Origin of the sequence: Candidatus Pseudomonas auctus (assembly GCF_048654275.1) — a bacterium.
Lineage (GTDB): Bacteria > Pseudomonadota > Gammaproteobacteria > Pseudomonadales > Pseudomonadaceae > Aquipseudomonas > Aquipseudomonas pharyngis.
The window spans coordinates 573,685-628,882 of the sequence record NZ_JBJYZK010000002.1; the positions used below are offsets into that span (position 1 = coordinate 573,685).

At 62.5% G+C, this 55,198-nt stretch carries 54 protein-coding genes and 1 pseudogene (2 of these 55 running past the window's edge); 25 read left to right on the forward strand and 30 right to left on the reverse strand.

Going from position 1 to position 55,198, the window contains the following annotated elements; translation table 11 throughout:
- Both ACKUG4_RS06105 and ACKUG4_RS06110 read right to left on the reverse strand, forming a co-directional pair.
- Positions 1–1,261, reverse strand: the 5' portion of a protein-coding gene (locus ACKUG4_RS06105) for an MATE family efflux transporter (RefSeq protein WP_445433648.1). 89 nt of this gene lie to the left of the window's left edge; only the first 1,261 of its 1,350 coding nucleotides appear in the window; it begins with the start codon at positions 1,259–1,261; its stop codon lies off the left edge, out of view.
- Between the two features lie 37 nt (positions 1,262–1,298).
- Positions 1,299–1,592 (reverse strand): hypothetical protein, encoded by a 294-nt coding sequence (locus ACKUG4_RS06110; protein WP_007951010.1) that lies wholly within the window; start codon positions 1,590–1,592, stop codon positions 1,299–1,301.
- Between the two features lie 143 nt (positions 1,593–1,735).
- On the opposite strand from ACKUG4_RS06110, the gene ACKUG4_RS06115 reads away from it, so the two are divergent.
- The 5 genes from ACKUG4_RS06115 to ACKUG4_RS06135 all read left to right on the forward strand — a co-directional run bounded on the left by ACKUG4_RS06115 (position 1,736) and on the right by ACKUG4_RS06135 (position 6,174).
- Positions 1,736–2,038 (forward strand): MazG-like family protein, encoded by a 303-nt coding sequence (locus tag ACKUG4_RS06115; RefSeq protein ID WP_007951009.1) that lies wholly within the window; start codon positions 1,736–1,738, stop codon positions 2,036–2,038.
- Entirely contained in the window at positions 2,038–2,787 is a 750-nt protein-coding gene (locus ACKUG4_RS06120) for a methyltransferase (RefSeq protein ID WP_064593249.1), read from the forward strand. Before ACKUG4_RS06115 ends, ACKUG4_RS06120 begins: the two co-directional genes overlap by 1 nt.
- 12 nt (positions 2,788–2,799) lie before the next feature.
- Positions 2,800–3,414, forward strand: coding sequence for a DUF4136 domain-containing protein (locus ACKUG4_RS06125; protein ID WP_445433649.1), 615 nt, complete (start codon positions 2,800–2,802; stop codon positions 3,412–3,414).
- 53 nt (positions 3,415–3,467) lie between these two features.
- The gene (locus tag ACKUG4_RS06130; protein WP_064593251.1) at positions 3,468–4,025 is read left to right on the forward strand and encodes a DUF4136 domain-containing protein; all 558 of its coding nucleotides are present in this window, start codon (positions 3,468–3,470) and stop codon (positions 4,023–4,025) included.
- Between the two features lie 151 nt (positions 4,026–4,176).
- Positions 4,177–6,174: a pilus assembly protein TadG-related protein gene (locus ACKUG4_RS06135; protein ID WP_445433650.1), complete on the forward strand. Its 1,998-nt coding sequence runs from the start codon at positions 4,177–4,179 to the stop codon at positions 6,172–6,174.
- Here ACKUG4_RS06135 and ACKUG4_RS06140 read toward each other — a convergent pair.
- Complete coding sequence (locus tag ACKUG4_RS06140) at positions 6,171–8,918, reverse strand: PAS domain-containing sensor histidine kinase (RefSeq protein ID WP_445433651.1); 2,748 nt, start codon at positions 8,916–8,918, stop codon at positions 6,171–6,173. The two genes, ACKUG4_RS06135 and ACKUG4_RS06140, sit on opposite strands and share 4 nt — an antisense overlap.
- Positions 8,915–9,361 (reverse strand): TadE/TadG family type IV pilus assembly protein, encoded by a 447-nt coding sequence (locus tag ACKUG4_RS06145; protein ID WP_064593254.1) that lies wholly within the window; start codon positions 9,359–9,361, stop codon positions 8,915–8,917. Before ACKUG4_RS06145 ends, ACKUG4_RS06140 begins: the two co-directional genes overlap by 4 nt.
- 75 nt (positions 9,362–9,436) lie before the next feature.
- Between ACKUG4_RS06145 and ACKUG4_RS06150 the strand changes: the two genes are divergently transcribed.
- The gene (locus ACKUG4_RS06150) at positions 9,437–9,907 is read left to right on the forward strand and encodes an A24 family peptidase (RefSeq protein WP_445433652.1); all 471 of its coding nucleotides are present in this window, start codon (positions 9,437–9,439) and stop codon (positions 9,905–9,907) included.
- A 126-nt stretch (positions 9,908–10,033) separates the two neighbouring features.
- The gene (locus ACKUG4_RS06155; RefSeq protein WP_085611236.1) at positions 10,034–10,810 is read left to right on the forward strand and encodes a response regulator transcription factor; all 777 of its coding nucleotides are present in this window, start codon (positions 10,034–10,036) and stop codon (positions 10,808–10,810) included.
- A gap of 22 nt (positions 10,811–10,832) precedes the next feature.
- On the opposite strand, the gene ACKUG4_RS06160 is transcribed toward ACKUG4_RS06155, so the two are convergent.
- Positions 10,833–11,240, reverse strand: coding sequence for a response regulator (locus tag ACKUG4_RS06160; protein ID WP_007958451.1), 408 nt, complete (start codon positions 11,238–11,240; stop codon positions 10,833–10,835).
- A 77-nt stretch (positions 11,241–11,317) separates the two neighbouring features.
- Positions 11,318–11,524, reverse strand: a complete 207-nt coding sequence (locus ACKUG4_RS06165; protein WP_039772511.1) for a Flp family type IVb pilin — start codon at positions 11,522–11,524, stop codon at positions 11,318–11,320.
- Positions 11,525–11,864: 340 nt separating this feature from the next.
- Between ACKUG4_RS06165 and cpaB the strand changes: the two genes are divergently transcribed.
- Genes cpaB through ACKUG4_RS06205 form a run of 8 tightly spaced genes read left to right on the forward strand, consistent with a single transcriptional unit; the run spans position 11,865 to position 19,328 of the window.
- The gene (cpaB, locus tag ACKUG4_RS06170) at positions 11,865–12,806 is read left to right on the forward strand and encodes a Flp pilus assembly protein CpaB (RefSeq protein WP_445433653.1); all 942 of its coding nucleotides are present in this window, start codon (positions 11,865–11,867) and stop codon (positions 12,804–12,806) included.
- A 20-nt stretch (positions 12,807–12,826) separates the two neighbouring features.
- On the forward strand, positions 12,827–14,050 hold the full coding sequence (locus ACKUG4_RS06175; protein WP_445433654.1) for a type II and III secretion system protein family protein: 1,224 nt from the start codon (positions 12,827–12,829) through the stop codon (positions 14,048–14,050).
- Complete coding sequence (locus ACKUG4_RS06180) at positions 14,047–15,237, forward strand: CpaE/TadZ family protein (protein ID WP_445433655.1); 1,191 nt, start codon at positions 14,047–14,049, stop codon at positions 15,235–15,237. The genes ACKUG4_RS06175 and ACKUG4_RS06180 overlap by 4 nt, the downstream gene beginning before the upstream one ends.
- Positions 15,234–16,502: a TadA family conjugal transfer-associated ATPase gene (locus tag ACKUG4_RS06185; RefSeq protein WP_445433656.1), complete on the forward strand. Its 1,269-nt coding sequence runs from the start codon at positions 15,234–15,236 to the stop codon at positions 16,500–16,502. Before ACKUG4_RS06180 ends, ACKUG4_RS06185 begins: the two co-directional genes overlap by 4 nt.
- Positions 16,503–16,520: 18 nt before the next feature.
- Positions 16,521–17,405, forward strand: a complete 885-nt coding sequence (locus ACKUG4_RS06190) for a type II secretion system F family protein (protein ID WP_085648134.1) — start codon at positions 16,521–16,523, stop codon at positions 17,403–17,405.
- Between the two features lies 1 nt (position 17,406).
- On the forward strand, positions 17,407–18,291 hold the full coding sequence (locus ACKUG4_RS06195; RefSeq protein WP_039772493.1) for a type II secretion system F family protein: 885 nt from the start codon (positions 17,407–17,409) through the stop codon (positions 18,289–18,291).
- A 28-nt stretch (positions 18,292–18,319) separates the two neighbouring features.
- A complete protein-coding gene (locus ACKUG4_RS06200; RefSeq protein WP_445433657.1) occupies positions 18,320–19,039 on the forward strand; it encodes a tetratricopeptide repeat protein in 720 nt (239 codons plus the stop codon).
- 16 nt (positions 19,040–19,055) lie between these two features.
- Entirely contained in the window at positions 19,056–19,328 is a 273-nt protein-coding gene (locus ACKUG4_RS06205; protein WP_039772498.1) for a DUF3613 domain-containing protein, read from the forward strand.
- A 37-nt stretch (positions 19,329–19,365) separates the two neighbouring features.
- Here the strand turns inward: ACKUG4_RS06205 and ACKUG4_RS06210 are convergent, their stop codons facing one another.
- The 4 genes from ACKUG4_RS06210 to ACKUG4_RS06225 form a co-directional block, all read right to left on the reverse strand.
- A complete protein-coding gene (locus tag ACKUG4_RS06210) occupies positions 19,366–21,036 on the reverse strand; it encodes a ShlB/FhaC/HecB family hemolysin secretion/activation protein (protein ID WP_445433658.1) in 1,671 nt (556 codons plus the stop codon).
- Positions 21,037–21,170: 134 nt separating this feature from the next.
- Complete coding sequence (locus tag ACKUG4_RS06215; RefSeq protein WP_445433659.1) at positions 21,171–22,724, reverse strand: collagen-like triple helix repeat-containing protein; 1,554 nt, start codon at positions 22,722–22,724, stop codon at positions 21,171–21,173.
- A 306-nt stretch (positions 22,725–23,030) separates the two neighbouring features.
- A complete protein-coding gene (locus tag ACKUG4_RS06220; RefSeq protein WP_445433660.1) occupies positions 23,031–23,885 on the reverse strand; it encodes a MaoC family dehydratase in 855 nt (284 codons plus the stop codon).
- A 2-nt stretch (positions 23,886–23,887) separates the two neighbouring features.
- Positions 23,888–25,240, reverse strand: coding sequence for a 3-oxoacyl-ACP reductase (locus ACKUG4_RS06225; RefSeq protein ID WP_445433661.1), 1,353 nt, complete (start codon positions 25,238–25,240; stop codon positions 23,888–23,890).
- A gap of 177 nt (positions 25,241–25,417) precedes the next feature.
- Here ACKUG4_RS06225 and ACKUG4_RS06230 point away from each other — a divergent pair, with 177 nt between their 5' ends.
- Entirely contained in the window at positions 25,418–26,695 is a 1,278-nt protein-coding gene (locus tag ACKUG4_RS06230; protein ID WP_445433662.1) for an acetyl-CoA C-acetyltransferase, read from the forward strand.
- Between the two features lie 231 nt (positions 26,696–26,926).
- Here the strand turns inward: ACKUG4_RS06230 and ACKUG4_RS06235 are convergent, their stop codons facing one another.
- Positions 26,927–27,694: a methyl-accepting chemotaxis protein gene (locus ACKUG4_RS06235; RefSeq protein WP_371850984.1), complete on the reverse strand. Its 768-nt coding sequence runs from the start codon at positions 27,692–27,694 to the stop codon at positions 26,927–26,929.
- 90 nt (positions 27,695–27,784) lie between these two features.
- Positions 27,785–28,873 (reverse strand): annotated as a pseudogene (locus ACKUG4_RS06240) (cache domain-containing protein); the annotation flags it as partial.
- A 441-nt stretch (positions 28,874–29,314) separates the two neighbouring features.
- On the opposite strand from ACKUG4_RS06240, the gene ACKUG4_RS06245 reads away from it, so the two are divergent.
- Positions 29,315–30,211: a PA4780 family RIO1-like protein kinase gene (locus ACKUG4_RS06245; RefSeq protein ID WP_011332300.1), complete on the forward strand. Its 897-nt coding sequence runs from the start codon at positions 29,315–29,317 to the stop codon at positions 30,209–30,211.
- Positions 30,212–30,267: 56 nt separating this feature from the next.
- Positions 30,268–31,485, forward strand: coding sequence for an MFS transporter (locus tag ACKUG4_RS06250; protein WP_445433663.1), 1,218 nt, complete (start codon positions 30,268–30,270; stop codon positions 31,483–31,485).
- Here the strand turns inward: ACKUG4_RS06250 and cueR are convergent.
- From cueR to ACKUG4_RS06265, 3 genes are all read right to left on the reverse strand, one after another.
- Positions 31,439–31,852 carry a Cu(I)-responsive transcriptional regulator gene (gene cueR, locus ACKUG4_RS06255; protein WP_007958485.1) on the reverse strand — a complete coding sequence of 138 codons (414 nt, stop codon included), beginning with the start codon at positions 31,850–31,852 and terminating at the stop codon, positions 31,439–31,441. The genes ACKUG4_RS06250 and cueR overlap by 47 nt on opposite strands.
- Positions 31,849–34,242 (reverse strand): heavy metal translocating P-type ATPase, encoded by a 2,394-nt coding sequence (locus tag ACKUG4_RS06260; RefSeq protein ID WP_445433664.1) that lies wholly within the window; start codon positions 34,240–34,242, stop codon positions 31,849–31,851. The genes cueR and ACKUG4_RS06260 overlap by 4 nt, the downstream gene beginning before the upstream one ends.
- Before the next feature lie 173 nt (positions 34,243–34,415).
- Positions 34,416–34,799, reverse strand: a complete 384-nt coding sequence (locus tag ACKUG4_RS06265; protein ID WP_064593272.1) for a hypothetical protein — start codon at positions 34,797–34,799, stop codon at positions 34,416–34,418.
- A gap of 148 nt (positions 34,800–34,947) precedes the next feature.
- Between ACKUG4_RS06265 and ACKUG4_RS06270 the strand changes: the two genes are divergently transcribed.
- Together ACKUG4_RS06270 and ACKUG4_RS06275 are read left to right on the forward strand one after the other, a co-directional pair.
- The gene (locus ACKUG4_RS06270) at positions 34,948–35,145 is read left to right on the forward strand and encodes a heavy-metal-associated domain-containing protein (protein WP_007958490.1); all 198 of its coding nucleotides are present in this window, start codon (positions 34,948–34,950) and stop codon (positions 35,143–35,145) included.
- 103 nt (positions 35,146–35,248) lie between these two features.
- Positions 35,249–36,451, forward strand: coding sequence for a multidrug effflux MFS transporter (locus ACKUG4_RS06275; RefSeq protein WP_445433665.1), 1,203 nt, complete (start codon positions 35,249–35,251; stop codon positions 36,449–36,451).
- Between the two features lie 10 nt (positions 36,452–36,461).
- Here ACKUG4_RS06275 and ACKUG4_RS06280 read toward each other — a convergent pair whose 3' ends face one another.
- The 3 genes from ACKUG4_RS06280 to ACKUG4_RS06290 all read right to left on the reverse strand — a co-directional run bounded on the left by ACKUG4_RS06280 (position 36,462) and on the right by ACKUG4_RS06290 (position 38,141).
- Positions 36,462–36,635: a hypothetical protein gene (locus ACKUG4_RS06280; RefSeq protein WP_166742328.1), complete on the reverse strand. Its 174-nt coding sequence runs from the start codon at positions 36,633–36,635 to the stop codon at positions 36,462–36,464.
- 167 nt (positions 36,636–36,802) lie between these two features.
- Positions 36,803–37,816: a zinc-binding alcohol dehydrogenase family protein gene (locus tag ACKUG4_RS06285; protein ID WP_064593274.1), complete on the reverse strand. Its 1,014-nt coding sequence runs from the start codon at positions 37,814–37,816 to the stop codon at positions 36,803–36,805.
- Positions 37,817–37,847: 31 nt separating this feature from the next.
- Positions 37,848–38,141: a putative quinol monooxygenase gene (locus tag ACKUG4_RS06290; protein WP_445433666.1), complete on the reverse strand. Its 294-nt coding sequence runs from the start codon at positions 38,139–38,141 to the stop codon at positions 37,848–37,850.
- 117 nt (positions 38,142–38,258) lie between these two features.
- On the opposite strand from ACKUG4_RS06290, the gene vimR reads away from it, so the two are divergent.
- The 3 genes from vimR to ACKUG4_RS06305 all read left to right on the forward strand — a co-directional run bounded on the left by vimR (position 38,259) and on the right by ACKUG4_RS06305 (position 41,736).
- A complete protein-coding gene (gene vimR, locus ACKUG4_RS06295; protein WP_064593275.1) occupies positions 38,259–39,188 on the forward strand; it encodes a transcription regulator VimR in 930 nt (309 codons plus the stop codon).
- Positions 39,189–39,492: 304 nt separating this feature from the next.
- Entirely contained in the window at positions 39,493–40,227 is a 735-nt protein-coding gene (locus tag ACKUG4_RS06300) for an ArsR/SmtB family transcription factor (protein WP_064593276.1), read from the forward strand.
- A 126-nt stretch (positions 40,228–40,353) separates the two neighbouring features.
- Positions 40,354–41,736, forward strand: coding sequence for an MFS transporter (locus ACKUG4_RS06305; protein WP_064593277.1), 1,383 nt, complete (start codon positions 40,354–40,356; stop codon positions 41,734–41,736).
- Positions 41,737–41,853: 117 nt separating this feature from the next.
- Here ACKUG4_RS06305 and ACKUG4_RS06310 read toward each other — a convergent pair whose 3' ends face one another.
- From ACKUG4_RS06310 to ACKUG4_RS06320, 3 genes are all read right to left on the reverse strand, one after another.
- Positions 41,854–42,807 (reverse strand): adenosine deaminase, encoded by a 954-nt coding sequence (locus tag ACKUG4_RS06310; protein WP_007958502.1) that lies wholly within the window; start codon positions 42,805–42,807, stop codon positions 41,854–41,856.
- Between the two features lie 81 nt (positions 42,808–42,888).
- A complete protein-coding gene (locus tag ACKUG4_RS06315; RefSeq protein ID WP_221398628.1) occupies positions 42,889–43,854 on the reverse strand; it encodes a 2-oxoglutarate and iron-dependent oxygenase domain-containing protein in 966 nt (321 codons plus the stop codon).
- Between the two features lie 56 nt (positions 43,855–43,910).
- The gene (locus ACKUG4_RS06320; RefSeq protein WP_445433667.1) at positions 43,911–44,984 is read right to left on the reverse strand and encodes a BMP family ABC transporter substrate-binding protein; all 1,074 of its coding nucleotides are present in this window, start codon (positions 44,982–44,984) and stop codon (positions 43,911–43,913) included.
- Positions 44,985–45,270: 286 nt separating this feature from the next.
- Between ACKUG4_RS06320 and ACKUG4_RS06325 the strand changes: the two genes are divergently transcribed.
- The gene (locus tag ACKUG4_RS06325; RefSeq protein ID WP_445433668.1) at positions 45,271–46,362 is read left to right on the forward strand and encodes a calcium:cation antiporter; all 1,092 of its coding nucleotides are present in this window, start codon (positions 45,271–45,273) and stop codon (positions 46,360–46,362) included.
- Between the two features lie 60 nt (positions 46,363–46,422).
- Here the strand turns inward: ACKUG4_RS06325 and ACKUG4_RS06330 are convergent, their stop codons facing one another.
- The 3 genes from ACKUG4_RS06330 to ACKUG4_RS06340 form a co-directional block, all read right to left on the reverse strand.
- Complete coding sequence (locus ACKUG4_RS06330; protein WP_445433669.1) at positions 46,423–47,781, reverse strand: 8-oxoguanine deaminase; 1,359 nt, start codon at positions 47,779–47,781, stop codon at positions 46,423–46,425.
- Between the two features lie 183 nt (positions 47,782–47,964).
- Entirely contained in the window at positions 47,965–48,660 is a 696-nt protein-coding gene (locus ACKUG4_RS06335; RefSeq protein ID WP_011332317.1) for an SDR family oxidoreductase, read from the reverse strand.
- A 27-nt stretch (positions 48,661–48,687) separates the two neighbouring features.
- Entirely contained in the window at positions 48,688–49,038 is a 351-nt protein-coding gene (locus tag ACKUG4_RS06340) for a MerR family DNA-binding transcriptional regulator (RefSeq protein ID WP_445433670.1), read from the reverse strand.
- Positions 49,039–49,121: 83 nt separating this feature from the next.
- Between ACKUG4_RS06340 and ACKUG4_RS06345 the strand changes: the two genes are divergently transcribed.
- Positions 49,122–49,538: a hypothetical protein gene (locus ACKUG4_RS06345; RefSeq protein ID WP_445433671.1), complete on the forward strand. Its 417-nt coding sequence runs from the start codon at positions 49,122–49,124 to the stop codon at positions 49,536–49,538.
- Here the strand turns inward: ACKUG4_RS06345 and ACKUG4_RS06350 are convergent.
- The 6 genes from ACKUG4_RS06350 to ACKUG4_RS06375 form a co-directional block, all read right to left on the reverse strand.
- Entirely contained in the window at positions 49,535–50,461 is a 927-nt protein-coding gene (locus ACKUG4_RS06350) for an ABC transporter permease (RefSeq protein WP_039773215.1), read from the reverse strand. The genes ACKUG4_RS06345 and ACKUG4_RS06350 overlap by 4 nt on opposite strands.
- Positions 50,461–51,567: an ABC transporter permease gene (locus ACKUG4_RS06355; protein ID WP_085667776.1), complete on the reverse strand. Its 1,107-nt coding sequence runs from the start codon at positions 51,565–51,567 to the stop codon at positions 50,461–50,463. Before ACKUG4_RS06355 ends, ACKUG4_RS06350 begins: the two co-directional genes overlap by 1 nt.
- A 13-nt stretch (positions 51,568–51,580) precedes the next feature.
- Complete coding sequence (locus ACKUG4_RS06360) at positions 51,581–53,131, reverse strand: ABC transporter ATP-binding protein (protein ID WP_445433672.1); 1,551 nt, start codon at positions 53,129–53,131, stop codon at positions 51,581–51,583.
- A 537-nt stretch (positions 53,132–53,668) separates the two neighbouring features.
- Positions 53,669–54,250, reverse strand: a complete 582-nt coding sequence (locus ACKUG4_RS06365; protein ID WP_236191571.1) for an IMPACT family protein — start codon at positions 54,248–54,250, stop codon at positions 53,669–53,671.
- An 8-nt stretch (positions 54,251–54,258) separates the two neighbouring features.
- Positions 54,259–54,909, reverse strand: a complete 651-nt coding sequence (locus ACKUG4_RS06370; RefSeq protein ID WP_011332324.1) for a TetR/AcrR family transcriptional regulator — start codon at positions 54,907–54,909, stop codon at positions 54,259–54,261.
- A 95-nt stretch (positions 54,910–55,004) separates the two neighbouring features.
- Positions 55,005–55,198, reverse strand: partial view of a LysR family transcriptional regulator gene (locus ACKUG4_RS06375; protein ID WP_085613582.1) — the end only. The gene runs 727 nt beyond the window's last position; 194 of the gene's 921 nt are visible here — the last part of the coding sequence; its start codon lies beyond the right edge, outside the window; it ends in the stop codon at positions 55,005–55,007.

Below are 55,198 nucleotides of genomic sequence, written 5' to 3' on the forward strand. Positions count from 1 at the left end.
ACAGGAACGAAATCCACAGGCCGTGATTGCCCAGACCTTGCAGCGCCCAAGCGACAGGCAGCAGCAGGATCACGGTGGCCAGCATGCCGTTGCGCATTTCCCGGGCACGGGTGGCGCCGATGAACAGGCCGTCGAGCAAGTAGCTCCAGACCGCGATCAACGGCAGGACAGCCAGGTAGGGCAGGTAAATGAACGCGGTCTCCCGCACGCTCTGGATGTCGGTCTGCATTTCGATGAACAGGTGGCCGGCCAGCAGAAACAGCGCGGCAAAGCCCAGGCTCGCGAGCAACGACCAGCCGCCGGCAACCACCAGCGAACGGCGCAGGGCCAGACGATCACGGGCGCCGATGGCGTGGCCGCACAGGGCTTCGACGGCGTGGGCCAGTCCGTCCAGTGCGTGGGCGGTCAGCAGCAGGCCGTTGAGCAGCAGCGCGTTGGCCGCGACCGTGGCATCGCCCAGTCGCGCGCCCTGCACGGTGATCAGGAAAAACACCGATTGCAGGGCCAGGCTGCGGATGAAAATGTCGCGGTTGACCGCCAGCAGCGGACGCCAGCTCTGCCAGATTTTCAGAGCCGCCCAGGCAATGTGTCCGGGATAGGCGCGCAAGGCTCTACGAGTCATCCACAGGCCGAGCAGGGCGCCGCTCCATTCGGCACTTACCGATGCGCGGGCCGAACCGACCACGCCCCAATCCAGCCCAATGACGAACCACAGGTTGAGCACGATGTTGATCAGGTTGGTGCTCAGCAGAATCGCCAGCGGCGCCCGGGCATTCTGGGTGCCGAGGAACCAGCCGACCAGCGCATAACTGGCCAGCGCCGCCGGCAGCCCGAACAGGCGGGTGTGAAAGAAGTCACGGGTCAGTTGATCCAGCTCCGCCGACGGTTGCATGAAGTGCAGTGCGACCCCGCTCAGTGGTACACCCAGCGCCCCGAGCAGCAGCGCCAGCCCCATCGCCAGCAGCAGGCCCTGAAGCAGAATCTGCCGCAAGGCCGCGCCGTCGCTGCGCCCGGCGGCCTGGGCGGCGAAGCCAGTGGTGCCCATGCGCAGAAAACCCATGGCCCAGGCCAGAAAGGTATACAGGCTGGCGCCAACCGCCACCGCGCCCAGTTGATGGGCGTGGGGCAGATGGCCGATGACGGTGCTGTCGACCAGCGCCACCAGCGGCACGGAAATGTTGGACAGGATCATGGGGGCGGCGAGGGCCCAGACCCGGTGATGGGTCGGGCGGTCGCGCCAGTCGGCGATCAGGTTGGACATGCGGGCTCCTTGGGGAGCGGCATTGTAGCGGGAGGTGTCAGTGAATGATCCAGCTCAGCAGCCACAATCCCAGCAGCAACCAGATGATCCCGGCGATGATCGAGGCATTCATGAACGCGCGGATCGCTGACCACAGCAGCATCAGGCCGACGATCAGCGCAATGATGCTGATGATCGACGTGTCCATGCCCAGCGCCTTCGACAGCCCGTCGACAAAGTTGCCGCCAGCGTTGCCCAGCAGATTGAACAGGCCGCTGAGGCCGTCGACGATGAAGCGGATGATCGAGCCGAGCGCCTGGCCCAGCCATTCGAAAAAGCTTTCTACCTGCATGTCTGTTTCCTGATGAAAGAGCTGAGCCTTGGGCCGCAGCGGGTGCGGTCGAGTTCCCTGCAAGCATAGAGGGTTTTAACGGTCGACTGGCGCTTGCCTTCGCTCGGCATCCCCCCGAAGCTATACGCCTTCAGGAGAGCCCGATGAACCTTGTTGAACTGACCGAACGCCTGCACGCCATTCGCGACCGTAATGACTGGCGGCAATTTCACAGCCCGAAAAACCTGGCCATGGCCGCCAGCGTGGAAATGTCCGAACTGGTGGAAATCTTCCAGTGGCTGACCGAAGACCAGTCCCGCCAATTGCCGGCGGACAAACTCGCCCATGCCGGGCAGGAAGTCGGCGACATCGTGCTCTATCTGTTGCTGCTGTGCAGCGAACTGGGGCTGGACATGAATGAAGTGGTGCGCAGCAAACTCGCCGACAGCGAACGGCGGTTCAGCTGATGAGCGACCGTCATTTCGATCAACTGGCGACCCGTTTCGCCGAAAAAATCTACGGCGGCGCCAAAGGCGCGATTCGCCTAGCGGTGTTGCAGGCCGATCTCGCCGAAGCCTTGCCGGACCGCCCGTTGCGGGTGCTGGACATCGGTGGCGGCCTGGGCCACATGTCGTTGTGGCTGGCTGAACGCGGGCACGAGGTGACCTTCACCGAGCCGGCCGAACCGATGCTCGAAGGCGCCCGCCAGCGCTTTGCCGAAGCCGGGCAAAGCGCGACGTTCATTCAGGCGCCCTGGCAGGAACTGCTCGGCCAGCTCACCGAGCCTTACGATCTGGTGCTGTGCCATGCGGTGCTGGAATGGCTGGCCGAACCTCACGCGATCCTGCCGGTGCTGCATCAGTTGACCAAGCCCGGCGGCTGGCTGTCGCTGGCGTTCTACAACCGCGATGCGCTGATTTACCGGAACCTGCTCAAAGGCCATTTCAAGAAAATGCGCAAGAACGACCTGGCCGGCGAAAAGCAGAGCCTGACCCCGCAGCAGCCACTCGATCCACGGGAACTGGCGACGCAACTCGCCGGGTTGTGGCAGGTCGAAACCCAGAGCGGGGTGCGGGTTTTCCACGATTACATGCCGGTGGAATTCCAGGCCCGCGCCGAGTTGATTGATTTGCTCGAGATGGAGCTCGCCCACCGTCGTCACCCAAGCTTCGCCGGGCTTGGGCGCTACTTGCACTGGATCTGCCGGCCGATCTGATCGGAGCGAGATATGAAAGGTCATTCAGGGTTACTGCTGATCTGTCTGGGGTTGGCCGCCTGCCAGGGCAGCAACCCTTACGTGGCGCAGTCACGACCGTTGCCGCCGGCCCCACCGCAAGCGGCGACCACCTTCGACCGCAGCGCTTATCCCGCGCCCCCTCGTGACTACGGGCGCTATCGCAGCTGGGCATGGCTCAACGGTCAACTCCCACCGGGCACGGCCTGGGCGGATTCGGCGCAAGTGGCCGAAGCCGTCAGCAGTGCGTTGGACCAGCGCGGCCTGCGCCCGCTGCATGACAATCGCCCGGCCGACCTGCTGGTCAGCGCCAACCTGAGCCTGGAAACCCGCCTGCGTCAGGTGCAGGACGATTACGGTTACTACGGCGGCGGCTACGGCGGTTATGACCGTTACGGCCGCGGTTACGGGATGTACAACACGGTGCCGATCGTGCGTACCTATCAGGAGCAGGTCGTGGTGGTGCGGGTCGATCTGTTCGACGCCGGCAGTGGTCAACCGGTCTGGAGCGCCAGCGCCGAAACCGCTACCCAGGGCACGCAAAGTGATCGCACCGATGCGATTCGAGAGGCTGTCGAAAAGGCCATGTCGGCGTATCCTCCCGGTTAGCCTTCTGCAAATGAAAGCGCCCTCAGGTTCATGTCTTCCACCGGAGAAAAACCATGTTCCGCCGTCTTGCTTTACTGGTCGTTATCGCGCTGCTCAGTGCCTGCGCCTCGAACCAGGTCAATCATGATTTTGACGCCAGCCGCGACTTCGCCGCGTATCGCAGCTGGAGCTGGAAAGACCCCGCCCTGCAATACCGCCCCGATGATCCACGGATCAAGAGCGACCTGACCGAGCAGCGCATCCGTCAGGCCGTTGCCGATCAACTGGATCAGCGTGGCTTGCGCCCGGCCGCCTCGGGCGCCCGAGGCGATCTGTTTGTGCAGACCTACCTGATCGTCGAGGACCGTCAGCAACAGGTGACCACCAACTACGGCGGCGGTTGGGGTGGCCCGTGGAACGGTTACTGGGGCGCGCCGATGTACAACGAAACCCGCAACATCACCTACAAGGTGGCGACCATTCAGGTCGATCTGCTCGACGGCAAGGACGGCAAACTGGTGTGGCGCGGCAGCGACGAGCAAATACTCAGCCGCACGCCGAACCCGGCGGATCGCAGCAATGCCATCCGCGAAACCGTGGCGCGGATCCTGTCCAACTATCCGCCGCGTTGAGTCTGTTGAAAAAAGTACGGGAGCCAAATGGCTCCCGTTTTTTATGGGCGGGTGAAAATGGCGCGTTGCCAGCAGTGTTGCCTGCGCGTGTCTACACTCTTACGCATCCATGGAGGTTGCGCCCGGCCGTGCGCCGGCAAAGGAGTGCGCCATGTCGCGTCATTCGCAGTGCGGCGGGCCAGCCCGGCAGCGGGGAGCCATCGGCCTGATGGCGGCCGCCACCCTCAGCCTGGCGCTGGTGTTGATGTTGCTGGTCGTGGACACCGGTCGCCTGTACATGGAGCAACGCAAACTGCAGCGCCTGGTGGACACCGCCGCCCTCGAAGCCGTCAGCCGTGGCGGCAATTGCCTGCCGGGCCTCACCGCCGCCAGTTACGCGGGGCAAAGCGCGACACGCAACGGGTTTGTCGCCAATGCCACCAACGTTCTTGTGATCGATTGCGGAAAGTTGGCGACAGCCGCCACCGGCCTGCGCACTTTTACGGTGGACGCCACGCAATCAGAGGCGGTCAAGGTCGCGGCCAACCGTACCGTCACCACCAGTTTTGCCGGCGGGGTGCAGGCGTTGTTCAGTGGCACACCCGTCAGTCTCAACACCGTGCTATACGCTTCGGCGGTGGCGGCCAAACCCAAGCCGACCGTCGCTCAATTGAACATCCGCAGCAACCTGGCCAGCATCAGCACCGCGCAATCGAACATCCTCAATCCACTGTTTTCCGGGCTGCTGGGCGGTAACGTCAACCTGACGGCCCTGGGCTGGGAAAGCCTGCTCAACACTGACATCAACCTGCTTGGCTACCTGAATCAACTGGCGATCAACCTCAACGTGGCTGCCGGCAATTACACCCAGTTGCTCAATACCCAGGCCACGGTGACGCAACTGATCCAGGCCGCGATTACGGCGGTCCAGCTCAACGGCGCCACCGCTGAAGTGATTACCGCGCTGGGCCAACTGCAAGTGGCGGCGATCAATGCCGCGCCGGTCAAGCTCGGCGACATCCTGCAATTGCAGACCGGCACCACGGCCGCCGGGCTGGATGCCAATCTGCAGTTGCTGCAACTGGTCCAGGGCGTGATTCAACTGGCCAACAGCAAAAGTGCGGTGGCCGCGACTCTGCCGATCAGCGTGCTGGGGCTGGCGAATGTCACGGTGCGGGTCAAAGTCATCGAGCCGCCGCAGTTTTCCGCGATCGGCGATCCGGCGCTGGCCAGGGCCAATCCCACCGGGCCGAACCGGATCTATGTGCGCACCGCGCAGATACGCACGCTGCTTTCGGTGAATCTGCCGGTACTGTCCGGGGTGACCGGGTTGGCCAACGCGGTACTCGGACTGGTTGGCACGCTGACACCGACCCTCAATGCACTGTTGAGCCTTAATCTGGTCGCCACATTGAATTCGGCCGGCTGCCTGCTCGGTGCCGGTTGTGAGCAACTGGACCCGAAGCTGTTGCCCTCGCCGCAGATCGACATCAGCCTGGACGCCGGTGGTGCCGTCAGTTATGTCACCGATTACAGTTGTCCGACCGGCAATGCCGGCACCAAAAGCCTGACGGCCCGAACCACCACCTCGATTGCCGATCTCAAACTGGGCAAGATCGACCCGACCAACGCCTTCTCTTCTGCCGCCCAACCCACCGTCACACCGTTGCCGCTGGTGGATCTGGGCACGGTGACCTGCCACAAGATTCTGGGGATCGGCAGCTGTGACCCGAGCACTCACGTGCCATACGGCGCCGGCGGTATCGCGATCATGGTCAACACCAGCGTGGCGCAGAACACCCAGAACCTGGTGTTTTCCAGCGGTAATCCGTTCGCCACACCGCCCAACCTGAAACTGCCGCCAAGCGTGATTGCTGCCGCGCCCTCAACCAACATCGTCAACAGCCTGGCAAGCACCCTCGCCGGGATCAATCTGATCGTCTACAAACCCCAGGGCAGCAACCCGCTGGGCGCGATTGTCACAGGCGTTGCCAGCCTGATCAGTGATGTCACGACGATCCTGCAACCGGTGATCACCAATCTGGTGAGTCCGCTGCTGGATCCGCTGCTGAACAATTTGCTCAAGGGGCTGGGGATCAACCTGATGGATGTGGATGTCGGCGCCAACATGACCTGCGGCCAGACCGGCAAGGCCTATCTGGTGATCTAGTCGTCGGCGGCGATCGGCAGTTCGATGCAGAACCGTGCACCGTCCGCCGAGTTGCGCACACTGAGGTGGCCGCCCATGTTCTCGATGATCCCGTAACTCACCGACAACCCCAGGCCGGTGCCGACACCTATCGGTTTGGTGGTGAAGAACGGTTCGAAAATCCGCTCCAGCAGACGCGGGTCGATACCGCCGCCGTTGTCTTCGACCCACAGTCGCACGTGCTGCTCGTCGCGTTCGGCGTAGATCGAAATCCACGGCTTGAATGCTGAATCGGACTCGCGTTTGCCCAGCAGCGCATCCCGGGCGTTGACCATCAGGTTGATCAACACCTGTTCAAGCTGATCGACGTACCCGCGCACCTGAACCTCGAATGCGGTTTCACTGATGCGCAGATCCACGCCTTTGCCGCGCATGCCTTCGGCCAGCAACGACAGCGTGCCTTCGATGGCGCTGGCCGGGTTGAACAGCTGCTGCTCGATCTCGGAGCGACGACCGAATACCCGCATGTGGTCCACCACTTTCGCGGCGCGCTGCACCTGCGCATCGATGCGATTGAGTTTGTCGGTCAGGTAATCGATCTGCGCATCGCCGTTGCTCAGGCGCTTCCGTACGTTGACGATGGCCATGCGCATGACGTTCAGCGGCTGATTGATTTCGTGGGCCAGGCCGGTGGCCATTTCGCCAAGGGTGGCCATTTTTGCGCTTTGCGTGAGCTGCTGTTGAGAGCGGCGCACTTCGGTGTTGTCACGGCCAACGGCTTGTACTTCGATCAGTTTGCCGTGCTCATCGAACACGCCGCGATCCGACCACACCCACCACGCATGTTCGCGCCCCGGTAATTGCAGGTTGATTTCGGCGCTGCTGACGGGAGATTGCGGGGTCAACTGCGCCAGGCGCTCAACGAAGGCCGCGCGCTGAACGTCGGACATCCAGCTGCCCAGATCGACCCCGGCCAGGGCTTCGGGGGCGCATTCCAGATAGGTCGCCAGCGGGCGGTTGCCGAACGTCAGGATCAGATCCGGGCGATAGCGGCAGATCATCGCCGGCGAGTCCTCCACCAGAATCCGGTAGCGTTCCTCACTCTGTCTGACCTGCTCGGCGGCCAGCGTTGCTTCGGTGACGTCCAGCCACAAGCCGACAGCTTCCACCGGGAGGCCGAGGTCGTTGCGCAACAGCCGGGCTTCGTCGAGCAGCCAGTGGTAATCGCCGCGACTGTCGCGCATGCGATAGCGGGCGCGCACCGAACCTTCGCGCAGCAGTTGCCGGGTTCGCTCGAAATACAGGGCGCGGTCTTCCGGATGAATCCGCTCTGCCAGCGCACTGGCGTCACAGTCCTCCAGGCTCCAGCCCAGTAGCGGTTGCAGGCTGGCGCTGAAAAACGCCGGCAGCAAGGCGCCTTCGACGTAGTGCTGGACGTAAATCACCGCCGGCGAACTGGCGATCAGGTTGTCCAGCCGTGCATGGGCTGCAGCGGCCAGTTGCTGCTGGTTCTTGATGTCGCTGATGTCGAGCATGAAACCCACCAGCCGCCGGTGCTCGCCGGTGCCGGTGACCTGCCCCTGAAGGCGATACCACGCCTGCGTCTGGTCGGCATCCCGAGGATGCAGGCGCACGCACAGGTCGAGGATTTCCCCTTGCATCTGCAGGGCTTGCAGGCGGCTGCGGACTTCTTCGCGATCGGCGGGATGGATCAGGCTCAGCCAGGCCTCGAGCGTCAGCGTCGAGCTGTCCTGTTGCAGGATGGCGGCCAGCGTCGGGGCCAGTTGAATCTGCTCGCTATGGCTGATTTCCCACCAGCCTGTGCCAAGCATTGTCTGCAACGACTCCAGCCGTTCCAGTTGCAGTTGATGCTGCTGCTCGCGCAAGCGACCGAGAAGGGGCCCGGCCAGGGCGCCCGCCAGCATCAGCCAGTCGCGATCGGCCAGATGCGGCGCGGTCTTGTCCACCGCGTAAAAACCGCAGAGCAGCCACGCCATCACGCCTCGATCATCGCTGTAGGGCACGGCGAAGCCTTCGGCATTACCGAACAGGCCCTGGACCCGCGAGTGTTCATACTGGCCGTAATGTTCACCCAGCCTTTGCGGGCCGGTGCCATTGAGGCTGTCGAGTGGCGTGCCCAGACGCTGGCCGTCATGCCACAGCGCCGGGGCGTCATGGGCGTGGAACTGCTGATGGATCTGCCAGCCCTGTTCCTGCTCATCGAGCAGGGCGAGTGCCAGGCACGGGATCTGCCAGCGCTGGGCGATCACCTGCAATTGTTCGCTGACGAGCATCGGCAACCGTCCCAGGCTGCAGCTGCGCACCTGTTTGCTGATCTGCTCGGCGAGCATGTGGCACGCCTCGCGCTGATGCGCTTGCTGGCGTTCGGACAACAGGTCGGCAATGTCGATCAACTGCAGCAGCCAGCCATCGCTCAGCGGCTGGACCCAGCCGCGCAGGTGCAAGGTCTGGTCGCCCAGACCGGGAAAATCCAGGTCCAGCAGTTGGCCTTGCCAGTCTTGCGGGCGGCCCTCGATCGCCAGCGTGCAGTGCGCCAGCAGGTAGTCGTGCAACGGCAACGGTTTGTCGCGGGGCGTCTGTTGCGCCAGCAGCAGGCGCAGCGGGCCGGCCATTTGCAACACGCCGCCGTCGCTGTCGAGGTGGATGTGCAGGCCCGTCAGCGGGGTCCCGAGTACGTCCGGCAAATCGCTGGCGACCATACTTCGCTTGAGCAGGCGGCCGAGCAGGTTGTCACCCGGAGTCAAAATTTCAGGCTCGAAATGGCGGTCAGGTTGGCGGGCAGGCTGGGGACAGCGCCGACGCCCGGCAACACCAGAAAGGGGATGACCCGATTGAGCTTGCTCACCGGGTAATTGACGCTGACGGTGAGCGTGCCCTGGGCCGGGTCGTAGACCGTTGTCGTGTCCGTGCCGACCACCACGTTCAGCGACGACGGCAGCACCGACAATTGCTGGGTCAACGCGGCATTGGCGGTGCTGACCAGCACGCTTGCATAGTTGGGAACCGCGGGATCGACCGCCACGGCGCGGCGGATGGCTTCGGCGGTGACCTGGTTGAACGTCTGCATCAGCACGAACGGCAAGCTGTAGCTGACGAGGCCATAAAACACCGCGAAAAAGATCACGAACACCAAGGCGAACTCAATCGCCACCGCGCCTTTTTGCGCCTTCCGAGAGCCGGTTTTCATCCGTGCGTCTACCCTGACAGTCACTGCGTAGTATCAGCATAGAATCATTCAGCAAAAACGGACGGTTTTTACCGGATGCAAAGCCTTGTCCTTCTGATCTGGTTGACAGCGTGCGCGGCTCAGGATGCCCGGCAACGACGAATTGCCAACGTTTTGACCCTGGGTGTCGGGACTCTCGCGCTGGTCTATCTGCTGTCTTTCGGTACCACCTGGATGGGCGCCGAAGCCGGGCAGGGAGGCTGGGCCTGTGTCGTGGCCCTGGCATTCACGTTGCCCGGGTATTTCATGGGCCGAATGGGCGCCGGTGATGTGAAACTAATGACAGCTCTTGGTCTTGCGACGGACGGCGTCTCGCTGCTCGGGATTTTTATCGGCGCCGGTGCGGCGAGCCTGATCTGGATGCTGCTTGCGCCAAGAGTCTGGCTGCATATGAGTCAAGGGCTTAGGCACCGTCTTAGGTATATGGCGCCATCCGTGTCAAAAAAGCTGCCATTTGCGCCGTTCGTGCTGATCGGATTTTTGCTTGCACTACCTTGGATCCATTAGTCGCCAAGCGCCACTAGTCTTATGTACATAGTCGGAAAGTGGGTCTACCTTCAAAGTAACGAGTTATACAGCCAGCGGCTGACAGTACAGGAATGGTCAGTTTTTGGCCCGGGCATGGAGTGGCACGTGAACAAGCTTACATCTGCGGTAAAAGTCATCGTTGTCGATGATCAGCCTCTGATCGTCGAAGAACTCTGCGAATTTCTCGAGAGCAGCGGCTATCGTTGTGTGCCGTGCGAGTCCAGCAAAGAGGCGATCGAGCGTTTTTCGGACGACACCGCGATCGGCCTGGTGCTGTGCGATCTGCACATGCCGGACATGGACGGCATTCAACTGGTGCAGGAACTGCAACGGCTGGCCGGCAAACACCGGGCGTTCGAAGCCATCATGCTCACCGGCCGCGCTGACAAGCAGGACGTGATCAAGGCCTTGCGCGCCGGGATTGCCGACTACTACCAGAAACCGGTCAATCTGGATGAATTGCTCGAAGGCCTGCAACGCCAGGAAGCGGTGCTGCAGGAGCGGCAGAAAACCCTGCAACTGGGCCATCTGAATCAAAAACTTCAGGACCTGTCGTCGTCCATCGATGATCTTTATCAGGATCTGGACAAGGTGCGTCGCGCGCCGGCGCCCGTCAGTGATGAGGCGCACCGTGAGGCCGGTGAGCTGGAAATCCCGGCGATCTTCAATCAGCTGTCGCCACGGCAACTGGACGTGGCGCGCCTGGTGGGCAAGGGGCAGACCAACTATCAGATTGCCTGTGAGCTGGGCATCACCGAAAACACGGTGAAGCTTTACGTTTCTCAAGTGCTACGCCTGACCCACATGCACAACCGCACGCAGTTGGCGCTGGCGTTATCGCCGGGCAATTCCGGTTTGCGCCAGCGGGTAACCGCACACTGAGACAGACTGCCGGGTAACCCATTTACCCGGCATTCACTTTCGGCTTGGGAAACAGATTGTCCAGGGTCTCCAGCAGCCGCACGTGATAGATCGGCTTGCGGAACAGGTCCAGCACCTGCAACCGCAGCATGTCGCTCACATCCTCCATGTCCGCGTGCCCCGACGTCACGATCACCGGCAGATGCTGGCGCGAGGTGTGTTCGCGCAGGCGCTTGATCAGCGACATGCCGCTTTCCTCCGGCATGCGCAGATCGGTGATCACCAGAGCGATATCGGGATGGCGGGTCAGGTGATGCAGGGCGAGTTTGACCGAGGTGGCGGTATGACAGACGAAGCCTTCGCCTTCCAGCAACTCCGCCAGCTCCAGCAACGCGTCCTCTTCGTCGTCAACCAGAAGCAACTGTTGGCGTGGGGAAGAAGACACGTTCATGGGCAGTACCTGAAAGCTGAATGGTAGATCGAGTGTAGCCCGACATCAGCAAGGTGCTGGCGCAACCGTGCTGTGGATTATGGCGTTGGCCGGGTTTGCGTCGTGCCGCCCAGTGACACCAGAACGTTGTTGAAGATCGCCAGCATCCGATCACCCAGCGGAGTGACGAAAACGACCACCACCACGGCGACCATGGCCACGACGATGGCGTATTCAATTGCCGAAGCCCCGTCCTCATGTTTGTAGAGCAGCAAAGCTCTGGCCATTAAATAATCAACGATCATTCGAAACATATGCCCACTCCTTTGCGCACCTGGCGCCGATGTCACAGCAGCGGCAAAGCGTTCGCCGTGCCATTTGAGCATTGTCAACAAAGCCCCACCCAACAACTGTAAGAACGGATTAGTCATAAAGGATTAGTCGCTTCGTCACGCCCGGAATTTCGACTGCTGATTGGGCCAACACCCATACTTTCGTGGGTTATTTGTCTGTCAGTAATGGCGTTTTGTCTTGTTTCAGCTAGCGTGGAAATAGCGAAATAGTTGGATGTTCATAGCTGCCTGATTGCGATGTCCCTTGGTAGGAAGTGCGGGCTGGTAGTGCAGCAGGAAAGGGAGAGCCGTCATGAACAGTCGTGTGACCATGGGCCTTGCAACGGTGCTTTTACTGGGGGCCATCGTTGTCGGATATTGGGGCCTGATGCTCAGCCGGCAGCCCGCTCCGGTTGCCGAGGCTCCCGCGCCTGCGGTGGTCACCGTCGAAAAAACCGTCGCAGCTGCCGAAGACCAGACCCGCCAGCCGGTCGTGGTGCTGGTGCGTGACGTCCCTCCATTCACTCCTCTTACTGCGGCCGACCTGGCCGTTGAAAAGCTGCTCAGCGCCCCCGCCGGCAGCCTCGGTACCCTCGAACAGGCCGTGGGCCGCACACCGTGGCGACACCTGAGCGCCGGCACTTGGCTCAACGAAGAAAGCTTCGAGGCCGGCGGCACACTGGCGCGCATGATCCACAGTGACGAGCGCGCGCTCGCGGTGTCGGTCGATGAAGTGATCGGCGCGGCCGGGCAGTTGATTCCCGGGGATTACGTCGACGTGCTGTTGTTCCTGCGCCAGGACGCCAGTAACCCGCAACAGTCGGCACAGATTGTGGTGCCGGCCATGCGTGTGCTCGGCGTCGGCGAACAATACGGCCTGACCAACGACGGTCAACCGTCCGCTCCTGCAATGAGTGCCGACGACAAGATCAAACAGGACCAGCGCCGGCTCACCGCGCGCACCGTGGTGCTGGCGGTGCCTGAACAGTTGTTGAGTCGAATGATGCTCGCCACCCAGGTCGGGACGTTGCGCCTGGCCGTGCGCAGCAGCGAAGAACAGCGCCTGGCCAGGTATTGGGCCGGCGAACGTCAGGCGCCGGACAAACTGGTGGCCGCCAACAGCCAACTCTTCCAGTTCACTCAGTTGGCGCTGGGGACCGCGCCGAAAACCGCGCCCGGCAGCGACCACAGCGGTGCGATACGGCCCGCGGTGGAAGTGATTCGCGGCAATCAGACCAACCCACAAAACCCATGACTGAGCAAGGATCCAAGTGCATGCAGAGTCGTTCCTGGCCGACCTTCAATCCCGTGCTCCGGGCCTTGCTGCTGATGGGACTGTCAATCAATGCCGCGCAGGCGGCCACCGGCAACTGCGCGGCCCTCGGGCGCTTGCCGCCAGTGATCGAAATCAACGAAGGCTGGCAGCAGGACATGCAATCACCGGTGGCGATCACGCGCCTGGCCATCGGCGATCCGAAAATCGCCGACGTGCATGCCAATGGCAATTCGTCGTTCCTGCTCACCGCCGTAGCGCCTGGCGCCACCAGTCTGATGGTCTGGACCGGCTGCTCCAGCGAGCCGCGCCAGAGTATGGTGTTCGTCAAGGGCGCCGCCACCTCGGCCCTCACCAACACCGGTGCGCTGCCGTCGGATGATGCGCTGTTGCCCTCGCAGGTACAGACTGACATTCGTTTTGTCGAAGTCAGCCGCACCAAACTCAAACAGGCCTCCGCTTCGCTGATCGGCACCCGCGGCAATTTCCTGTTCGGTTCCCCCGGCACGTTGCCGCCCATCGACGGTGTCCCGCAACCGCGACTGCCCGTGGACAACTCGCTGTTCAACTTCTCGTGGATCGGCGGCAAGACCATGGCGATCATCAATGCCCTCGAGGGCAGCGGCTTCGCCTATACCCTGGCGCGGCCAAGCCTGGTGGCTCTCAACGGGCAGAGTGCGAGTTTCCTCGCAGGCGGGCAGATTCCGGTTCCGGTGCCCAGTTCCGGCAGCGATAACGTGTCGATCGAATACAAGGAATTCGGCATCCGCCTGACCCTGACGCCCACCATCATCAGCCACGATCGCATCGCCTTGAAAGTGGCGCCGGAAGTCAGCGAACTGGATTTCAGCAACGCGGTGAACATCGCCGGCACCACCGTACCGGCCCTGACCATCCGCCGCACCGACACCAGCATTTCCCTCGCCGATGGCGAGAGTTTTGTCATCAGCGGTCTGATCAGTACCAGCAACACTTCCCAGGTCGACAAGTTTCCGGGGCTGGGCGATATCCCGGTGCTCGGGGCTTTTTTCAAGAGCTCGCAGATCAAGCGCGAAGAGCGTGAGCTGCTGATGATCGTCACCCCGCACCTGGTGCGTCCGCTCTCGGCGGAGGCGCAACTGCCGTCGTTGCCGGGTGAAAAACTGCGCAACTACGACCCGAATTTCTACCGCATGTTTTTCCTGGAAAACGGTAACTTCGATAAGCGCAGCGGGTTGTCCCAATGAGCCAGAGCCTGAGTCAGACCTTCCTCGCCATCACCCGCAACAACACCGATCTGGAGTGGCTGCAAAGCGCGCTTGCGCCGTTGGGCCAGGTGGTCAGTGCCGGTGGCGGCAGCCTCGACGAATTGCTCGCGCTGGTGGACGTCACCTTCGCCAGCCTGGTGTTCGTCGGCCTCGACCGGGAGCACGTGGTGGCCCAGAGCGCGCTGATCGAAGGCGCGCTGGAGGCCAAGCCGATGCTGGCGATCGTTGCCCTTGGCGACGGCATGGACAACCAGCTTGTACTCAATGCGATGCGCGCCGGGGCCCGGGATTTCGTCGCCTATGGTTCGCGTTCCAGCGAAGTGGCCGGGCTGGTGCGGCGCTTGAGCAAACGCCTGCCGCCGGTGACCCACAACGCGCAACTGGGTGGCCTGACGGTGTTGTACGGCGTACAGAGCAGTTCCGACGGTGCGCTGCTGGCCAACCATATGGCACTGGTGGTGCAAAAGAGCGGGCAGCAGACGCTGCTGCTGGATCTCGGGCTGCCCCGTGGCGACAGCCTGGCGTTGCTGGGGCTGGAGAGTTCGTTTCACTTCGGCGATGCCTTGCGCCACCTGCGCAGGCTCGACGCCACGTTGATCGACAGCGCGTTCACCAGCGCCGAAGCGGGGCTGCGGATTCTGGCGTACGCCGACAATGACGGACCACTGGAAAGCACCAGCGCCGCCGAGCTGTTCATGTTGCTCAGCGCCTTGCGCCAGCACTTCCAGCACATCGTCGTGAACCTCACCGGTCAGCCTGACAGCGAAGCCCTGCGGACCTTTGTCAGCCATTGCGACAAGCTGATCTGGTACACCGACCAGAGCGTGCTCGATTGCCGGCGCAATCTGGCGGTGTTCAATCTGTGGCGGGAAAAAGGCATGAAGCTCGATCACGGGCGGCTGCTGGTCGACCGCTATCTGAGCAACGTTGCGCCGGATGCGGACACCCTCGGCAAGACCTTCAACCTGGAAGTGATCGCCGTGCTGGCCTTGAGCCCGGAGCTGCGCATGAACGCCAAGAATCAGGGCGTCAGCCTGTTCGAACTGGCGCCCCGGGAGAAACTCACCCAGAGCCTGCGAGTACTCGGCGAACGGCTGGCCAAGCGCTCCGAAGGTCTGGCCAAACCCAAAGTCACCTGGTTCGACCGGTTGCGAGGCACCTCATGAGCCCGGAAAAACTTTTCGGTGCACCGGCGCGGGGCCAGTCGGGCAACACCGACCACGAAGGCCTGAAACTGGTGCTGCATCGCTACATTATCGATGCCCTCGAGGAGTCCGGGAAAAACCTGCTGGAAGGCTCGCGGCAGTTGCTGGCGCAATTTGTCACCGACAAGGTCGCCGAATACATCGCCCGTCTGCACCTGGCGATTTCCCGTTACGAGATGGAGCGGCTGGGGGAAGAAATCGTCGATGAGCTGACCGGCTTCGGTCCGCTGGAAGTCTTGCTGCGCGACAGCGCCGTCACCGAAATCCTGGTCAACGGCCCGCATCGGGTGTTCGTCGAGCGTGACGGGGTACTGCATCAGAGTGACCTGCGCTTTATCGATGCGCACCACGTCGAACGGGTCATGCAGCGCATTCTCGCGCCACTCGGTCGGCGGCTGGACGAGTCTTCGCCGATGGTCGATGCGCGCCTGCCCGACGGCAGCCGCGTCAACGCGATCATCCCGCCGATCGCCCTCGACGGCCCGTGCCTGTCGATTCGAAAATTCCGCAAGGACATGCTCAAGAGCAGCGACCTGATTGCGATGCAGACCATCGACCTGCCGATTTTCGAGTGTTTCCAGGAGGCCGTGGGCAAGCGCTGCAATATCCTGATCAGCGGCGGCACGGGCACCGGCAAGACCACGCTGCTGAACATTCTCAGCCAATTGATCAACCCCCACGAACGGCTGGTAACCATCGAAGACGTTGCCGAACTGCAACTCGGCCATCCCCACGTGGTGCGTCTGGAAACCCGCCCGCCGAATGCCGAGGGCCATGGCGAGGTCAAGGCCAGCGACCTGATTCGCAACGCTCTGCGGATGCGTCCGGACCGGATCATTCTCGGCGAGATCCGTGGCGTTGAAGTGCTCGACGTGCTGACAGCGATGAACACCGGTCACGACGGCTCGATGAGCACGGTCCACGCCAACAACGCCCAGGATGCGTTGCTGCGCCTGGAAACCCTGGTCGGCCTGACCGGGCGCTCCGTGGCCGAACGCACCCTGCGGCAGATGATCTGTGCGGCGCTCGACGTGATCATTCAGTTGACCCGCATGCCTGACGGCCGGCGCTGTGTCAGTGAAGTGGTGGAAGTGGTCGGTGTGCGCGAAGACGTGTATGTCACCAACACCCTGTTTCGTCTGGATCGACGCACCGGGTTCGGCTTCCTGCGCGAGGCGGTCAATCCGGCCGGCGACAAGTTGCGGCGCGAGTCGAGTCTGGGCTGAACGCATGGAGCCTTCGTCATGATCGGACCGGTGATCCTGATTGTCCTTTGCCTGTTGCTGCTGGGGTTGTCGATTCGCCTGTTCCTGCAGGGCGTGCGCAAGACTGCCAACGAACGGGTGCTCTCTCGCCTCGCCGCCGGACAACCGCAAGCAGTCGCAGAAAAATCCTCGTGGTCCGGTCTGGAGCGGATGTTCCTGCGGGCAGGCCTCGGCCGGCCGAGCGAGCGATTCGGGCTTTGGCTGTCGTTGTGGGTCGTGGGCATGATGCTGGGTTATCTGCTGGCCGACTGGATTGGCCTGTTGCTGCTGATACTGGCGCCGCCGCTGATTTTGCGGCTGTACATCGCGTGGCGGTATCGGCGCCGGCTCAATCGGATGATCGAACAGTTGCCGCAACTGCTCGACCACACCGTGCGTAGTCTCAAGTCCGGCCGGACCCTGAGCGATGCAGTAATGGGCGGCATCGAAACCAGTGAGGACCCGTTGAAAGCCGCGATGGGCCGGGTGCAGCGCAACGTGCAGCTGGGGGTGAATCTGCCGGACGCGGTCAGCGATTTCGCCGAGCTCTACGAGCAGGACGAACTGCGCATGTTCGCCCTGGGCCTGAAGGTCAACCATCGCTACGGCGGCAACGCCAGCGAGTTGCTGGAGAACCTGATCAAACTGATTCGCGAACGTGACCAGGGTGCCCGGCAACTGCGCGCGCTGACCGGCGAAACGCGGATGACCGCGTGGGTACTCGGATCGCTGCCGGTGATCCTGGTCAGTTACTTCATGCTGACCAATCCCGGCTACATGCTCGGCATGTGGAACGACTCCGGCGGTCGGACCATGCTGATTGTCGCGGTGGTGTTGCAGGTCTCCGGTTGCCTGGCGCTGTGGCGCATGTTGAGGAGTGTCTGACATGCTGATGCTGGCCAGTCTCATGCTGTTGCTCGGGGCGTTGTTGCTGGTCGGCAACCACCTGCTGACCGAGCGGCGTCGAGTGCGTCAGGTCAACCAGCGTCTGCAGGGGCATCTGGTGCGCGAGAACCGTTTCGGCAACTGGCTGCGGGCACTGGGCAGCAGTCGGTTCGGTCAGCGCTCGGTGAGCATCGACAGTGAAACCCAGACCCTGCTCAGCCGGCTCGGTTGGCGCCGGGCCAGCGAGCGCTCGCTGTTTGCCGCCTGCCAGATCGGCACGCCGCTGCTGACGCTGGGGCTGGGCGTGTTTCTGAAAGAGGTGTTTTTCCCCCTCGCACCCAACGGCTGGCTGGTGCCGATGATCGCCACCGGCGTTGGCTATCTGCTGCCCAAACGTCTACTGGCGTATGCCGCTGCCCGGCGGCAGAAAATCATTGCGGTGGAAGTGTCGACGTTCATTCCGCTGCTGCGGATCCTGTTCGAGTCCGGCATGGCCGTCGAGCAGGCCCTGCGTGTACTCAGCAGCGAGGGGCAAAAACTGCTGCCGGAATTGACCGGCGAACTGCGTCTGATCCTGGCCCGTGTCGACTCGGGCCTGGAACTCGGACAAGAGTTGAACAAGGCGGCCGCGATGCTGGCGGTGGATGAGTTCACCGACACCTGCGTGATCCTGCAACAACTGATTCAGCAGGGCGGCGGCGCGATGAAATCGTTGCTGACGCTCAAGCAACTGCTGGATGACCGACGCCTGACACGCTTGCAGGAATACATCTCGAAGATGTCGGCAAAGATGTCGGTGGTCATGATGCTGCTGCTTTTTCCGGCCTTGCTGATCGTTTTGGCGGGCCCCGGTTTTACCGCAATCACCCGGGCGTTTGCGTCCTGACAATGACAATGGCGATGGAGAGCGATTGATGAAAGCACTGATGGTCATGGCTAGCCTGTTGCTGCTCGGCGGTTGCGCAACCGACGGTCAGGCACCGTGGACGACGATGCTGGCGCCGGCCAGCTGCAGCAAGTTGAGCTCCGAACAGGAGCTGTCGCTGAACCTCGCCGATGATCTGGTCTACGACGGCAAGCTGCACGCCAGCCTGGCCAATCTGCAGGGTCTGCCCGACAACCTCGTCGAGGTGCGGCTGCGCAAGGCCAAGGTCTATCGCCTGCTGGGTCGCAGTGAAGCGGAGCCGTTGTATCGCAGTCTGCTGGGCACATGCCTGAACGCCGACGCCGAACATGGCCTGGGCCAGTTGTACGCCGCCCGTGGTGACAACGGCCAGGCGCAGGCCCACCTGCAACGGGCGGCGCGTCTGGCGCCGACCAATGAAAACATCCGCAATGATCTGGGCGTGGTGTACCTCAATCAGCTGCGGCTCGAGGACGCTCGTTTCGAGTTCCTGACCGCCATCGAGCTGAAGCAGAACAATCAGTTGGCGACGCTGAATCTGGTGACCCTGCTGCTCTACCAGAACAACTGGCAGCAAGCCGCCGAAGTGGTCAGCCGCGCGCACCTGACCCCGGAGCAGTTCAGCGATGCCCAGGCGCGTGCGGAGAAACTCAAGTCGCCGGTCAGAGCCAGACCCGTCGCTGGCAATCAGGTCGCGGTGGCGATTGATGCGCAACCGGCGATCAAGTGAGCCTCAAGGAGATGCCATGAACACGTTCAAGACCCTGTGTTGCCTGAGCCTGTTGAGTCTGCCGCTCGGCGCGCTGGCCATCGACGCCGGCCCGGCCTCGGCCCAGCAGCAGGAAACCGAAGGCTGGCTGTTGCTGCAAAGCCGCAACAAGGCCGCGTCCCCCGATCCGCAGGCGGCCACGGCCACCGAGCGTGAGCTGGCGATGCAGCGCTGGTTGAAGAAGTACAAATATGAAATCCCCGATTTCTACGACCCGGATGCCGGGGGCAAGATCGAAACGAATAACTAGCTCGTCGCAGGCAACCGGCGTTGCCTGCGACGGCGGTCTATAGCTGATAACTGAAACTGATGCTGTAACGCGGCCGGCGGTTGAACGTATCCAGCGCTTCATCCGACATCGCCTTGGCGGCTTCCAGGGCGATGTTGTAGTACTTCGCATCGCCGAATCTCAGGCCGACCGCCGCCGATGACAGGTTGTTGGCCTGTACCGGCAATTCATTGAACCAGCTGCGCGAGCGATCGAGCACGAAGTACGGTTGCAGGATGCGCACCCAGTTGCCGTCGCGGTTGAAGCTGTAGTTGATTTCGTAAGCCACACCCCAGCCCTTGTCGCCGGACGCCTGATCATCGGGATAACCACGGCCGAAATTCTGCCCGCCGAACACCGCGCGCTCGCTGTCGGGCAGGGTGTCGTCGCTCCAGTACAACGCGGCTGACAGTACGCCTTGCCAGTTATCGAGGAATTTGTCGCTTTGCACCCCCGACAGACGCACCCGGAAAAAATCGAGGTCGATGGCGCTGTTGTTGGTGTGCGCGCCCAGGCTGTCGAAGCCCTGGTACACGCCGCCGCTGAGAATGCGCAGTTGCCGGGCATCGGCCTTGCGCCAGTCGCTTTCGAAGGCGAGGGCGCGGATGTCGGTGCGTTCTTCGACGCTCAGCGGGTAGCCGATCACGTTGTAGCGGGTCTTGTCGTTGACGGCGTACAGGCGCGATCCAGCGGTCAGCAGTTCATCCGAGGCGGCAATCAGCGGCAGGCTGAAGCCGAGCGAGTAACGGTCGTTTTCACGGTGCGGCTTGAGTTCCAGTCCGTTGTTCAGCACTACGTTGGTGCCGGGATCGGCCCGGTAGCGTGAGGCCGACAGGCTCAGTTGCGCACCTTCGTCGTTGATGAATTGGTTGTAGTCCAGCCGGTAGTAACGCTCGTGATCATCTCCCGGTGGAAACAGGCCGCTGAGGCTCAGCTGTTCGCCCATCGAGGTTTGTGAATTGCTGCTGATACCGAGCAGGGCCTGAGTGCCGTTGCGGTTGTCTTCGGTGGTGCTCAGGGTGCTGGTGAACGGTTTGCGGCTGGCCTGGGCCACCAGCGTGGTTGCACCATCGGTGGTGCCGGGTGGCGGCACCTGGGCCTGGATCGTCACGCCGGGAATGCGGGTCATCAGTGTGGTGTAGCGCTCGAACGTCTTGCGTGTGAGAGGGCGCTCAGCCTGAAGCTTGGCCGCCAGTCGCTCGAGCAGGGCTTTGACCCGCCCGACGTCGCCCGCGATCTGCACGTCCCGCACGTAGCCTTCCACCAGCACGACGCGCGCCACGCCGTCGTCGAAGTTCTGTTGTGGCAGGAAGGCGTAGGACAGCAAATAACCGTCCTGCTGGTAGCGACGGGTGATGTTGCGGGTGGCTTCGATCAGGTCGGCAAGGCTGCTCTCGCGACCGATCAGGGGCTTGTAGATTTCTGCCAGTTCGTTCAACGGGTAGAGCGTGCCGCCTTCGATCTGCACGGTCCTGAGGTTGATCTTCGTGCCCATCAACAACGGCTGCGCGGCGGTGGCGCCGGGCTCCGGCACTTGCAGCGGCGCGGCGTTCGGCCGGTAGGCGTCGGCGGGCAGGTTCGGCACCGGCAGGTTGCGGATGGTTTCGTTGCTGTTAAGAAAGCTGGGCAGGGTGTCGGCGAGGGTTGTGCAACTGAGACTGAGAAACAGCAGGGATGCCATAACGCGCATAGGACACTCCATGTTCAAACCCCAGCACCGGGCGGGTTTTCTCCTAAGAAAAAAGCGGAAGACTCGTGGGAATCTTCCGCCCTCAACCAAGCGTAGGCGCTGTAGGTTCGGCCGTCGAATCGGCCAGGTGCAATTCAGCGTTTGTTGCCGCCCAGGGCGCCGGTAAGACCTCCGAGGACGCCACCCAGTCCGCCGCCAGTCCCGGTGGCGGTGCCACCGTTGACCAGTCCGCCGACCGCAGTGACCGTATTGCCCACCGTGGTGACGGTGTTGCCGACCGCCGTCACTACAGGGTTGCTGTTGGTGCTGGCAATCGTGTTGCCGAGATTGCCGACGGCACCGCCGACCTGACCGGTGAGACCGGCGACCGGAGTGCCGAGCCCGGTGGCGGCGCCGACATTCTGGGTCAGGCTGGTGACCGCCGTGGTGACTGGCGCAAGTCCGGCACCCACGTTGTTGCCCAGGGTTGCCAGGGGAGTGGTCGGGCTGGTGATCGGCGAGCCCGAACCGCCGAGCACGGTGTTGAGCGATGCCACGGTGTTACCGGCCGCCGCCAGCACGCCACCGGGTGCGGCGAGAGTGCCATTGCCGCTGCTCAAGCCGGCGCCGACGTTGACCACGGCGCCGCCGACGGTTTGCAGCAAGCCATTGCTGCCCAGACCGCCACCGACGCCTGTTCCCGAACCGGTGCCGTTGTCCACCAGCCCACCGGCCTTGCCGACGGCAGTGCCGACATTGCTCAGGGCGCCGCCGACGGTGTTGGTCAGAGCGTTGCCGTTGCCGGCGACAGTGACCTTGTCACCCACGCCGTCCACCGTGCTGCCGACCTTCTGGACCAAACCGTTCAACGGCGCGCCCAGTCCTGTAGCCGTACCGAGTTTGTCCGTGGTGCTTTCGACCATGGCAATCACCGGCACCAGTTTGCTGCCGACTTCTTTGGTCACCGAGCCGAGCGGGCCGGTGGTGGTGGCGGTGCTGAGGGTGTCGCCGAGCATGGTGACCTTTTCGCCGACTCCGTTGAGCACTGGGGCGACCTTGGTTACCACACCGCCGACCACGGGAACGCTGCCCGTGGCAGTAGCCAGTTTGCCGCTCAGGTCGGACACGCCGTTGCCCACATCCTGCACCACGCCGCCGACCGCCGAAGCGGTGACGCCCAGACCATTGTCGGTGGTCGCCAGTTTGCCGATGCCGTTGGCTACGCCGTCACCCAGCGTGGTCACAACGTTGCCGGCGGTTTTGGCGGCGCTTTGCACCACGCCGCCAACGACAGGCACGCCGCTCAGGGAGTCACCGACCTGGCCGACGCCATCGCCGACGCCGCTGACGGTATTACCGACGTCCTGCACCAGGGTGGTCGTCACCAGCGAAGGGGTCGTGGGATTGGTCGGGTTCGTCGGGTCCGTCGGATTGGTGGGATTGGTCGGATTGGTCGGATCCGTTGTCCCTCCCGTTCCGCCAGTGCCACCGGTACCGCCAGTGCCGCCAGTGCCCGCGGTGTCTCCGGTTCCACCCGTGCCACCGGTGCCGCCAGTACCTGCAGTCGAGCTGTCGGGGGAAGAACTGCCGGAACTGCTGTGATGACCGCCGCCGCCACTGCTGCAACCGGCCAGACCGAGGGAGAGAATGAGGGCCAGTGCCGTTGCCGATTTGCACCATGCCGCCTGAGCTTTCATCTGAGTTTTCATGAGCGTTATTCCTTGCACCTGTCACAACGTTTGTTGTTTTCGATGGCCCGCCGATTCTGTTGCCGGCAGTGCCTTCGTCCGTTGTGCTCATATCAATCGCAAGGCCGGATCCACGCCATTCTCAAGTTGGTATTAACGCCTTTATGCAGGGGGATGCGAGTGCTGCCTAACGACTAATACCGAGGATATAGGCGCGCAAAAAAAAGCCTTGAAAATCAAGGCTGGGTTTCGGCGAGGGATGTTTGTGCGGCGCGGGAAAACTTAAGTGATATATACACAATTGAGCAGGTTTTCCCGGCCTCGATGTCAGGCTACCGGCTGCCAGTTGCCCACCATGTGCTCCAGTTCCCCGGCGCCGATCAGGCGCAACTCACCGCTGGAACCGGCAGCGCTGGCGAACAGGCTCACCTCGCTCGGCAGGCGCACCGGTTTGCGAAAATGCACGGTGACCTCAAGGTTGGCCTTGGGCAGATGATCTGCCAGCGCCGCCAGCGTGCGGGCCTTGTTCCATAACCCGTGGGCGATGGCTGTGGGGAAACCGAACAGCTTGGCACTGGCGGCGCTCAGGTGGATCGGGTTGTAGTCGCCGGAGACTTTCGCGTACTGCCGGCCGATGTCCGCCGGCGCCTTCCATTGCGCCACTTGCATCAGCGGCAGCGCCGGCTCCCAGGCCTGTTCGACTGGTTCGCCTTCAAGCTTCACGCCGCGACAGAGCATTTGGCTTTCGGCTTCCCACAACGGGCTGAGTTGATCGTCGAGGGTGGTCAGCAGATCGAAGGTCGCGCCCTTTGGATGCGGTTGCAGGTTATGCACCCGGACACTGACTTGCGCGCGACTGATCCCGCCCATTGGCCGCAATACGCGGATGCGGTTGCTCAGATGAATCAGCCCCAGCAGCGGGAACGGAAACTCCTTGGCCGTCAGCAATTGCATCTGCAGGGCGAACGCCAGGATATGCGGATAGGTCGGCGGCAGCAGACCGTCATCGGTGAAACCGCAGACCTTGCGATACGCCGCCAGACGTTTGCCATCGACCTCGACGGCGCAGCGCAGGCCGCTGGCGGGCAGGGTGGTGCCGGTGATTTTGCGTCGGGTGGCCGCCCGGGCATACAGCCCCGGCAGGCTCGGTTCGTAGTGCAGCGTTTGCCATTCGATGCTCATGCTCAGGCCCCCAGAACGCTTTGGCCGCACACCCGCAGCGCTTGCCCGGTGAACGCGCCGGTGCCCGGTTGTGCCAGCCAGGCCACGGCTTCGGCGACGTCTTGCGGCAGGCCGCCCTGGCCCAGCGAACTCATGCGCCGCCCGGCCTCGCGCAGGCCGAACGGGATGTGCGCAGTCATCTGGGTCTCGATGAATCCCGGCGCCACGGCATTGATGCTGATACCGCGCTCCAGCAGGGTCGGCGCCCAGGCCTGGGCCAGTCCGATCAGCCCGGCCTTGCTTGCCGCGTAGTTGGTCTGCCCGCGATTGCCGGCGATGCCGCTGATCGAGGCCAGCAGAATGACCCGGGCGTTATCGCGCAACGTGCCCCTGTCGAGCAGGGCTTTGGTCAGCACTTGCGGCGCGTTGAGGTTGACCGCCAGCACCGCATCCCAGAATTCCGGGGTCATGTTGGCCAAGGTCTTGTCGCGGGTAATGCCGGCGTTGTGCACCAGAATGTCGAGGCCGTCCGGCAGCTGTTCGATCAGTTGCGTAGCGGCGTCTTCGGCGCAAATGTCGAGGGTGATGGCGCGCCCGCCGAGGCGCGCGGCGAGGGCTTCCAGATCGGTTTTCGCGGGCGGCACGTCGAGCAGGATCACTTCGGCGCCGTCACGGGCCAGGGTTTCGGCGATTGAGGCGCCGATGCCCCGCGCCGCGCCGGTGACCAGTGCCTTGCGTCCGGCCAACGGGCGCGTCCAGTCGGTAACTTGAGTGGCGCAGGCCGTCAGACGGATCACTTGCCCGGAGACGAACGCGCTTTTCGGCGAGAGGAAAAACCGCAGCGGCCCTTCGAGCTGATCCTCGGCGCCTTCGCCCACGTAGATCAGTTGCAGCGTGCCGCCGCTGCGCAGTTCCTTGGCCAGCGAGCGCGAGAAGCCTTCAAGCGCTCGCTGTGCGCTGGCGGCAAACGGTTCACGCAGGGTTTCCGGGGCGCGGCCGAGAATCACCAGGTGCGCGCTGCTGTCGAGGTTCTTCATCAAAGGCTGGAAGAACTCGCGCAGCTGCTTGAGCTGGTCGGTGTGCTGCAAATCGCTGGCGTCGAACACCACGGCCTTGAGTTTCGGGCCATGGCCGGGAATCCATTGGATGGCGCTGGCCGGCTGATCGCCGTATCGATAAATGGCATCGGTCAACCGTTTGGCAAAGGCGCTGACCTGCTCGGCCAGCGGCCCACCGCCGATCAGCAGCGCACCGTCCACCGGCCGCAGGCGCCCGGCCTGCCAGCGTTCCAGCCGCACCGGCGACGGCAGGCCCAGGGCCCCGACCAGACGGTGGCCGATAGGCGAGTTGGCGAAGTCGATATAGCGGTCAGACATGGAACGCTCTCCAGAAGATGGGGTTCAAAGTGTGGACTGCGAAGGGCAATCAATCGTTCGATCCACGCAATAAGGCCTACGCTAGAACAGCAGAGTAGTTTGCCCTCGGCGCTTTTGTGGCCCGACCGGGTTTTCAGCGCTCGATTTTCAGACCGGATATTTCACAAGGAGCATTTCATGAGTCAGCTGCGCCGCGTCGCGATCATTGGTGGCAACCGCATTCCGTTCGCCCGCTCCAACGGGCCCTACGCCACCGCCAGCAATCAGGTGATGCTCACCGCCGCTCTCGAAGGCCTGATCGAACGCTACAACCTGCACGGCCAGCGCATCGGCGAAGTGGTCGCAGGGGCGGTGCTGAAATTGTCACGGGATATGAACCTGACCCGCGAATGCGTGCTCGGCTCGCGGCTGTCGCCGGCCACCCCGGCCTATGACATCCAGCAGGCCTGCGGCACCGGCCTGGAAGCGGCGCTGCTGGTGGCGAACAAGATCGCCCTCGGCCAGATCGATTGCGGCATTGCTGGCGGCGTCGACACGACGTCGGACGCGCCGATCAGCGTCAGCGAAGGCCTGCGCAAGATCCTCCTGCAAGCCAACCGCGCCAAGACCACCGGCGACAAGCTCAAGACCTTTCTGCAATTACGCCCGAAACACCTGATCCCCGACTTCCCGCGCAACGGCGAACCGCGCACCGGCCTGTCGATGGGCGAGCACTGCGAATTGATGGCGCAGACCTGGAACATCCCCCGCGAGGAACAGGATCAACTGGCTTTCGAAAGCCACCACAAACTGGCGGCGTCCTACAGCGAAGGCTGGCACAACGACCTGATGACCCCATTCCTCGGCCTGACCCGTGACAACAACCTGCGCCCGGACCTGACCCTGGAAAAACTCGCGACCCTGAAACCGGCCTTCGAGAAAAGCGCCAAAGGCACGCTGACTGCCGGCAACTCGACGCCGCTGACCGATGGCGCCTCGGTGGTGTTGCTGGGCAGCGAAGAGTGGGCGAAGGAACGTGGTCTGCCAATCCTCGCGTATCTGCGCGACGGCGAAGCGGCGGCGGTGGATTTCGTCAACGGTGCCGAAGGACTTTTGATGGCTCCGGTGTATGCGGTGCCACGCTTGCTGGCGCGCAATGGACTGACCTTGCAGGATTTCGACTACTACGAAATCCACGAGGCCTTCGCCGCGCAAGTGTTGTGCACGTTGAAGGCCTGGGAGGATCCGGACTACTGCAAGACCCGGCTCGGGCTGGACGCGCCGCTGGGCTCGATTGATCGCAGCCGCTTGAACGTCAAGGGCAGCTCACTGGCGGCGGGGCATCCGTTTGCCGCGACGGGCGGGAGGATTGTGGCGAACCTGGCGAAGTTGCTGGATGCGGCGGGGCAGGGGCGGGGGTTGATTTCGATTTGTGCGGCTGGCGGACAGGGTGTGACGGCGATCATCGAGCGCTAGAAGAGCAAAAGCTTGCCCTCACCCTAACCCTCCCGAAACGTCGGACCGCCCGGAGGGAGAGGGGACTGACCGAGGTGTCTGGCGTTATACATCGACCTGAAAGATCGGTGTCGATTATGGATTCAACAACGTTCTTTCATGTCGGCGGATTTCTAAAGCATCCCCGATTCGGCTCCCTCTCCCCCCGGGAGAGGGCTGGGGTGAGGGCGCTTTTCAGGTTGCCCGCCAATCTCAAGTACGGAACCTGCGCACCAACCCATCCAGCTCATTCGACAGCCCCGCCAGACTCTGCGAATCCAGCCGCGCCGAATTCGCCAGCTCCGCCACCAACTGCGCATCACCATGAATCTGGCTGATATGCCGATTGATGTCCTCAGCCACCTGATGCTGCTCTTCAGCGGCCGTGGCGATCTGCGTGTTCATGTCGCGAATCACATCCACCGACTCACGGATCTGACCGAAGCTTTCTCGCGCTTCGCCGATGCGTGCCACCGATTGCTGCGAAACATCGAGGCTGGCGCGCATCTGCTGAGTCACCGCGCTGGTGCGTTTGGCCAGGTTGCCCAGCAGCCCGTCGATTTCCGCCGTCGAATCCGCCGTGCGTTTGGCCAGTGCGCGAACCTCATCGGCCACCACCGCAAAACCACGACCCTGCTCACCGGCCCGCGCCGCTTCGATGGCCGCGTTGAGCGCCAGCAGGTTGGTCTGTTCGGCGATGGAGCGGATGGTGCCGAGGATCGACTGGATGTCGTTGCTGTCGCGCTCCAGTTGCTGCATCGACTGCGCCGATTGCTCCAGCTCCTGGCTCAGTTGATCGACGCTGTGCACCGCCGCATCGATCTGCTGCTGGCCTTCGCGGGCCTGGCGCTGGCCGCTGTCGGCAGACTCCGCCGCCTGGCTGCACGAGCGGGCGACTTCGTTGGCGGTGGCGACCATTTCGTGGAACGCGGTCGAGACCATGTCCACCGCTTCGCGCTGGCGTCCGGCGGCTTCGGCCATGTCGCCGGAGACCCGGGTCGAGCTCTGCGAAGTGGCGAGGATTTTTCCGGCCGCGCCACCGATATGCTGAATCAGGCTGCGGATCGCGGTGAGGAACTGGTTGAACCAGTTGGCCAGTTGCGCGGTTTCGTCGCTGCCACGGATATCGAGGCTCTTGGTCAGGTCGCCTTCGCCCTGGGCGATGCCTTCCAGACCGCTGGCCACACTGCGGATCGGCCGCACGATGAGGCTGGCGAAACTGGCGCCGACCACCGCGAAGAACACCGCCAGCACTGCAGCGATGATCGCGATCAGCCAGGTCAGTTGAGTGGCGGAACTCATCACTTCGTTCTGTTTGATCAGGCCGATAAAGGTCCAGCCCAGTTGCTCCGAGGGCCAGACGTTGGCCATGTAGCGCTCGCCGTTGAGCTCGATGTCAACCAGGCCTTTGCCGGCCTTGGCCAGTTGCGCGTAGCCGTCGCCGAGGCTGTCGAGTCGCTTGAAGTTGTGCTCCGGTTGCTTCGGATCGACCAGCACCGTGCCGGTGTTTTCCATCAGCATCAGATAACCGCTTTCGCCGAGCTTGATCTGTTTGACGATCTCGGTCAGTTGCTTGAGCGACACGTCAATGTTGACCACGCCACCCTGGGCGCCCAACTGGTTGGCGACCGCGCGCACGGTGCTGACCAGAACCGCGTCGTCGCCGGCCCAGTAATAGGCCTCGGTGCGCAGGGTCTTGCCCGGGTTGGCCATGGCCGTCTTGTACCAGGGGCGGGTGCGCGGGTCGTAGTTGGCCATCTTCGGATCGCCCGGCCAGAAGGCATAGCCGCCGCTGTTCAATCCATAGGAGACGTAGGAGTAGGCCGGGTGGGATTTGGCCAGCCCCTCGAACAGTGCAAACAGTTGCTTGTCGATCTCGCCATCGGAGGTATCGGCGGCGTTGGCGCTCATGCGGCTGCGAACGCTGCCGTCCGCGTTCTTCACCAACGGCTGCGCCGCCAGGTAATCGACGTTCTGGCTGATGCCGTCGAAAAACAGCTGCATGGCATTGCTGACCTGACGGATCTCGCGCCCGCTGCTGTCGACAAAATCGTCCCGGGCATCGCTGCGCAGGTTGAGTACCACCAGCGTGGCGACCAGCACCACGGGCAAGCAGGCGATGATTGCAAACGCCCAGGTCAACTTCTGTTTGATGTTCATCCGCGCTCCAGATTTTCTTGTAGGCCCACGCAGTGCAGATGACTCGCGGTTATTGGCAGCCGAAAAACCTATTTCTCACCCGTTTCCCTGGGTGCGACATCGAAGATTTTTTTGGAACGATTGTCGGACAAGTTCCTCTGTCTCAGAGGAATTCGGCTGATGAAGAGGGAAATTGAGGCCGGAAGAGAAAATTCTTACGAGCTGCATGCGGCGGGATGTCAGATTCTGTCGCAAATGCCCTCAAGTCCTGGCGCCTATAAATTCGCCGGCCTCGGCTATGATTCGAAGCGGTCGATAAAGAAGCGAATTGAGCCGATTTATCCGGCACAGTGTGTGCATCCACAGGTTCACAGGTCGGCAACCCCTCCCCGCGATGCGAGGATTGCCGTATAACGAGTGACATTCGCGTGTTTGGTAATAAAGGACCCACAATAAAAGCTGATGAAGACTCCAAAACGCATTGAACCCCTGATCGAGGACGGTCTGGTCGACGAAGTGCTGCGTCCACTCATGAGTGGCAAAGAAGCAGCTGTTTATGTGGTGCGCTGCGGCAATCAGTTACGTTGCGCAAAGGTCTACAAGGAGGCGAACAAACGCAGTTTCCGCCAGGCGGCCGAGTATCAGGAAGGCCGCAAGGTTCGCAACAGCCGACAGGCCCGGGCGATGGCCAAGGGTTCCAAGTTCGGGCGCAAGGAAGCCGAAGACGCCTGGCAGAACGCCGAAGTCGCGGCGCTGTTCCGCCTGGCCAACGCCGGGGTGCGGGTGCCCAAGCCGTACGACTTCCTCGAAGGCGTGCTGCTGATGGAACTGGTGGCCGATGAATACGGGGATGCCGCGCCGCGTCTGAACGACGTAGTGCTGGAGCCGGATCAGGCCCGCGAATATCACGCGTTCCTGATTTCGCAGATCGTGCTGATGTTGTGTACCGGTCTGGTGCACGGTGACCTCTCGGAGTTCAACGTGCTGCTGACGCCGACGGGGCCGGTCATCATCGACCTGCCGCAAGCGGTGGACGCGGCGGGCAACAACCATGCGTTCAGCATGCTGGAGCGTGACGTCGGCAACATGGCGTCGTACTTCGGCCGCTTCGCCCCGGAGTTGAAGAAGACCAAGTACGCCAAGGAAATGTGGGCGCTGTACGAAGCGGGTACGTTGCACCCGGCCAGCGTGCTGACCGGCGAGTTCGACGATCCCGAGGATCTGGCCGATGTCGGCGGGGTGCTGCGCGAGATCGAAGCGGCGCGTCTGGATGAGGAGCGCAAGCAAGCCATCCGTGCGGCGGACGACGAGCCCAAGGGCAAGTCCGACGAACCTCCGCCACCACCGTGGATGCAGTGAGCATCTGAAAAACAAAACCCGGCTTCGGCCGGGTTTTACACATTCAAGGATTGATTGTGACCAGCACTTCCCGCAATGCCCGGCTGATCATCACGGCGCGGCTGATCTCCGATTTCGGCGCGTTCCTCAACATGGTTGCGCTGGCCACTTATGTCTACCTGCTGAGCAACAGCGCGATGAGCGTGGGGATCTTTCTCGCCAGTCGCGTGGGCGGCGGGATTTTTGCCAGCCTGATCGGCACCGCGTTTTATCGTCGATGCAGTGGCCGCCTGCCGTTGATTACTTTCGATCTGCTGCGCGCTGCCGTGCTTGGATTGTTGCTGATCGTCCCGGTCAGCCAGCAAACGTTGTGGCTGCCGCTGATTGCGTTCGGCCTGGGCTTTGGCAATTCGATGTTCGCCATCGGCCTCAACAGTCAGTTGCCGCGCTTGATCGAGCCGGCGCAGTTGCTCAAGACCAATGCCTGGATCACATCCGCCTCGTCCATGGCGATGGTTGGCGGCAGTCTGGTGTCCGGGTTGCTGGTTGCGGGGTTTGGTTTTGAAACGGTGTTTGCGCTGAACGCGGTGACCTATCTGTTGGCGGCGGTATTGATTGCGCCGCTGCGGTTCAGTGCACCGGAGCCGGTGGCCGAATCCAGCGCTAAACAGGGTGAGTGGTCGGCATTGTTGCAAGGCCTGCGCAGTGCCCCGGTGGTGGCGGCGATGCTGGCGGTGACCATGGCCGACACCCTTGGCAGCGCTGCGCACAACGTCGGTTTTCCGATCATCTCCAAACTGCTGACGCCGGACTCGGCGAGCACCACGCTGGGCCTGATGCTCGCGGTGTGGGCCGCCGGCAAGCTGCTCGGCGCGCGGATCGCCAGTCGCCTGAACGGCTCGGAAAACGTTCATCTCGAGCGCCGCTATTTCGGTGGCGTGCTGCTGATGTCCTGCGGCTTCATCCTGATGTTCCAGCAGCACAGCGTCGTCGGCCTGTTGCTGTTTTCGCTGCCGGCCGGATTGGGTGACGGATTCTCGGAAGTCGGCCTGATGTCACGCCTGCAACGGGAGCCGGAGCCCCTGCGCCTGCCGATCTTCAGTTTCCTGACGTTGTTGCAGATGACCGGATTCGGCGTCGGCATGCTGATCGCCGCGCCGTTCTATGAGTGGTGGACGCCGGGTGCCGTGGTGCTGTTGTTCCACGGCATTCCCCTCGCCACTGTGCTGTCGATGAATGTCCTGTTGCTCAGGCGCGCGCGGGTTGCGCGCAGCAACCCGACGCCAGTTCCTTGAGGATCGGGCAGTCCGGACGATGGTCGCCGTGGCAGTGCTCGACCAGATCCTGCAGAGTGTCGCGCAGTTCGCCGAGTTCGCGGATCTTCTGATTCAGCTCGTCGATGTGTTGGCGGGCCAGGGCCTTCACATCGGCGCTGGCGCGCTGGCGATCCTGCCAGAGGGTCAGCAGCTTGCCGACTTCCTCCAGCGAGAAACCCAGGTCCCGCGAGCGCTTGATGAACGCCAGCGTATGCAGGTCATCGTCGCCGTAGACGCGATAGCCGCTGTCGGTGCGATGAGCAGCCTTGAGCAGACCGATCGACTCGTAATAACGGATCATCTTTGCGCTCAGGCCACTGTGGCGGGCCGCTTGGCCGATGTTCATCGGTTGTCCTCCAGATCCTCGGGTTTCCAGGTTTTCAACAGTAGCGCATTGCTCACCACGCTGACGCTCGACAGGGCCATAGCCGCGCCGGCCAGCACCGGATTGAGAAAGCCGAACGCCGCCAGCGGAATGCCGATCAGGTTGTAGACGAAGGCCCAGAACAGGTTCTGGCGGATCTTCGCGTAGGTCTTGCGGCTGATCTCCAGCGCGGCCGGCACCAGCCTTGGGTCGCCGCGCATCAGGGTGATGCCGGCGGCGTGCATGGCCACGTCGGTGCCGCCGCCCATGGCGATACCGATGTCGGCGGCGGCCAGCGCCGGTGCGTCGTTGATGCCGTCACCGACCATGGCCACGACCCCGGTTTTTTTCAGCTCGGCGACAGTGGCGGCTTTTTCCGCCGGCAGCACTTCGGCGTGGACATTTTCGATGCCCAGCGCTTCGGCCACCACCCGGGCGCTGCCGCGGTTGTCGCCGGTCAGCAGGTGGCTGTGGATGTGCTGGGCCGCCAGTTGTTGCACCGCATGCAGGGCGCCGGGCTTGAGGGTGTCGCCGAAGGCGAACAGACCGAGCACGCGAGGTTCCGGGCTTTGCTCGATCAGCCAGGACAGCGTGCGGCCCTCGGTTTCCCAGGCCTTGGCGGACTCGCTCAGGTCTCCGGCATTCAGACCGCTTTCTTCCAGCAAGCGCCGGTTGCCCAGCGCCAGGCGCCGGCCGTCGAGGCTGCCGGCGATGCCGCGCCCGGTCAGGGACTGGCTGTCGCTGACATCCGGCACGCTCAGATGGCGTTCGGCACAGGCGTCCAGCACCGCTTTGGCCAGCGGATGTTCGCTGCCGCGTTGCAGTGCGCCGGCCGCTGTCAGCAGGGCGTTTTCATCACCGTCGATCGCGCTGAAATGCGCGATGCGCGGCGTGCCGGAGGTCAGGGTGCCGGTCTTGTCGAACACCACGGCGCTGACTTCATGGGCACGTTCCAGTGCCTCGGCGTCCTTGATCAGAATCCCGTGGCGGGCGGCCACGCCGGTGCCGGCCATGATCGCGGTCGGTGTCGCTAGGCCGAGGGCGCAGGGGCAGGCGATCACCAGTACCGCGACGGCGTTGATCAACGCGGTTTCCAGCGGCGCGCCGTACAGCCACCAGCCGATCAGTGTAGCCAGGGCCAGCAGCAACACGGTCGGTACGAACACTTGACTGACTTTATCCACCAGTTTCTGGATCGGTGCCTTCGCGGCCTGAGCGGCCTCCACCAGACGGATGATCCGCGCCAGCACGCTTTCCGCGCCGAGCGCCGTGGTGCTCACCAGCAAGCGGCCTTCGCCGTTGATTGCACCGCCGGTGACCTTGTCGCCCGGTTGCTTGGGCACCGGCAGGCTCTCGCCGCTGATCAGTGCTTCGTCGGCGTGGCTCTGGCCCTCCAGCACTTCTCCATCCACCGGAAAGCGTTCGCCGGGTTTGACCAATACCTGATCGCCAAGACGCAGGGCGCTGATGGCGACGTCCTGTTCGCGACCATCGATGACTTGAATTGCCCGCTCCGGGCGCAACGCTTCCAGTGCGCGGATGGCGCTGGCGGTCTGGCGTTTGGCACGGCTTTCCAGGTATTTGCCGAGCAGCACCAGAGCGATGACCACCGCCGAGGCCTCGAAATACAGGTGCGGCATGCGCCCGGCGGCGGTGGCCCATTCGTAGAGACTCAAGCCATAACCGGCGCTCGTGCCCAATGCCACCAGCAAATCCATGTTGCCGGCCCCGGCGCGTACGGCTTTCCACGCCGCCAGATAAAACCGCGCACCGAAAATGAACTGCACCGGGGTCGCGAGGGCAAATTGCGCCCAGGCCGGGAGCATCCAGTGAATGCCGAACGGTTGCAGCAGCATCGGCAGCACCAGCGGCAAGGCGAGGGCGATGGCGCAGATCAGTGCCCAGCGCTCATGGTCCAGGCGCTGTTGACGATTGTCGGATTGCGGATTTTCGAGTTCGAAGAGGCTGGCCGAATAACCGGCCTTGCTCACGGCGGCGATCAGGGTTTGTGGGTCGACCGCGCCGAGCAGTTCGAGGTGGGCGCGTTCATTGGCGAGGTTGACGCTGACACTTTTCACCCCCGCAACCTTGTTCAGGGCGCGTTCGACGCGACCGACGCAGGACGCGCAGGTCATGCCGTCGATGTTCAATTCCACGGTCTGCTGCGGCACGCTGTAACCGGCGCGTTCGACTGCTTCCATCAGCGCCGGCAGGCTGTCGCCGGGGGCCTGCACCCGGGCCTTTTCGGTGGCGAGGTTGACGCTGACGGCACTGGCGCCGCTGACTTTGCTCAACGCCCGCTCGACACGGCCGGCGCAACTGGCGCAGGTCATGCCGCTGATGGGCAGATCGAAGGTGATGGAATCGGACATCGGTCGTACTCCCTGTAGAAGATGCCTACAGGATCAACCTTGCCATGCTGGCAAGGTCAAGCGCCAAAAAATTGTGGGAGCGAGCCTGCTCGCGATTGGGTAATTACAGTCAACATCGAGGTTGCCTGTATTACCGTCATCGCGAGCAGGCTCGCTCCCACATTTTTGATTGCTCAGTAGCCGAGGCCGGTCGGCTTGAGGTACATGCCTTCCTGGTTCATCGCGATGCGGAATTTCAGGATGTCGCCGGCATGCAGTCTGATCTCCTGCGAGCCCGGCGCGAGCATGCCCGGGTTGCAACCCGGCATTTGCCCCGGCAGCAGCTTCAGGCGCAGCGAGACATTGCCCGGCGGCAGGTTGAACGATGTGCTTTGCTCCTGAAACAGGCGCGCCGACAGCTGATCCTGGATGTACACGCCGATTTCGCAGGAGGTCGCCACTTCCAGGCGCTCGCGGGAAATGATCAGCACCCCGTAATCTTCCCCGGCGGCTTGCACCGAAGGGATCGCGGCAAAGAGGCTGAGTAAGCCAAACAGGCTGAAAGCTGACCAGCGCATGGCTGAATCTCCTGAATTCATGTCATTGATGCGTGCAGCTTGGCCGAGCGCGGCGCCGATTGCCAGCCCGGCAGTTTTTTGCAGAACTTGACCTTGCCATCGTGGCAAGCCTGAAACTGCCGGCAACCTCACTCAAAGGAATCATTCCATGCAAGTGTTCACTGTTGAAGGCATGTCCTGCGGTCACTGTGTCAAGGCCGTCACCCAGGCGGTGCAGAGCAAGGATCCGGCCGCCAGCGTGCGGGTCGATCTGGCGGCGAAGGAAGTCGGCGTCGAAAGTGCGCTGAGCGCCGAGCAGGTGATCGAGGCGATCAGCGAAGAAGGCTACGCCATCAAACTCGCCTGATCTTTTTAATAGTTAGCGAGCTACCGGAATGTTCAAGGCGTCCTCGCGCAGCTAGACTGTCGGGCTGCACTCAACTCAACTGCCCGCCCGACCTGGACGCCTGATGAACTTCCGTACCCTTCTGATTCTCGGTGCCCTGACCGCCTTCGGTCCGTTGGCGATCGACTTCTATCTACCCGCGTTTCCCACTATGGCGCTGGCGTTCGGCACCGACGAGAAACACGTCCAGCTGACGCTGTCGGCCTATTTCTTCGGCCTGTCCATTGGCCAACTGGCTTACGGGCCGTTGGCGGATCGCTTCGGCCGGCGGATTCCGTTACTGATCGGTCTGATGCTGTTCACGCTGGCGTCAGTGGCCTGCGCCTATGCGCCGAATCTGGAGTGGCTCATCGCGGCACGGCTGGTGCAGGCGCTGGGCGGTTGTGCGGGGATGGTGATTGCCCGGGCGGTGGTCAGCGACAAGTGCGACGCGGTGGGTTCGGCGAAAGTGTTCTCGCAGCTGATGCTGGTGATGGGGCTGGCACCGATTCTGGCGCCGATGCTCGGCGGTCTGCTGGTCAACACCACGGGGTGGCAGTCGATTTTCCTGGTGCTGACCGGATTCAGTGCCCTGGCCGGACTGGCCGTGGCCCTCGGCCTGCCGGAAAGTCTGCCGGCGCATGTTCCGCGCCAGCCGTTGTCCGGTGCCCTGCGTCAGTACGGTCGGCTACTGGCGGATCCGGTCTACATGGGCCATGCCCTGACCGGCGGTATCGCCATCGCCGGGATGTTTGCCTACATCGCCGGCTCCCCTTTCATATTCATCAAACTGTACGGCGTGCCTGCCGAACATTTCGGCTGGCTGTTCGGCACCAATGCGGCCGGGTTCATTCTGGTCGCACAGGTCAATGCGCGCCTGCTGGCCAAGCGCGGTCCGGCCTTTCTGCTGTCACGGGCGGTCTGGGTTTACCTGGGTGCCGGGCTGACGCTGCTCGCGGTCAGCGCCTTGCACACCGAGTCCCTGTGGCCATTGCTGATTCCCTTGTTCATCTGCGTGGCCAGCCTTGGCTGCATCAGCCCCAATGCGGCGGCGTGTGCGATGAACGGGCAGGGCGGTCGCGCCGGCAGTGCTTCAGCGTTGCTCGGTAGCCTGCAGTTCAGCGTCGCTGCAGGGGCCTCGGCGCTGGTGGGGATCCTGCACGATGGCACCGCCGTGCCGATGGCCATGGTCATCAGCCTGTGTGGTTTGCTGGTGGTGTGCGCAGCGATGCTCACCCGGCGCATCCAGAATGCCCGGGCGCTGGCAAAGGCGCAGGCTGAAAACTGAAACGAAAGCCTCAGCCGACAGCGCGCTGCTGGCCGGGATCGGGAATCTGATGGGGCGCGTGCAGACGCGCTTCGAGGGTGCGGGTGAAGGCCAGCGCTTCGGCCTCACTGCGGAAGGTCACGGCGTGCTGGTCAAGACGAACTTGCCATTGGGACTTTGCCACTTCTTTTATCAGGATCTTCATTGCTGACCTCCCGTACGTAAAAGATTGCATCGCAGAGGTTTCGATTGTAGTCCTGAATACGATCGCAATTGTGACAAGGGTCGAGCATCTGACTGACGGCAAAAAAAACACCGCAGCCCCCGAGCCAGCCACATCGGAGGCTGGAGAAGGCTGCGGCCTTGCGGGTTTTAGAAACCTTCTAAAACAATTTTCCCCTTGGCCTTGCCGCTTTCCAGCAATTCATGGGCGCGGCGCAGGTTGCTCGCGTTGATCGTGCCGAAGTGCTCGCCGACCGTGGTTTTCAAGGTGCCGCTGTCGATCAGCCCGGCCACTCGATTGAGCAGTTTGTGCTGCTCGATCATGTCCGGCGTTTCGAACAGCGAGCGGGTGTACATGAACTCCCAGTGCAGCGACAGGCTCTTGCGCTTGAGTTTGGTCACGTCCAGCGCTTTCGGATCGTCGATCAGCGCCAGTTTGCCTTGCGGCGCCAGAGCCTCGACCAGTTGGTCCAGGTGCTGTTCGGTCTGGGTCAGGCTGGCGACGTGGGTCACGTGGGCCACACCGGCGCGTTTCAGTTCTTCGCTCAACGGCTGGCTGTGATCGATCACCACGTCGGCGCCCAGCTCGGTCACCCAGTCGCGGGTCTCAGGGCGGGAGGCGGTGCCGATCACCTTGAGTCCGGTCAACTGGCTGGCCAGTTGGGTGAGGATCGAACCGACGCCGCCGGCCGCGCCGACGATCAGCAGGCTCTGGCCTTCGTCAGTGTTGCCTTCGCGAATCTGCAGACGTTCGAACAACAATTCCCACGCCGTAATGGCGGTCAGCGGCAAGGCGGCAGCTTCGGCGAAGCCGAGGGTTTTCGGCATGTGGCCGACAATCCGCTCATCGACGACGTGCAATTCGCTGTTGCCACCGGCCCGGGCAATGGAGCCGGCGTAGAACACCTTGTCGCCGGCCTTGAACAGGGTCACTTCACTTCCGACGGCCTTGACCACACCGGCCACGTCCCAGCCCAGTACCTTGGCGGCGCCGCCTTCCGGCGCGACGTTCTGGCGAACCTTGGTGTCGACCGGGTTGACTGAAATCGCTTTGACTTCCACCAGCAGGTCGCGGGGGCCGGCTACCGGTTCTGGCAGTTCGATGTCTTGCAGGGATTTTTCGTCGCTGATCGGGAGCGAGGCGTAATAGGCGATAGCTTTCATGGAGAACTCCGAAAGTGAATATAGGAAGGTTTCAGGCGATGACGCGCAGGCGCTTGAGTTCGAAGTGTTCGAGGAACGCCTCGGCCTGGCTGCGGAAATGCTGGATATGCGCGCTGGCATCGTGGGCTTGCAGGGCTTCGTCGCTGGCCCACTGTTCGATCATGTAGAAGGCCAGTGGATTGGCCAGGTCCTGATGCAGTTCGTACTGACCGCAACCCGCTTCGGCGCGGGTCGGTTCGATCAGGGCGCGCAGGTGCTGTTCGAGAGCGCCCTGCTGGCCAGGTCGGGCGATCAGGGTGGCAATAGCGGTGAAAGGCTGGGACATGTTCGACTCCGGGACGGGATGAATTCGATGGAAGGCATGATTGGCTATTTCTGCCCGAGATAAAACCGGCTAAAAGAGCAGTCTCTTTCAATGTTTTTTTGATAATCGAGGCTGAGGATGCTGCGTTTCGATGACTTGCAGTTGTTTGTCCGGGCGGCGGATCTGGGCAGCCTGTCGGCGGCGGCGCGGGTGATGGACATGTCCGCCGCGGTGGCCAGTGCCGCGCTCAAGCGGATCGAGCAGCAACTGGGCGCGCGCCTGTTGGCACGCTCCACCCGCAGTCTGCGGCTGACGGCCGAAGGTGAAGGGTTTCTCGAATACGCCCGCGCTGCGTTGAGCAACCTGGATGAGGGGCGCCGCCTGCTGGCCAGCGGGCAGGACCAGGTCAGCGGCATTCTGCAACTGTCGGCGCCTTCGGACTTCGGTCGCAACCTGCTGTTGCCGTGGCTCGATGAATTTCAACGCGAACATCCGAAGCTGACGGTGCGACTGCTGCTGGGTGACCGCATCGCCGACCTGTTTCGCCAGCCGGTGGACATCGCCTTGCGCTACGGCGAGCCGGAGGATTCGAGTCTGGTGGCATTGCCGATTGCCCCGCACAACCGACGGGTACTGTGCGCTTCGCCGCTCTACCTGGCGCGGCACGGCGAGCCGCTGCATCTGGAACAGCTCGCGCAGCACAACTGCCTGCTGTACATGCTCGGTGGCCGGGTGCATGACCACTGGAGTTTTCATGACGGCAAGCGCGAGGTCAGCCTGACCGTCAGTGGCGATCGCTTCAGTGATGATGCCGATGTGGTGCGTCTGTGGGCGGTGGCTGGCGCGGGGATCGCCTATAAGTCGTGGCTTGATGTGGCCGGTGATGTACTGGCGGGGCGACTGAAAGTGCTGTTGCCGGAGCTGCTCTGTGAACGCGCTCCGCTGAATCTGCTGTGCGCCCATCGCGCACAATTGAGTAAGCCAGTGAACCTTCTGAGGGAAATGCTCGCCAGTCGTTGCGCTGAATTGAGTAGCCGATTTCCCGTTTTCTTGGAGACCGATCATTAGTCGCAGGTAAATAGCGAAATTTCTCTCAGGAACAATCACCAGCCACGGCCACTCCGGCGCAGGACGCAGCGAGCAACCCGCTTATACTAGCGACCGCCTGAAGCCCGCACCGACAGGCCGGCAAGAGAACGATCAGACCGGAACCGGCGGGGCAGGAACGAGGGTCGCGACAGTACTGCGGTTTCCTCGCTGCGGCGCGCAAAGTGCCTCGGCTCAAGGCACTTTGCGCGTCTTGGCCGACGACTGATTACTGGTCAAGATGTCTATGAGCAGTAGACGATACGATTCAACAGGGAGTGAATACATGGAACATGCACCTTGCATCAGCCAGATCGCCACGTTGCTGGCCGATCCCAAACGCAGCGCAATGATGTGGGCGTTGATGGATGGCTCGGCGCGGCAGACCGAGGAGCTGGCGTTGCTGGCCGGGCTTTCGCCTTCGTCAGCCAGTGCGCATCTGGGGCGCTTGTCCGCTGGCGGTCTGTTGAAGGTCGAGGCGCGCGGACGCAAACGCTTCTTTCGTCTGGCGGCTCCTGAAATCGGTGCGGCCATCGAGGCGCTGGCCAGTGCCACCCTGGCCAGCGCCCCGCGAGAAATCCCCGACGTGTTCAAGCGTGCCTCGCCGGTCGTCAGACCCCAGGCCGCGCCGTCTTCACTGCTGCGCGCGCGGTTTTGCGACGACCATCTCGGGGGCACGCTGGCCGCCGATCTGTACCAGCGGCTGCTTGACGCCGGCTGGATCGAGCAGCTTGAAAACCGGGTGGTCGTGACGCACAAAGGCTCGACACAACTGGCCGGGCGCGGCGTTTACATCCAGGCCCTGGCTCACCGCAACGCCCAGGTGGCGTGTGCTTGCCCGGACTGGAGCGAGCGTCGTCCGCACATGGGAGGCTCGCTGGGGGCGGCGTTGTTGCAACTGTTCATGCAGTCGGGCTGGCTGGTGCTGCCCAAGGACTCCCGTGCTTTGCAACTGACGGCGGCGGGCCAGCGGGAAATTCATCGATTTGCCTGTGAAACCGAGCTGGAAATGGCGTTATAGAGCGCTTTCTTCCACGGATGTACTCCTGAACGTCGCCAACGGCTGCGAACAAGTCGCATCTGGCACAGGCGCGCAACCGCTATCGCGCACACTCGATCCGGGGACTTTTCGGATTGAGGAGGTGGCATGGACACGGGAAACTACAGCGCGGCAGATCGACTGGAGCGCCTGCCAGTCAGCGGTTATCACCGGATCATCTTCATCATCATCGCCCTGGCGTTTTTCTTCGACTCCATGGATCTGGCGATGATGACCTTCCTGCTCGGCTCGATCAAAGCCGAGTTCGGCCTGAGCAGCGCCGAGGCTGGTCTGCTGGCCAGTTCGAGCTTTTTCGGCATGGTGCTGGGGGCGTCGCTGTCCGGGATGCTGGCTGATCGATTCGGCCGAAAACCGGTGTTCCAGTGGAGCATCGTCCTGTGGGGGCTGGCCAGTTACCTGTGCTCCACGGCGCAGACGGTCGAAAGCCTGACGCTGTTTCGCATCCTGCTGGGAGTCGGCATGGGCATGGAGTTTCCGATTGCTCAGTCGATGTTGTCGGAATTGATTCCTGCCCAGCGTCGGGGTCGCTATATCGCCTTGATGGACGGTTTCTGGCCGCTGGGTTTTGTCGCGGCGGGCGTGCTGTCGTATTTCCTGTTGCCGTTGATTGGCTGGCGCGACATCTTTCTGGTACTGGCGGTGCCGGCGGTGTTCGTGCTGGCGATCCGCTTTTTCATTCCCGAGTCGCCGCGCTGGCTGGAACAGGCCGGCAAACATGACGCAGCGGACAAGGTTTTGTGCGGCATCGAGGCGCGGGTACGGGCATCGCTGGGCGGTGCTGCATTGCCGGCGCCGGTTCGTCTGCCACGTAGCGTGACCCCGCCGGGCCATTTCCTTTCGGCGCTCAAACAGATCTGGTCGCCGCAGTATCGCCGGCGCACGACGATGATCTGGAGCCTTTGGTTCTTCGCGCTGCTCGGCTTCTACGGCCTGACCTCCTGGCTCAGCGCGCTGCTGCAACAGTCGGGGTTTGCGGTCACCCAGTCGGTGTATTACACGGTGCTGATTTCCCTCGGCGGGATTCCCGGTTTCCTGATGGCGGCCTGGCTGGTGGAGCGCTGGGGACGCAAGCCGGTGTGCATCGTCACGCTACTCGGCGGCGGGGTGATGGCGTTTCTATACGGGCAGAGCGCAGTGTTCGGCGGCAACGTGGCGCTGCTGATCGGCACGGGGCTGTTGATGCAGTTTTTCCTGTTCGGCATGTGGGCGGTGCTCTACACCTACACGCCGGAACTGTACCCGACCTCGGCGCGGGCGACGGGCTCGGGGTTCGCCTCGGCCATCGGGCGCGTGGGTTCGCTGCTCGGGCCGTTGGTCACCGGGCTGGTGTTCCCGATCACCGGGCAGGGTGGGGTGTTTGCGCTGGGGGCGCTGTGCTTTGCGATTGCGGCGGGGGTGGTGTGGCTGTTCGGGATGGAGACCCGGGGCAAGACGCTGGAAGAGCTGACTGAAACCGAGATGCTCAGCTGAATACAGCACCCTGTGGGAGCGGGCTTGCCCGCGATGGCGGACCGTCAGTCAACATTGATGTTGGAAGTGATGGCCTCATCGCGGGCAAGCCCGCTCCCACAGTTTTTGTATTGCTCTTTATGGTTTTACCAGGCGCGCATCCAGGCTGTTCTGCGCCAGACGCTTGGCCTGATCCTGAGTCATGCCCAGGTGGGTGTGCAGCGCATGGAAGTTCTCGGTCACGTAACCACCGAAGTACGCCGGGTCATCGGAGTTCACCGTGACTTTCACGCCGCGCTCGAGCATGTCGAGGATGTTGTGCTGGGACATGTGATCGAACACGCAGAGCTTGGTGTTCGACAGCGGGCACACGGTCAGCGGGATCTGCTCGTCGATGATCCGCTGCATCAGGCGCTCGTCTTCGATGGCGCGCACGCCATGGTCGATACGCTGGATTTTCAGCAGGTCGATGGCTTCCCAGATGTATTCCGGTGGGCCTTCTTCACCGGCGTGGGCGACGGTCAGGAAACCTTCGTGGCGGGCACGATCGAACACGCGTTGGAATTTGCTCGGCGGGTGACCCATCTCGGAGCTGTCCAGACCCACCGCGACGAATGCATCACGGAACGGCAGCGCCTGGTCGAGGGTTTTCTGTGCTTCGTCTTCGCTGAGGTGGCGCAGGAAACTCAGGATCAAACCGCTGGTGATGCCCAGTTGCTGCTCGCCATCCTTCAGCGCGGCGGCGATACCGTTGAGCACCACTTCGAACGGGATACCCCGGTCGGTGTGGGTCTGCGGATCGAAGAACGGTTCGGTGTGAATCACGTTCTGTTCTTTGCAGCGCAGCAGGTAGGCCCAAGTCAGGTCGTAGAAATCCTGGGAGGTGCGCAGCACGTCGGCGCCCTGGTAATACAGGTCGAGGAATTCCTGCAGGTTGTTGAAGGCGTAAGCCTTGCGCAGGGTTTCCACGTCGCTCCACGGCAGGGCGATCTTGTTGCGCTCGGCCAGGGCGAACAACAGCTCGGGCTCCAGCGAGCCCTCGAGGTGCAGGTGCAGTTCAGCCTTGGGCAGGGCGTTGAGCCAGTCGTACATATTCTTTTCTCATCAGGTGCAATGGCGGACATTCTACAGATGCCCGCCGAAACAATTGGCAAAACCTGACCAACCGATCCATCACACCGCTTCCTGCTCCCGTCGATAGGCGTAGGTATCGGCGAAGCGCGACAGCAGGAATTCGGCGCAGGTGGTGGTCGGATATTTCGCAGGATGCTGTGCGTCCTGGCAACCGGGCAGGCACTCGATACGGGTATCCGGATGCGGCTCGGCGAAGAACGGCATCGAGTAGCGATCCACCCCGAGAGGGCTGATCACCCGGTGCGGGGTCGAGCGATATCGGTCGTTGCTCCAGCGCGCCATCATGTCGCCGAGGTTGACCACAAAGGTGCCGTCGATGGGCGGTGCGTCGATCCACTGGCCGTTGACGTTCTTCACCTGCAGGCCGCCGGCGCTGTCCTGATACAGCAGCGTGATGCAGCCGTAATCGGTGTGCGCGCCGGCACCTTGCTGTTCGGCGGAACTGGCGGTGTGGCGCGGTGGGTAATGGATCATCCGCAGCACGCTGACCGGTTCGTTGAAGCGTGTATCGAAGAAGTCGCGCTCGATGCCCAGCGCTAACGTCATGGCCCGCAACAGGGTTTGCGCCAGGGCCTGCATGTCGAGGTAGTGCTGCTCCATCAGCGGCTCCCAGCCAGGGATGGCCGGATGACGGTTGGGGCCACGTAACGGTTTTCCTGCCAGCACCTCGGGATGATCGGCCGGCAGGTGCAGGCCCATGTCGAAGGTTTCCTTGAGATCGCTGGGTTTGTCCGGGTCGAGCTGTTCGGTGGCGATGGCGCCGTAGCCGCGATGATGGACGGTCTGGGTGATGTCGATCTTGAGTTTTTCCGCGCTCGGCAGCGCGAAGAAGTGCCGGGCGTGATCGAGCAGGGATTCGATGCGCTGCGCAGAAATCGGGTGACCCTTGATGTAGAAAAAGCCCCATTCGCGGCAAGCGTGGTCGATCTGTTCGGCGACGGCCGGCCAGGCGTTCTGGTCGTCGGAGTAGAGCGGCGAGATGTCGATGATCGGGAGTTGGTTCATTTCGAATGCTCGTTAGCGACCGCTCCCATGCAGAGGAGCGGTCAGGGGCAGGTGGATTACTTCGGCATCTCGGCCTTCATGCCTTCGACGTAGTAATTCATCGACGCCAGTTCGGCGTTGGTGGCGCTGACCCCCGCCGGGATTTTCTCGACGCCGGCCTGATCCTTGATCGGCCCGGTGAACGGTTGCAGGGCGCCGCTCTTGATGTCGGCGATGATCTGCTCGGCTTCGGCCTTCACCGGTGCCGGCACCAGGTCGCTGATCGGCAGTTCGACCGTGCCTTCCTTCAATCCGCCCCAGTAGTCCTGGGATTTCCAGCTGTGGTCGATCACGCTCTGGGTCGCTTGAATGTAGTGCGGCGCCCAGTCGTTGACGATCGAGGTCAGCACCGCTTTCGGGCCGAAGTGCGCCATGTCCGAAGCGTAGCCCACGGCGTACACGCCGCGTCGCTCGGCGGCCTGGATCGGCGCCGGGCTGTCGGTGTGCTGGAACACCACGTCCACGCCCTGATCGATCAGCGCGTTGGCCGCGTCGGCCTCTTTGCCCGGGTCGAACCACGAGTTGACCCACACCACTTTGATTTCGGTGCCGGGGTTGTACTTGTTCAAGGCCAGTTGAATGGCGTTGATGTCACGGATCACTTCCGGGATCGGGAACGAGGCGACGTAGCCGATTTTTTTGCTCTTGGTCATCTTCGCCGCGAGGAAACCACCGACGTAACGGCCCTCATACGTACGCGCGAGATAGGTGCCGAGATTCTTGTCCTGCTTGTAGCCGGTGGCGTGTTCGAAGGTCACCTTGGGAAACTGTTTGGCGACTTTCACCGTCGGGTTCATGTAGCCGAAAGAGGTGGTGAAGATCAGGTCGTAATTGTCCTTGGCCATGTTGCGGATCACCCGCTCGGCGTCGGCGCCTTCGGCGACGTTTTCCACGTAATTGGTGGTGATCTGCGAACCGAGTTTTTCCGCCAGCGCCTTGCGTCCCTGTTCATGCTGATACGTCCAGCCGTGGTCGCCGATGGGGCCGATGTAGACGAAGCCGACTTTCAGTGGATCGGCGGCACTGGCGCTCAGGCTGAGGCCAAGGCCCATGGCGATGCACAGCAGTGTTTGCAGTGGACGTTTTTGCATGAACGCGAACTCCCTTTTGTTGTGTGTGGGGAGGGCAATGCAAAAGACTGACCAAGCGGACAACAATCTGGCTTGAAACCGAGGCGCGCCCATCGCGGGCAAGCCCGCTCCCACAAAGCACCGCGATCCCTGTGGGAGCGGGCTTGCTCGCGAAGAGGCCGTAAAGTCCAATAAAAGTGCAGGCGTAGATAAAGCTGCCATCCACTGGTGCGCTAAGGTGTAACGAAACGTTAGCGCCGCCCCGCAGTCAGTAGCTCATTCGCACTCTTCGGCAAAAAGGCCCGTCATGTTCACCATCCTCAAGCAAGAAAGCTTTCTGCTGTTGGCCGTCATCGCCACCTGTGTTGCGTATCCGCTGGAGCACTGGCTGCTGCACAGTGGCCAGTTTGTCGCGCTGACGGCCGGGCTGGTGCTGATCGCCTTCATCGTCGCCGCCTCGATGCGCGTTGCCCATCAGGCTGAACTGCTCGCGGAAAAAGTCGGCGATCCGTACGGCACGATGATCCTGACCCTCGCCGCCGTGCTGGTGGAAGTGGTGATCCTGGCGATCATGATGAGCAACGAAGCCTCGCCGACATTGGTGCGCGACACGATCTATTCGGCGGTGATGCTCGACATCAACGGCATTCTCGGCCTCGCCGCGCTGATGGGCGGGATCAAGCATGGCGAGCAGTCCTACAACGACGATTCGGCCCGCAGTTACAGCGTGATGATTCTCACCGCCATGGGCGTGTCGATGGTGGTGCCGGAGTTCATTCCCGAGGCCAACTGGAAAATCTATTCGGCGTTCACCATCGGCGCGATGGTGGTGCTTTATGCGTTGTTCCTGCGCATGCAGGTCGGGCCGCACAGTTACTTTTTCAGCTACAGCTACCCGGACAAACGCCGCAAGAAAGAGCCGGTGGAACAAGAGCCGAAACCGGTCAGCCTGGCGCTGTCGATCGGCATTCTGGTGTTCGGTGTGGTGGTGATCGGCGCACTGGCCGAGGTGATGTCCAAGACCCTCGATCTGGGCCTGAAAGGGACGGGCGCACCACCGGTGATCACGGCGATTCTGGTGGCAGCGATTTCCGCGGCGCCGGAGATTCTGACCGCGTTGCGCGCGGCGTTGGCCAACCGTATGCAGTCGGTGGTCAACATTGCGATGGGGGCTTCGTTGTCGACGGTGATCCTGACGGTGCCGGTGATGGAGGCGATGGCGCTCTACACCGGGCAGCCGTTTCAGATGGCGATGACGCCGGTGCAGACGGTGATGATCTTCATCACGCTGATCGTCAGCGCGATCAACCTCAATGACGGCGAGACCAATGCCATCGAGGGCATGACCCACTTTGTGCTGTTTGCGACGTTCATCATGTTGTCGCTGCTTGGTCTCTGAGCCGATCACAAAACCAAATGTGGGAGCAAGCCCGCTCCCACATTCAGACTTCCGCTTGGATCATTTACCGGCAATCAACTGCCGAGCTGCCTGGCTGTGATCGGCAATCAGGCCTTTGAGATCCAGCCCTTCAACCTGCCCGTCAACCACGCGCCACTTGCCGCCGACCATCACGCGATCCGCCCGGTCCGCACCGCACAACAGCAACGCCGAGATCGGGTCATGGCTGCCGGAGAAGCGCAACTCATCGAGCTTGAACAACGCCAGATCCGCCTGCTTGCCGACCGCCAGTTCACCGATGTCGGTGCGACCCAGCAGGCTCGCCGAACCCTTGGTCGCCCAGCCCAGCACACGTTCCGGAGTGATCTTCTCGGCGCCGTAACGCAAGCGCTGGATGTACAGGGCCTGACGCGCTTCGAGGATCATGTTCGAGGCATCGTTGGACGCCGAGCCATCCACACCGATACCGAACAACGCGCCGGCATCGGTCAGATCGATACTCGGGCAGATGCCGGACGCCAGACGCATGTTCGAGCTCGGGCAATGGCAGATACCGGTGCCGGCCGCGCCGAGACGGGCGATTTCGTCGGGGTTGAAATGGATGCCGTGAGCCAGCCAGGTGCGTGGGCCGAGCCAGCCGACGCTGTCCAGATAATCCACCGTGCGCAGGCCGAAGCGTTGCAGGCAGAAGTCTTCTTCGTCGAGGGTTTCGGCGAGGTGAGTGTGCAGGCGCACATCGAGTTTGTTCGCCAGTTCGGCGCTGGCGGACATGATTTCCGGGGTCACCGAGAACGGCGAGCACGGCGCCAGAGCGATCTGGATTTGCGCACCGTCGCCACGTTCGTGGTACTCGTGAATCAGACGCTGACTGTCGTCGAGAATTACCTGGCCTTCCTGCACGGTCTGCTGCGGAGGCAGGCCGCCGTCCTTCTCGCCGAGGCTCATCGAACCACGGGTGAGCATGGCGCGCATGCCCAGTTCGCGCACGGTTTCGACCTGCACGTCGATGGCGTTTTCCAGGCCATCCGGGAACAGGTAATGGTGATCGGCAGCGGTGGTGCAACCCGACAACAGCAACTCGGCCAGCGCGACCTTGGTGGCGAGGGCGAGCTTTTCAGGCGTCAGGCGCGCCCAGACCGGGTACAGGGTTTTCAGCCACGGGAACAACGGCTGATTGACCACCGGCGCCCAGGCGCGGGTCAGGGTCTGATAGAAGTGGTGATGGGTGTTGATCAGGCCCGGCAGGATCACGTGTTCACGGGCGTCGAACACTTCGTTGCATGGGGTCGATGGCTGCTGGCCGGCGCCGAGCACTTCGGTGATCACACCGTCTTGCAGGACCAGACCGCCACGGGCATCGAGACCGTTGGCCGTGAAAATGGCGAGGGGATTTTTTAACCAGATACGGGTCGCAGGCATTGTGGCCGGCTCCTCTGAAAGTTGGGTTCAGGGTTGCCAGCTCAGTGTTGCCCTGTCTGCTGATCCAGGGTCGCCGCGAGGGGCGAGGTGCGGAGTTTCGAACAAAATGTTTCGACGGGCAAGCCCAACCCGACCAGACACCGGGATAACCCTGTGGGGGTGAGCCCCCACAGGGTCCAGTGATTACCAGGGAATGGTTTCACCCTTGTAGTTCACGAAGTGATGGCCGCCCTTGCCGGCGAACGCATCCACCTGATCCACCAGGCCACGGGTGCTGGTCTCCACGTCGATGTCGGCACCTTCACCGCCCATGTCGGTTTTCACCCAGCCCGGATGCAGCGACAGCACCGTAAGTTTCTGCTCGCCCAACTGCGTGACGAAGCTGTTGGTCATCGAGTTCAGCGCCGCTTTGCTGGCCTTGTACAGTGCCAGTTCCGGCGCGTCGGGCATGGTCACGCTGCCGAGCACCGAACTCATGAACGCCAGCACGCCGCTGCCGTCGCGGATCTGCCCGACAAAGCGCTGGGCCAGATTGATCGGTGCCACCGCGTTGGTGAAGAACAACTGGCCGACTTCCGCCAGCGTCGCGCCGCCCGGGGTCTGCACTTCGGGGCCTTTGACCCCGGCGTTGACGAACAGCAGGTCGAAGGTCTCGCCCTTGAGCTTCTGGCTCAGGGCGATCACCGCTTGCTGGTCGTCCATGTCGAGTTTTTCGATTTGCACGTTGCCCAGTGCTTCGAGAGCCTCGGCGTTGGAAGGATTGCGAACCGTGGCGGTGACTTGCCAGCCGTCGGCCAGCAGGGTTTTCACCAGTCCCAGGCCCAGGCCCCGGGAGGCGCCGATGATCAATGCGTGCTTGGCAGGATTAAGTGCGGACATGACGGGCTTTCCTTGAAAGTTGAAAGATCACGGGTTCAATGGACAGCGTTGACCGAGCCGATGCTGCAATTCGAGGCGCAGCTCACCGAGTTCGGCCATGCGGGTTTCGACCAGCTTGAGTTTGTCTTGCAGCAGTTGCGTGACGGTGGTGTCAGGATTTGGCGATTGCCACAGCGCGCCAACGCTGCTGCCGATCTCGCCGAGAGTAAAGTCCAGACGCTGCGCCGTTTTGATGTAGAGCACCAATTGCACCATCTCCGGCGGATAGTCGCGATAACCGTTGGCGCTGCGTTGCGCCGCGATCAATCCGCGCTCCTCGTAAAAACGCAGCGTGTCACGGCTGACATCGCAGGCCTGGGCCAACTCACCGATGCGCATCTTGCAGGTCTCGAAAGTGTTTGACCCTGGAGCATACTCCAGGCTTTACCGTGGTTGCTCCCTGAATTTTCGGAGCAAGGATGATGTGGACTTCAACGCAGTATCGGCAGGTGGTGCGCGGCAGCGCCTGGTATGACTTGATCGTGACGGCGGCGTTTGTCACACCGTGGAGTTTTGCTGTGTTGCATGGGGTGCTGACAGCGCTGAGTCAGGCGCTGGAGCTGCCCGGCGAACTGCCGCCGTTCGAACCTGCGCATCTGTTGATCGCCAATTTGTTCGGTTCGGTGGTGTGTATGTGGGCAGTGCTGCGGATTCGTGATCCGCAGCCGGTTTATGGGCGCTATGACGCGGTGACGCGGTTTCTGTTCGCCGCGTGGATGACGAATGCCCTGGCCCACGGCGCCAGCTCGTTGGTGGTGGGTTTCCTGGTTCTCGAAGTGGCGTGGGGCATCGCTCAGGCGTTGCCGGTCCGGCCGCTGTCGCGAGCCGTAACGGCTTAGTGCCCGGCCTGCCACGGCTGCCCCAGTGATACCGGCGCGTACAACCGTGTACGCAGCGCATCCCGCGACAACAACACCAGCACCAGAATCGTCGCGACATACGGCAGCATCGCCAGCAGACTCGAAGGAATCGCCAGCCCCAACCCCTGCGCCACCAGGTGCAGGATGCTGGCGAGTCCGAACAGATACGCACCGAGCAGCAAGCGCCACACCCGCCAACTGGCGAACACCACCAGCGCCAGGGCGATCCAGCCGCGTCCGGCGGTCATGTTCTCAGCCCACATCGGCGTGTAAGCCAGCGACAGATAAGCGCCGGCCAGTCCGGCCATCGCCCCGCCGAACAACACCGCCAGTGTGCGCACGGTCAGCACCGGCAAGCCCATGGCACTGGCCGCATCCGGGTTCTCGCCGACCGCTTGAATGATCAGCCCGACACGGCTTTTCACGATCACCCACGCCACCAGCGCAAACAGCGCGAACGACAGGTACACCAGCAGATCCTGGGCAAACAGCATGCGGCCGATCAGCGGGATTTCGCTCAGGTAGGGAATCGCCAGCGGCTCGAAACCGGCCAGCGGTTTGCCGACCCACGCCGCGCCGACAAAGGTCGACAGGCCGACGCCAAAAATCGTCAGCGCCAGCCCGGTCGCCACCTGATTGGCGTTGAACACCAGCGCCACCAGAGCAAACAGCGACGACAGCAACATCCCGGCGAGCATCGCGAGCACCACGCCGAGCCACAGGTTGCCGCTGTTGAACGCGACGATGAAACCGATCACCGCGCCAAACAGCATCATCCCTTCCTGACCGAGGTTGAGTACGCCGCTCTTCTCGCAGATCAATTCACCCAGCGCCACCAGCAGCAGTGGCGTACCGCAGCGCACCATGGCGTAGAAAATATTGCTCAGCAGATCGATATCCATCACAGCGCTCCGGCGGTTACGGCGGTGGTAGACGTGCGCCGCACCCAGCGCAGGTTAAGACGTGGCCGATAGAGGATCAGCACGTCACAGGCCAGCAGGAAAAACAGCATCATTCCCTGGAACAGCTGAGTGATCGCCTGCGGCAGATTCAGCGTCATCTGCGCGCTCTCGCCACCGATGTACAGCAGCGCCATCAACAGGCTGGAAAACAGAATGCCGATCGGATTGAGCCTGCCGAGAAATGCCACGGTGATCGCCGCGTAGCCGTAGCCCGGCGAGACCTGCGGCACCAGTTGGCCGATCGGCCCGGTGACTTCGCAGACACCGGCAAGCCCCGCCAATCCTCCGCTGATCAGCAGTGCGAGCCAGATCAGACGCTTCTCGCGAAACCCGACGAATCCTGCCGCACGCTTGTCCAGCCCCAGCACCTTGATCTGGAAACCGACGAAGCTTTTCTGCAGCAACACCCACACCGCGACCAGCGCGAGCAAGGCGAAATACACGCCGATGTGTGCCCGACCGTCCTCCATCAACAGCGGCAGGCGGCTGGCATCGCTGAACATTGCCGATTCGGGAAAATTGAATCCGGCCGGATCCTTCAGCGGCCCGTGTACGCAGAACAGCAACAGGTTCAGCGCGATGTAGTTGAGCATGATGCTGGTGAGGATTTCGTTGGCATTGAAGCGGGTACGCAACCAGGCGGTGAGCCCGGCCCAGGCGGCGCCGGCGAACGTGCCGGTCAGCAGGATCAGCACCAGCGCCCAGCGGCTTTGCATGTCGATGATATTTACCGCCAGCGCACTGCCGGCCAGGGCGCCGAGCAGCAACTGGCCTTCGGCGCCGATGTTCCAGATCCGCGCCTGATAGGCCACCGCGAGGCCCAGCGCACAAAGCAGGATCGGCAAGGTTTTGACCAGAAGTTCGGAGACGCCATACAGGTCGCTGACCGGGGCGATCAATAACGTGTGCAGGGTTTTCAGCGGGTCGTGACCGAGGGCGATGAACAGCAACGATCCGCAGACCAGCGTCAGCACCGCCGCCAGCACCGGCGAGCACCACAGCATCAGCCGTGATTGCCGGCCACGGGGTTCGAGGGAAAGCAACATGGGAGAAACTCCGTTAAACCGTGGCCGGTTGTGATTGAGGGGTGTCGAACTGGCCGGCCATCCAGCCGCCGACGTCGCTGAGGCGGGTCCGCGCCGTGTCCTGCAACGCCGACAGGCGCCCGCCGCACAGCGCGCCCAGGCGGTCGCTGATCTGGAACAGTTCGTCGAGGTCTTCTGAGATCACCAGAATCGCCGCCCCGGCATCGCGCAGGGCAATCAGCGCCCGGTGAATGGTGGCCGCCGCGCCGACATCCACGCCCCAGGTCGGGTGCGCGGCGATCAGCAGTTTCGGTTGCTGGAGGATTTCCCGGCCGAGGATGAATTTCTGCAGGTTGCCGCCGGACAGGCTGCGGGCGGCGGTCTGGGTGTCCGGGGTTTTCACGCCGAAGCGCTCGATGATCGTTTGGGCGAGGGCTTCGACCTTGCCGCGCTCAATCAAACCGTGGCTGACCAGGCCTTGTTGAAAGGCGGTGAGCAGGGCGTTGTCCGCCAGGCTCATGTCCGGCACCGCGCCATGCCCGAGGCGTTCGGCGGGGACGAACGCCAGGCCGAGTTTGCGTCGGGCATCCGGGCGCTGATCGGCGACAGGGTGTTCCTGGAAGCAGATGGTTTGCGCTGAATCGCGGGGCAGTGTTTGCTCGCCGCTGAGCAATGCCAGAAGCTCGTCCTGCCCGTTGCCCGCCACGCCGGCGATGCCGACGATTTCACCGCTGCGCACCTGCAGATCGATGTCGTTCAGGGAGCAACCGAACGGATCCGGGTTGTGCCAGTTCAGACCGCTGACCTGCAAGAACGCCGCGCCACCGGTGACCTTCGTGAACTCGCCGATCGATGTCGCGGCGTCGCCCACCATCAATTGCGCCAGTTGCCGGTCGGTGCAGTCGGCGGGTACGCAATGCCCGGCCACCCGACCGCCACGCAGCACCGTGGCGCTGTGGCACAAGGCGCGCACCTCGCCAAGTTTGTGGCTGATGAACAGAATGCTGCAGCCCTCGGCCGCGAGCCGGCGCAGGGTGATGAACAACTCTTCGGCTTCCTGCGGCGTGAGCACCGAGGTCGGTTCGTCGAGAATCAGCAGGCGAATGTCTTGCATCAGGCAACGCACGATCTCGACCCGTTGCCGCTCGCCGATCGACAGGCTGTGGACAAGTCGCTGGGGTTCCAGCGCCATGCCATATCGGCGCGACACTTCACGGATTTTCGCCTCCAGCTGTTTCGGCGAGCCGGCTCCTGCGCCCATCGCCAGCGCGATGTTTTGCGCCACGCTCAGGGTCTCGAACAGCGAGAAATGCTGGAACACCATGCCGATGCCCAACTGCCGCGCCTGGGCCGGGTTGCGCATAGTCACCGGTTGACCCTGCCACAGCATCTCACCCGAATCGGCCTGGGTGACGCCGTAGATGATCTTCATCAACGTGCTTTTGCCTGCACCGTTTTCACCGAGCAGCGCGTGGATTTCACCGGGGGCGATGCTCAGGTCGATGGCGTCATTGGCAAGGCAACCGGGATAACGTTTGCTGATTTGGCGCAGTTGCAGCTGCGGTGTGGACGTGGGGTTTGGCATGACAGGCTCGGGTTGCTTGGAGTTGTGCCTGTGGATAAAGCAATTTCCTGGCCATTGAGTCAGGAACGCAGGTGGCTGCTGTTTGCCAGCCTGTGGCGCAGAGCCTGTGAATCGAATTCGGTTGCCTGCACGGCACCACTTGAGGGCAAAGCCTTTGATCAGGCTCCAGTTTTGCCCGCAACTGGCTGATCAAAAAACGAGCAACCCCGCCGAAGCCATGCAGAACCTGCGACTGCGCCAGCCATGAACGGCTTATCCACAGGTTGCTCCACAGTATTTGTGCGCAAGACAAAATCCCGGGCATAAGCACTGCCGGGCTTTCTTCTAAAGGCGATAAACAACGCTAAGCGATTGTTTTTACGTGAAATTGTTCATTGCGATGGGCGATTGGACGAAAAGTGAGCAAATCCCGCAAAGCCACGTGACAGAAGGGTTACAGCCTCCTGTGCTCAGGTTATCCACAGCCGGGTGCACAGCGGATGTGGGCAAGTCTCGGGCATAAGCAAACGGGCTGGTGCCCCAAAACATGGCGGGGCTTCAACGCTGCAGCAGGATTCGCCCGCGGCTCAGGTCGGCCAGCTGATTCTGCAACAGCTCGATGTGCGCTTCGCCCACTGCCAGTTGCAATTCGACTCCGTTGGCGGTGAAGTTTTCTTCGATCACCAATCCGCCCAGATCCGCGACCCGCAGTTTCACCAGCGCCAGTTCGCCAAAGGCGCAGGCGCAACGCACGGGCACGCGACTGATCAATTCCATCTTCGGCGCGGCTTGCAGGCACTTGTTGGCGCCGCCGCCATAGGCCCGGGCCAGACCGCCGGTGCCCAGTTGAATGCCGCCGTACCAGCGGATCACCAGCACCGCGACCTGATCGCAGTCCTGCGCTTCGATGGCCGCGAGGATCGGCCGCCCGGCAGTGCCGCCGGGTTCGCCGTCGTCGTTGCTGCGGTATTGATCGCCGAGCTTCCACGCCCAGCAATTGTGCGAAGCGTTCAAGTCGCTGTGTTGCTCGATGAAGGCTTGCGCCTCAGCGGGGCTGCCGATCGGCGCGGCGAAGGTGATGAAACGGCTTTTGCGGATTTCTTCGCGGAACTCGCAAAAGCCGCTGAGGGTGAATGGCATAAAACGACTTATATAGAAGAAGTGAGGCCGCAGCCTTTGAGGATGATGCGGATCAGATTGTTGCCGGCGTCTTCCATGTCCTGTTTGGTCAACTTGCTGCGACCGGTCACCCGACAGATCTGGGTGGCGAAGTCGGCGTAATGCTGGGTGCTGCCCCACAACAGGAAGATCAGGTGCACCGGGTCGACCGGATCCATTTTGCCCGCGTCGATCCAGGCCTGGAACACGCCGGCGCGGCCCTGGAACCAGGCGCGGTAATCCTGATTGAAATATTCGGTGAGGCATTCGCCGCCGCTGATCACTTCCATCGCGAAGATCCGCGACGCTTGCGGCTGGCGACGGGAGAATTCCATTTTCGCGCGGATGTAGCGGGTCAGTGCTTCGGCCGGATCGTCCTCGGCCGTCAGGGTATTGAAGGTGCTGTCCCACAATTGAAGGATGTTGCTCAGCACCGCCACGTACAACCCGAGCTTGTTGGTGAAGTAGTAATGCAGGTTCGCCTTGGGCAGTCCGGCCTTGGTGGCGATGGTGTTCATGCTCGTGCCTTTGTACCCGTGACGGGCGAACTCGTCTTCGGCGGCTTTGATGATGGTCTCTTCGTTCTTCTGACGAATGCGGCTGGCGGGTTTGCCGCCGTGGGCTGGGACTTCAAAGGTCATAGGCACTTCCGGGTTTGTCTGTGGGGTGCAACCAGTTGCGTTGATAGCGCAACCACCGGCGCGGGACAAGCCCCGGGCGAATAAAACCCCGGTCGTCAGCGGGTGGCGGCGAGGCTTTCGAGAAAGCTTTCCAGTACCAGATGAGGGCGACGGCCCTTGCGGGTAACCGAGGCCAGGCTCAAATCATAGAAGCGGGTACTGGCCTTGAGCGCGCGCAAGCGACCTTGTTGAACCCAGAGACTGGCGTAGTGATCCGGCAGGTAGCCGATGTAGCGCCCGGTCAGAATCA

Coding starts and splice junctions, on each gene's coding strand:
- ACKUG4_RS06110 (WP_007951010.1), bottom strand. CDS start 1,592: ATGCAGGTAGAAAGCTTTTTCGAATGGCTGGGCCAGGCGCTCGGCTCG.
- ACKUG4_RS06115 (WP_007951009.1), top strand. CDS start 1,736: ATGAACCTTGTTGAACTGACCGAACGCCTGCACGCCATTCGCGACCGT.
- ACKUG4_RS06120 (WP_064593249.1), top strand. CDS start 2,038: ATGAGCGACCGTCATTTCGATCAACTGGCGACCCGTTTCGCCGAAAAA.
- ACKUG4_RS06125 (WP_445433649.1), top strand. CDS start 2,800: ATGAAAGGTCATTCAGGGTTACTGCTGATCTGTCTGGGGTTGGCCGCC.
- ACKUG4_RS06130 (WP_064593251.1), top strand. CDS start 3,468: ATGTTCCGCCGTCTTGCTTTACTGGTCGTTATCGCGCTGCTCAGTGCC.
- ACKUG4_RS06135 (WP_445433650.1), top strand. CDS start 4,177: ATGTCGCGTCATTCGCAGTGCGGCGGGCCAGCCCGGCAGCGGGGAGCC.
- ACKUG4_RS06145 (WP_064593254.1), bottom strand. CDS start 9,361: ATGAAAACCGGCTCTCGGAAGGCGCAAAAAGGCGCGGTGGCGATTGAG.
- ACKUG4_RS06150 (WP_445433652.1), top strand. CDS start 9,437: ATGCAAAGCCTTGTCCTTCTGATCTGGTTGACAGCGTGCGCGGCTCAG.
- ACKUG4_RS06160 (WP_007958451.1), bottom strand. CDS start 11,240: ATGAACGTGTCTTCTTCCCCACGCCAACAGTTGCTTCTGGTTGACGAC.
- ACKUG4_RS06165 (WP_039772511.1), bottom strand. CDS start 11,524: ATGATCGTTGATTATTTAATGGCCAGAGCTTTGCTGCTCTACAAACAT.
- cpaB (WP_445433653.1), top strand. CDS start 11,865: ATGAACAGTCGTGTGACCATGGGCCTTGCAACGGTGCTTTTACTGGGG.
- ACKUG4_RS06175 (WP_445433654.1), top strand. CDS start 12,827: ATGCAGAGTCGTTCCTGGCCGACCTTCAATCCCGTGCTCCGGGCCTTG.
- ACKUG4_RS06180 (WP_445433655.1), top strand. CDS start 14,047: ATGAGCCAGAGCCTGAGTCAGACCTTCCTCGCCATCACCCGCAACAAC.
- ACKUG4_RS06185 (WP_445433656.1), top strand. CDS start 15,234: ATGAGCCCGGAAAAACTTTTCGGTGCACCGGCGCGGGGCCAGTCGGGC.
- ACKUG4_RS06190 (WP_085648134.1), top strand. CDS start 16,521: ATGATCGGACCGGTGATCCTGATTGTCCTTTGCCTGTTGCTGCTGGGG.
- ACKUG4_RS06195 (WP_039772493.1), top strand. CDS start 17,407: ATGCTGATGCTGGCCAGTCTCATGCTGTTGCTCGGGGCGTTGTTGCTG.
- ACKUG4_RS06200 (WP_445433657.1), top strand. CDS start 18,320: ATGAAAGCACTGATGGTCATGGCTAGCCTGTTGCTGCTCGGCGGTTGC.
- ACKUG4_RS06205 (WP_039772498.1), top strand. CDS start 19,056: ATGAACACGTTCAAGACCCTGTGTTGCCTGAGCCTGTTGAGTCTGCCG.
- ACKUG4_RS06210 (WP_445433658.1), bottom strand. CDS start 21,036: ATGCGCGTTATGGCATCCCTGCTGTTTCTCAGTCTCAGTTGCACAACC.
- ACKUG4_RS06215 (WP_445433659.1), bottom strand. CDS start 22,724: ATGAAAACTCAGATGAAAGCTCAGGCGGCATGGTGCAAATCGGCAACG.
- ACKUG4_RS06220 (WP_445433660.1), bottom strand. CDS start 23,885: ATGAGCATCGAATGGCAAACGCTGCACTACGAACCGAGCCTGCCGGGG.
- ACKUG4_RS06225 (WP_445433661.1), bottom strand. CDS start 25,240: ATGTCTGACCGCTATATCGACTTCGCCAACTCGCCTATCGGCCACCGT.
- ACKUG4_RS06230 (WP_445433662.1), top strand. CDS start 25,418: ATGAGTCAGCTGCGCCGCGTCGCGATCATTGGTGGCAACCGCATTCCG.
- ACKUG4_RS06235 (WP_371850984.1), bottom strand. CDS start 27,694: ATGGCCGAAGCCGCCGGACGCCAGCGCGAAGCGGTGGACATGGTCTCG.
- ACKUG4_RS06245 (WP_011332300.1), top strand. CDS start 29,315: ATGAAGACTCCAAAACGCATTGAACCCCTGATCGAGGACGGTCTGGTC.
- cueR (WP_007958485.1), bottom strand. CDS start 31,852: ATGAACATCGGCCAAGCGGCCCGCCACAGTGGCCTGAGCGCAAAGATG.
- ACKUG4_RS06260 (WP_445433664.1), bottom strand. CDS start 34,242: ATGTCCGATTCCATCACCTTCGATCTGCCCATCAGCGGCATGACCTGC.
- ACKUG4_RS06265 (WP_064593272.1), bottom strand. CDS start 34,799: ATGCGCTGGTCAGCTTTCAGCCTGTTTGGCTTACTCAGCCTCTTTGCC.
- ACKUG4_RS06270 (WP_007958490.1), top strand. CDS start 34,948: ATGCAAGTGTTCACTGTTGAAGGCATGTCCTGCGGTCACTGTGTCAAG.
- ACKUG4_RS06275 (WP_445433665.1), top strand. CDS start 35,249: ATGAACTTCCGTACCCTTCTGATTCTCGGTGCCCTGACCGCCTTCGGT.
- ACKUG4_RS06280 (WP_166742328.1), bottom strand. CDS start 36,635: ATGAAGATCCTGATAAAAGAAGTGGCAAAGTCCCAATGGCAAGTTCGT.
- ACKUG4_RS06285 (WP_064593274.1), bottom strand. CDS start 37,816: ATGAAAGCTATCGCCTATTACGCCTCGCTCCCGATCAGCGACGAAAAA.
- ACKUG4_RS06290 (WP_445433666.1), bottom strand. CDS start 38,141: ATGTCCCAGCCTTTCACCGCTATTGCCACCCTGATCGCCCGACCTGGC.
- vimR (WP_064593275.1), top strand. CDS start 38,259: ATGCTGCGTTTCGATGACTTGCAGTTGTTTGTCCGGGCGGCGGATCTG.
- ACKUG4_RS06300 (WP_064593276.1), top strand. CDS start 39,493: ATGGAACATGCACCTTGCATCAGCCAGATCGCCACGTTGCTGGCCGAT.
- ACKUG4_RS06305 (WP_064593277.1), top strand. CDS start 40,354: ATGGACACGGGAAACTACAGCGCGGCAGATCGACTGGAGCGCCTGCCA.
- ACKUG4_RS06310 (WP_007958502.1), bottom strand. CDS start 42,807: ATGTACGACTGGCTCAACGCCCTGCCCAAGGCTGAACTGCACCTGCAC.
- ACKUG4_RS06315 (WP_221398628.1), bottom strand. CDS start 43,854: ATGAACCAACTCCCGATCATCGACATCTCGCCGCTCTACTCCGACGAC.
- ACKUG4_RS06320 (WP_445433667.1), bottom strand. CDS start 44,984: ATGCAAAAACGTCCACTGCAAACACTGCTGTGCATCGCCATGGGCCTT.
- ACKUG4_RS06325 (WP_445433668.1), top strand. CDS start 45,271: ATGTTCACCATCCTCAAGCAAGAAAGCTTTCTGCTGTTGGCCGTCATC.
- ACKUG4_RS06330 (WP_445433669.1), bottom strand. CDS start 47,781: ATGCCTGCGACCCGTATCTGGTTAAAAAATCCCCTCGCCATTTTCACG.
- ACKUG4_RS06335 (WP_011332317.1), bottom strand. CDS start 48,660: ATGTCCGCACTTAATCCTGCCAAGCACGCATTGATCATCGGCGCCTCC.
- ACKUG4_RS06340 (WP_445433670.1), bottom strand. CDS start 49,038: ATGCGCATCGGTGAGTTGGCCCAGGCCTGCGATGTCAGCCGTGACACG.
- ACKUG4_RS06345 (WP_445433671.1), top strand. CDS start 49,122: ATGTGGACTTCAACGCAGTATCGGCAGGTGGTGCGCGGCAGCGCCTGG.
- ACKUG4_RS06350 (WP_039773215.1), bottom strand. CDS start 50,461: ATGGATATCGATCTGCTGAGCAATATTTTCTACGCCATGGTGCGCTGC.
- ACKUG4_RS06355 (WP_085667776.1), bottom strand. CDS start 51,567: ATGTTGCTTTCCCTCGAACCCCGTGGCCGGCAATCACGGCTGATGCTG.
- ACKUG4_RS06360 (WP_445433672.1), bottom strand. CDS start 53,131: ATGCCAAACCCCACGTCCACACCGCAGCTGCAACTGCGCCAAATCAGC.
- ACKUG4_RS06365 (WP_236191571.1), bottom strand. CDS start 54,250: ATGCCATTCACCCTCAGCGGCTTTTGCGAGTTCCGCGAAGAAATCCGC.
- ACKUG4_RS06370 (WP_011332324.1), bottom strand. CDS start 54,909: ATGACCTTTGAAGTCCCAGCCCACGGCGGCAAACCCGCCAGCCGCATT.